General features: G+C 69.2%; 52 protein-coding genes, 2 tRNA genes and 1 riboswitch (2 of these 55 running past the window's edge). Of the genes, 30 read left to right on the top strand and 24 right to left on the bottom strand.

Annotated features, from left to right (window positions below; translation table 11 throughout):
- Positions 1 to 553, top strand: the 3' portion of a protein-coding gene (locus E4M00_RS07540; protein ID WP_135119859.1) for an alpha/beta hydrolase. It extends 179 nt beyond the left edge of the window; 553 of the gene's 732 nt are visible here — the last part of the coding sequence; its start codon lies off the left edge, out of view; its stop codon occupies positions 551 to 553.
- Between the two features lie 22 nt (positions 554 to 575).
- On the opposite strand, the gene E4M00_RS07535 is transcribed toward E4M00_RS07540, so the two are convergent.
- Positions 576 to 1,640: an AI-2E family transporter gene (locus E4M00_RS07535; protein ID WP_135119858.1), complete on the bottom strand. Its 1,065-nt coding sequence runs from the start codon at positions 1,638 to 1,640 to the stop codon at positions 576 to 578.
- 27 nt (positions 1,641 to 1,667) lie between these two features.
- On the bottom strand, positions 1,668 to 3,281 hold the full coding sequence (locus E4M00_RS07530; RefSeq protein ID WP_135119856.1) for a DivIVA domain-containing protein: 1,614 nt from the start codon (positions 3,279 to 3,281) through the stop codon (positions 1,668 to 1,670).
- 185 nt (positions 3,282 to 3,466) lie between these two features.
- Here E4M00_RS07530 and E4M00_RS17830 point away from each other — a divergent pair, with 185 nt between their 5' ends.
- Together E4M00_RS17830 and E4M00_RS07515 are read left to right on the top strand one after the other, a co-directional pair.
- A complete protein-coding gene (locus tag E4M00_RS17830; protein ID WP_167756841.1) occupies positions 3,467 to 5,386 on the top strand; it encodes a DUF8094 domain-containing protein in 1,920 nt (639 codons plus the stop codon).
- Complete coding sequence (locus tag E4M00_RS07515; RefSeq protein WP_135119850.1) at positions 5,383 to 6,348, top strand: tetratricopeptide repeat protein; 966 nt, start codon at positions 5,383 to 5,385, stop codon at positions 6,346 to 6,348. Before E4M00_RS17830 ends, E4M00_RS07515 begins: the two co-directional genes overlap by 4 nt.
- A gap of 205 nt (positions 6,349 to 6,553) precedes the next feature.
- Here the strand turns inward: E4M00_RS07515 and glgB are convergent, their stop codons facing one another.
- Positions 6,554 to 8,770, bottom strand: coding sequence for a 1,4-alpha-glucan branching protein GlgB (gene glgB, locus E4M00_RS07510; RefSeq protein ID WP_135119848.1), 2,217 nt, complete (start codon positions 8,768 to 8,770; stop codon positions 6,554 to 6,556).
- Entirely contained in the window at positions 8,767 to 10,803 is a 2,037-nt protein-coding gene (locus E4M00_RS07505) for an alpha-1,4-glucan--maltose-1-phosphate maltosyltransferase (RefSeq protein ID WP_193555553.1), read from the bottom strand. Before E4M00_RS07505 ends, glgB begins: the two co-directional genes overlap by 4 nt.
- Before the next feature lie 84 nt (positions 10,804 to 10,887).
- On the opposite strand from E4M00_RS07505, the gene glgP reads away from it, so the two are divergent.
- Complete coding sequence (gene glgP / locus E4M00_RS07500) at positions 10,888 to 13,455, top strand: alpha-glucan family phosphorylase (protein WP_135119846.1); 2,568 nt, start codon at positions 10,888 to 10,890, stop codon at positions 13,453 to 13,455.
- Positions 13,456 to 13,553: 98 nt separating this feature from the next.
- On the opposite strand, the gene ybaK is transcribed toward glgP, so the two are convergent.
- Together ybaK and glgX are read right to left on the bottom strand one after the other, a co-directional pair.
- On the bottom strand, positions 13,554 to 14,039 hold the full coding sequence (gene ybaK, locus E4M00_RS07495) for a Cys-tRNA(Pro) deacylase (RefSeq protein WP_135119845.1): 486 nt from the start codon (positions 14,037 to 14,039) through the stop codon (positions 13,554 to 13,556).
- 13 nt (positions 14,040 to 14,052) lie between these two features.
- On the bottom strand, positions 14,053 to 16,095 hold the full coding sequence (gene glgX, locus E4M00_RS07490) for a glycogen debranching protein GlgX (protein WP_135119843.1): 2,043 nt from the start codon (positions 16,093 to 16,095) through the stop codon (positions 14,053 to 14,055).
- Between the two features lie 167 nt (positions 16,096 to 16,262).
- Between glgX and E4M00_RS07485 the strand changes: the two genes are divergently transcribed.
- The 15 genes from E4M00_RS07485 to E4M00_RS07415 all read left to right on the top strand — a co-directional run bounded on the left by E4M00_RS07485 (position 16,263) and on the right by E4M00_RS07415 (position 32,928).
- Positions 16,263 to 17,474 (top strand): cysteine desulfurase family protein, encoded by a 1,212-nt coding sequence (locus tag E4M00_RS07485; protein ID WP_135119841.1) that lies wholly within the window; start codon positions 16,263 to 16,265, stop codon positions 17,472 to 17,474.
- A gap of 152 nt (positions 17,475 to 17,626) precedes the next feature.
- Complete coding sequence (gene mnmA / locus E4M00_RS07480) at positions 17,627 to 18,769, top strand: tRNA 2-thiouridine(34) synthase MnmA (protein ID WP_135119840.1); 1,143 nt, start codon at positions 17,627 to 17,629, stop codon at positions 18,767 to 18,769.
- Positions 18,770 to 18,875: 106 nt separating this feature from the next.
- Positions 18,876 to 21,212: an NAD-dependent DNA ligase LigA gene (gene ligA, locus E4M00_RS07475; RefSeq protein ID WP_135119838.1), complete on the top strand. Its 2,337-nt coding sequence runs from the start codon at positions 18,876 to 18,878 to the stop codon at positions 21,210 to 21,212.
- 3 nt (positions 21,213 to 21,215) lie between these two features.
- Entirely contained in the window at positions 21,216 to 23,012 is a 1,797-nt protein-coding gene (locus E4M00_RS07470; RefSeq protein WP_135119836.1) for an alkaline phosphatase family protein, read from the top strand.
- 40 nt (positions 23,013 to 23,052) lie between these two features.
- A complete protein-coding gene (gatC, locus tag E4M00_RS07465; RefSeq protein WP_055819045.1) occupies positions 23,053 to 23,352 on the top strand; it encodes an Asp-tRNA(Asn)/Glu-tRNA(Gln) amidotransferase subunit GatC in 300 nt (99 codons plus the stop codon).
- Positions 23,349 to 24,878: an Asp-tRNA(Asn)/Glu-tRNA(Gln) amidotransferase subunit GatA gene (gene gatA / locus E4M00_RS07460; RefSeq protein WP_135119834.1), complete on the top strand. Its 1,530-nt coding sequence runs from the start codon at positions 23,349 to 23,351 to the stop codon at positions 24,876 to 24,878. Before gatC ends, gatA begins: the two co-directional genes overlap by 4 nt.
- The gene (gene gatB, locus E4M00_RS07455) at positions 24,878 to 26,395 is read left to right on the top strand and encodes an Asp-tRNA(Asn)/Glu-tRNA(Gln) amidotransferase subunit GatB (protein ID WP_135119832.1); all 1,518 of its coding nucleotides are present in this window, start codon (positions 24,878 to 24,880) and stop codon (positions 26,393 to 26,395) included. Before gatA ends, gatB begins: the two co-directional genes overlap by 1 nt.
- A 197-nt stretch (positions 26,396 to 26,592) precedes the next feature.
- Positions 26,593 to 27,219: a hypothetical protein gene (locus E4M00_RS07450; RefSeq protein WP_135119830.1), complete on the top strand. Its 627-nt coding sequence runs from the start codon at positions 26,593 to 26,595 to the stop codon at positions 27,217 to 27,219.
- Positions 27,220 to 27,289: 70 nt separating this feature from the next.
- The gene (locus E4M00_RS07445; protein WP_135119828.1) at positions 27,290 to 28,513 is read left to right on the top strand and encodes a DNA polymerase IV; all 1,224 of its coding nucleotides are present in this window, start codon (positions 27,290 to 27,292) and stop codon (positions 28,511 to 28,513) included.
- Between the two features lie 65 nt (positions 28,514 to 28,578).
- A complete protein-coding gene (locus E4M00_RS07440; RefSeq protein WP_135119826.1) occupies positions 28,579 to 28,935 on the top strand; it encodes a hypothetical protein in 357 nt (118 codons plus the stop codon).
- A gap of 71 nt (positions 28,936 to 29,006) precedes the next feature.
- Positions 29,007 to 29,116, top strand: a riboswitch (TPP riboswitch).
- A 39-nt stretch (positions 29,117 to 29,155) separates the two neighbouring features.
- Positions 29,156 to 29,821, top strand: coding sequence for an ECF transporter S component (locus E4M00_RS07435; RefSeq protein WP_204772975.1), 666 nt, complete (start codon positions 29,156 to 29,158; stop codon positions 29,819 to 29,821).
- The gene (locus E4M00_RS07430; RefSeq protein WP_135119824.1) at positions 29,818 to 31,308 is read left to right on the top strand and encodes an ABC transporter ATP-binding protein; all 1,491 of its coding nucleotides are present in this window, start codon (positions 29,818 to 29,820) and stop codon (positions 31,306 to 31,308) included. The genes E4M00_RS07435 and E4M00_RS07430 overlap by 4 nt, the downstream gene beginning before the upstream one ends.
- Positions 31,305 to 32,102: an energy-coupling factor transporter transmembrane component T family protein gene (locus tag E4M00_RS07425; protein ID WP_135119822.1), complete on the top strand. Its 798-nt coding sequence runs from the start codon at positions 31,305 to 31,307 to the stop codon at positions 32,100 to 32,102. Before E4M00_RS07430 ends, E4M00_RS07425 begins: the two co-directional genes overlap by 4 nt.
- Positions 32,095 to 32,658 (top strand): nucleoside/nucleotide kinase family protein, encoded by a 564-nt coding sequence (locus E4M00_RS07420; RefSeq protein WP_240036905.1) that lies wholly within the window; start codon positions 32,095 to 32,097, stop codon positions 32,656 to 32,658. The genes E4M00_RS07425 and E4M00_RS07420 overlap by 8 nt, the downstream gene beginning before the upstream one ends.
- Before the next feature lie 18 nt (positions 32,659 to 32,676).
- Positions 32,677 to 32,928, top strand: coding sequence for a hypothetical protein (locus tag E4M00_RS07415; RefSeq protein WP_135119820.1), 252 nt, complete (start codon positions 32,677 to 32,679; stop codon positions 32,926 to 32,928).
- A gap of 43 nt (positions 32,929 to 32,971) precedes the next feature.
- Here the strand turns inward: E4M00_RS07415 and E4M00_RS07410 are convergent, their stop codons facing one another.
- The 5 genes from E4M00_RS07410 to orn form a co-directional block, all read right to left on the bottom strand.
- Entirely contained in the window at positions 32,972 to 34,225 is a 1,254-nt protein-coding gene (locus E4M00_RS07410) for a D-alanyl-D-alanine carboxypeptidase family protein (RefSeq protein WP_135119819.1), read from the bottom strand.
- 56 nt (positions 34,226 to 34,281) lie between these two features.
- Positions 34,282 to 34,629: a metallopeptidase family protein gene (locus tag E4M00_RS07405; protein ID WP_135119817.1), complete on the bottom strand. Its 348-nt coding sequence runs from the start codon at positions 34,627 to 34,629 to the stop codon at positions 34,282 to 34,284.
- A 12-nt stretch (positions 34,630 to 34,641) separates the two neighbouring features.
- A complete protein-coding gene (locus E4M00_RS07400) occupies positions 34,642 to 34,944 on the bottom strand; it encodes a hypothetical protein (protein WP_135119815.1) in 303 nt (100 codons plus the stop codon).
- Between the two features lie 89 nt (positions 34,945 to 35,033).
- Positions 35,034 to 35,109: transfer RNA gene (locus E4M00_RS07395), tRNA-His, on the bottom strand.
- Between the two features lie 62 nt (positions 35,110 to 35,171).
- Positions 35,172 to 35,792, bottom strand: coding sequence for an oligoribonuclease (gene orn, locus E4M00_RS07390; RefSeq protein WP_135119813.1), 621 nt, complete (start codon positions 35,790 to 35,792; stop codon positions 35,172 to 35,174).
- Between the two features lie 63 nt (positions 35,793 to 35,855).
- Between orn and E4M00_RS07385 the strand changes: the two genes are divergently transcribed.
- On the top strand, positions 35,856 to 36,116 hold the full coding sequence (locus E4M00_RS07385) for a thioredoxin domain-containing protein (protein ID WP_135119811.1): 261 nt from the start codon (positions 35,856 to 35,858) through the stop codon (positions 36,114 to 36,116).
- A gap of 39 nt (positions 36,117 to 36,155) precedes the next feature.
- Positions 36,156 to 36,231 (top strand) — tRNA-Arg (locus tag E4M00_RS07380).
- A 14-nt stretch (positions 36,232 to 36,245) separates the two neighbouring features.
- Here E4M00_RS07380 and E4M00_RS07375 read toward each other — a convergent pair.
- Entirely contained in the window at positions 36,246 to 37,469 is a 1,224-nt protein-coding gene (locus tag E4M00_RS07375) for a cation:proton antiporter (protein ID WP_135119809.1), read from the bottom strand.
- A gap of 99 nt (positions 37,470 to 37,568) precedes the next feature.
- On the opposite strand from E4M00_RS07375, the gene E4M00_RS07370 reads away from it, so the two are divergent.
- Both E4M00_RS07370 and nadE read left to right on the top strand, forming a co-directional pair.
- Positions 37,569 to 37,979, top strand: coding sequence for a BP74-related protein (locus tag E4M00_RS07370; protein WP_135119808.1), 411 nt, complete (start codon positions 37,569 to 37,571; stop codon positions 37,977 to 37,979).
- 34 nt (positions 37,980 to 38,013) lie between these two features.
- On the top strand, positions 38,014 to 38,844 hold the full coding sequence (gene nadE / locus E4M00_RS07365) for an NAD(+) synthase (protein WP_135119806.1): 831 nt from the start codon (positions 38,014 to 38,016) through the stop codon (positions 38,842 to 38,844).
- A 203-nt stretch (positions 38,845 to 39,047) separates the two neighbouring features.
- On the opposite strand, the gene E4M00_RS07360 is transcribed toward nadE, so the two are convergent.
- The 4 genes from E4M00_RS07360 to E4M00_RS07345 form a co-directional block, all read right to left on the bottom strand.
- Positions 39,048 to 39,776: a hypothetical protein gene (locus tag E4M00_RS07360; protein ID WP_135119804.1), complete on the bottom strand. Its 729-nt coding sequence runs from the start codon at positions 39,774 to 39,776 to the stop codon at positions 39,048 to 39,050.
- Positions 39,777 to 39,873: 97 nt separating this feature from the next.
- A complete protein-coding gene (locus E4M00_RS07355) occupies positions 39,874 to 40,131 on the bottom strand; it encodes a hypothetical protein (RefSeq protein ID WP_056162338.1) in 258 nt (85 codons plus the stop codon).
- A gap of 93 nt (positions 40,132 to 40,224) precedes the next feature.
- A complete protein-coding gene (locus E4M00_RS07350) occupies positions 40,225 to 41,175 on the bottom strand; it encodes an EamA family transporter (RefSeq protein WP_135119802.1) in 951 nt (316 codons plus the stop codon).
- 3 nt (positions 41,176 to 41,178) lie between these two features.
- Positions 41,179 to 42,186, bottom strand: coding sequence for an aldo/keto reductase (locus E4M00_RS07345; RefSeq protein ID WP_135119800.1), 1,008 nt, complete (start codon positions 42,184 to 42,186; stop codon positions 41,179 to 41,181).
- A 233-nt stretch (positions 42,187 to 42,419) separates the two neighbouring features.
- Here E4M00_RS07345 and E4M00_RS07340 point away from each other — a divergent pair, with 233 nt between their 5' ends.
- From E4M00_RS07340 to E4M00_RS07325, 4 genes are read left to right on the top strand one after another with little or no spacing between them, the layout of a single operon-like run.
- On the top strand, positions 42,420 to 42,953 hold the full coding sequence (locus E4M00_RS07340) for a single-stranded DNA-binding protein (RefSeq protein WP_167756840.1): 534 nt from the start codon (positions 42,420 to 42,422) through the stop codon (positions 42,951 to 42,953).
- Positions 42,954 to 43,008: 55 nt separating this feature from the next.
- On the top strand, positions 43,009 to 43,494 hold the full coding sequence (locus tag E4M00_RS07335) for a DUF6993 domain-containing protein (RefSeq protein WP_240036903.1): 486 nt from the start codon (positions 43,009 to 43,011) through the stop codon (positions 43,492 to 43,494).
- Between the two features lie 5 nt (positions 43,495 to 43,499).
- Positions 43,500 to 45,182, top strand: coding sequence for an energy-dependent translational throttle protein EttA (gene ettA, locus E4M00_RS07330; RefSeq protein WP_056162357.1), 1,683 nt, complete (start codon positions 43,500 to 43,502; stop codon positions 45,180 to 45,182).
- A gap of 16 nt (positions 45,183 to 45,198) precedes the next feature.
- The gene (locus E4M00_RS07325; RefSeq protein ID WP_135119796.1) at positions 45,199 to 45,696 is read left to right on the top strand and encodes an acyl-CoA thioesterase; all 498 of its coding nucleotides are present in this window, start codon (positions 45,199 to 45,201) and stop codon (positions 45,694 to 45,696) included.
- Between the two features lie 53 nt (positions 45,697 to 45,749).
- On the opposite strand, the gene E4M00_RS07320 is transcribed toward E4M00_RS07325, so the two are convergent.
- On the bottom strand, positions 45,750 to 46,259 hold the full coding sequence (locus E4M00_RS07320) for a DUF2231 domain-containing protein (RefSeq protein WP_135119794.1): 510 nt from the start codon (positions 46,257 to 46,259) through the stop codon (positions 45,750 to 45,752).
- 15 nt (positions 46,260 to 46,274) lie between these two features.
- Positions 46,275 to 46,766 (bottom strand): Rieske (2Fe-2S) protein, encoded by a 492-nt coding sequence (locus E4M00_RS07315; protein ID WP_135119792.1) that lies wholly within the window; start codon positions 46,764 to 46,766, stop codon positions 46,275 to 46,277.
- 178 nt (positions 46,767 to 46,944) lie between these two features.
- On the opposite strand from E4M00_RS07315, the gene E4M00_RS07310 reads away from it, so the two are divergent.
- Entirely contained in the window at positions 46,945 to 47,454 is a 510-nt protein-coding gene (locus E4M00_RS07310; protein ID WP_135119790.1) for a sigma-70 family RNA polymerase sigma factor, read from the top strand.
- Positions 47,451 to 48,197 carry a zf-HC2 domain-containing protein gene (locus tag E4M00_RS07305; protein WP_135119789.1) on the top strand — a complete coding sequence of 249 codons (747 nt, stop codon included), beginning with the start codon at positions 47,451 to 47,453 and terminating at the stop codon, positions 48,195 to 48,197. The genes E4M00_RS07310 and E4M00_RS07305 overlap by 4 nt, the downstream gene beginning before the upstream one ends.
- A gap of 40 nt (positions 48,198 to 48,237) precedes the next feature.
- Here E4M00_RS07305 and E4M00_RS07300 read toward each other — a convergent pair whose 3' ends face one another.
- Positions 48,238 to 49,110 carry an acyl-CoA thioesterase gene (locus E4M00_RS07300; protein WP_056162375.1) on the bottom strand — a complete coding sequence of 291 codons (873 nt, stop codon included), beginning with the start codon at positions 49,108 to 49,110 and terminating at the stop codon, positions 48,238 to 48,240.
- 82 nt (positions 49,111 to 49,192) lie between these two features.
- Between E4M00_RS07300 and E4M00_RS07295 the strand changes: the two genes are divergently transcribed.
- Positions 49,193 to 49,864, top strand: coding sequence for a DUF8185 domain-containing protein (locus E4M00_RS07295; RefSeq protein WP_135119787.1), 672 nt, complete (start codon positions 49,193 to 49,195; stop codon positions 49,862 to 49,864).
- Positions 49,865 to 49,923: 59 nt separating this feature from the next.
- On the opposite strand, the gene E4M00_RS07290 is transcribed toward E4M00_RS07295, so the two are convergent.
- The 5 genes from E4M00_RS07290 to pepN (E4M00_RS07270) form a co-directional block, all read right to left on the bottom strand.
- Complete coding sequence (locus E4M00_RS07290) at positions 49,924 to 51,573, bottom strand: FAD-binding dehydrogenase (RefSeq protein ID WP_135119785.1); 1,650 nt, start codon at positions 51,571 to 51,573, stop codon at positions 49,924 to 49,926.
- A 130-nt stretch (positions 51,574 to 51,703) separates the two neighbouring features.
- Positions 51,704 to 52,162, bottom strand: a complete 459-nt coding sequence (locus E4M00_RS07285; protein ID WP_135119783.1) for a globin — start codon at positions 52,160 to 52,162, stop codon at positions 51,704 to 51,706.
- Positions 52,163 to 52,166: 4 nt separating this feature from the next.
- Complete coding sequence (locus E4M00_RS07280; RefSeq protein WP_135119782.1) at positions 52,167 to 53,240, bottom strand: mechanosensitive ion channel family protein; 1,074 nt, start codon at positions 53,238 to 53,240, stop codon at positions 52,167 to 52,169.
- 12 nt (positions 53,241 to 53,252) lie between these two features.
- Positions 53,253 to 55,841, bottom strand: coding sequence for an aminopeptidase N (gene pepN / locus E4M00_RS07275; RefSeq protein WP_135119780.1), 2,589 nt, complete (start codon positions 55,839 to 55,841; stop codon positions 53,253 to 53,255).
- Between the two features lie 94 nt (positions 55,842 to 55,935).
- Positions 55,936 to 56,653, bottom strand: the 3' portion of a protein-coding gene (gene pepN, locus E4M00_RS07270; RefSeq protein WP_135119778.1) for an aminopeptidase N. It continues 1,856 nt past the right edge of the window; the window shows 718 of its 2,574 coding nt (coding positions 1,857–2,574); the start codon falls outside the window, past its right edge; the stop codon is at positions 55,936 to 55,938.

Below are 56,653 nucleotides of genomic sequence, written 5' to 3'. Positions count from 1 at the left end.
CATGGACTCGCACATCCTGCGGAAGGCGGCCGGACGACTGCCGGCACTGGCCGACCTCGCCGTGCTCCGCTTCAACACCCGCGGGACGACGTCGCCCAGGGGGACGAGCGACGGCGCCTTCGGCGATGGCGTGACCGAGAGCGAGGACGTTGCAGCGGCCATGGACTTCGTGGCCGAGCGCGGGCTGCCGCATCCGTGGCTCGTGGGCTGGTCGTTCGGAACCGAACTCGCCCTGAAGCACGGGCTGGAGCACCCGATCGACGGCATCATCCTGCTGTCCCCGCCGCTGCGCCGCACCAGCCCCGACGAGCTGGCCCGGTGGGCCGGGAGCGGGCATCCGCTGGTCGCACTCATTCCCGAGCACGACGACTTCCTCAAGCCCGCTGAGGCGTTCGAGAAGTTCGCAGCGGTCCCGGATGCCGAGGTCATCGCGGTCGACGACGCCAAGCACCTCTGGGTGGGGGAGACGCAGACCCGGCGGGTTCTCGACGAGATCGTGCGCGTCGTGAACCCGGCCGCCCTACCACTGCCGACCCGCTGGCCGGCCGACTGACTGGAGCGCCGCAGACCGATGCCTAGAGCTCGTTCTGGCGGGGGATCACGACCTGCTTGATGATCAGGAGGATCGACGCGGCGACGGGGATCGCGATGAGCGCTCCGAGGATGCCGAGGAGCGCGCCTCCGGCGAGGGCGGCGATCACGACGACGGAGCCGGGCACCGAGACCGCGCGGCTCATGATGCGCGGGCTCAGGATGTATGCCTCGACCTGCATGTACACGATGTAGTAGATCGCGGCCACGAGGGCGGTCAATGGCGAACCCAGACCGGGGATGAGGCAGACCAGCACGATGATGACCGAGCCCGAGATCGTTCCCACCAGCGGAATGATCGACAGGAAGAACGCGATGAAGGCGAGCACTGCTGGGAACGGTGCCCGGATGATCGACAGGAAGATGAAGCTCAGCACTCCGTTGATGAGACCGAGGCTCACCTGGCCCACGACGAAGCGGCCGACGGATGCCGTGATCTGCTCGGTCAGATCCGAGAACCGTTCGCGCTTCGAGGCCGGGACCAGCTGGTAGGTCGCCCGCTTGATCGATCCGAGCGACGCCGTGAAGTACAAGGTCAGGATGAGCACGATGATGACGGCGAAGAGCCCGGCGCCGATGCCGATGCCGATGGCCAGCACCCCGCCGGCGAGATCGCCGACCTTGGTCGGATCGGCCACGAAGTCGTTGATCGACTTGGTGATGCTGTCGGCGATGAGCGGCACGTCGAAGGCGGGGAACTGGTCCTGCAGCTGGTCGATGAAGTCGGGGCTCGCCACCCGCTCGACGATCGACGGGATCTGCGAGATGAACTTCGAGGTCTCCGACACGATGATCGGCACGACCAGGACCACGAGGCCGGCCACGAGGCCGAGCACGCCGACGAGCACCACGAGGATGGCCGACCAGCGCGGCCACCGCTTGGACTCGAGCCACGAGACGACCGGGTCGAGGCCGAGCGCGAGGAACAGCGCGGCGCCGACGTAGGTGAGGATCGTGGACAGCTGCACCACCGAGAAGAGGATGAGCAGGCCGAGGCCCACGCCGAGTGTCCCGATCAGGCCGAGCCTGAACGCGTTGTGGATCTTCACTGAGGTCGGATTCCGGCTCTGCTGCGGCTACTCGCCGTCGGCCCGAACCTGCTCGGCCTGCTTGAGCACGCTCCGCAGGCTCTCGAAGTAGCCCGCGACGGCGTCGCGCTCGATCCGGATCTGCGAGAGGCGGTCCTCGGCGTCGGACACGAGGGCGCGGGTGCGCTCGTCGGCCTCGGAGATGGCCGCCTTGGCACGGGCCTCCGCCTCGCTGATCGCGTCGGCCGCGTCGGACTCGGCCTGCGAGACGAGGGCACGCGACTCGGCCTTGGCCTCGGTGTCGAGGCGGTCGGCCTCCGCGCGGTTCTCCTTCGTGCGCGCGATCGCCTCGGCGAGCTGGGCGTTGGCGTCGTCGAGGAACTTCTGCGTCTGCGAGACGGCCTCCTGGTGGCGGGCGAGGTGCTCCTGCTCGGCTTCGTCGCGGCGGGCCTTGAGCTCGACGTCGAGGTCGATGCGGGCCTGCTCGGTCTCCCGGCGGAGCTTGCCGACCTCGTGGTCTGCCTTCTTGCGCATGGCGGAGAGCTGGTTCTCGAGGTCGATGCGGGCCTGCTCGGCGTCGGCCTCGAAGTCGGCCTTGGCCTGCTCGTGCTCGAGTGCGAGGTCGGCGCGGGACTGCTCGACGTCGGCGTCGTGGCGGGCGCGGAGGCGCGCCAGTTCGTGCTCGAGTCGCTGCTTCGCAGCCTCGGACTCCCGGCCCAGGTCGGTCTTGGCCTGCTCGCGCTCCAGCGCGAGGTCGGCGCGCGTCGCGTCGATCTCGCGCTGCAGGTCGGTGCGCTGCTGGGTGAGCTCGTGGTCGAGGGCGGTGCGGGCCTCGGCGATCTCGGCGTCGATGGCCTGACGAGCCTCGGCGCTCTCGCGCTCGAGGTCGAGTCGTGCCTGCTCGGTCTCGCGGGCGAGGTCGATGCGTGCCTGCTCGGTCTCGCGGGCGAGCGTCGCGCGGGCCTGGTCGAGTTCGAGGGCGACCTCGGCGCGGGTCTGCTCGGTTTCCTGGGCGAGACCTGCTGCGGCCTCGCGGGCCTCGGATGCCTCACGGTTGGCCACGACGCGGATCTCGGCGGCCTCGTGCTCGGCCTCGGCGCGTATGGCGGCGGTCTCGCGCTTGGCGGTGGCGCGGAGCTCTGCGGCCTCGGTGGCGATGGCTCCACGGATGGCGGATGCGTCGCGGGCGGCATCCTGGGTCAACAGCTCCTGCTGCTCCTTGGCGCGCGTGACGACGTCGTCGGCCTCGATGCGGGCATCGTCGAGGATGCGTGCTGCCTTGCCGCGGGCGTCGTTGAGCACGCGCTCGGCCTGGTCGTTGGCCTGGGTGCGGATCTTCTCGACCTCGCCCGATGCGGAGCTGCGGAGCTTCTCGGCATCGATGTCGGCCTGGGCGATGAGCCGGGTGGACTGCTCCTCGGCGACTCGGAGCGTGTTCTCCAGCTTGGTGCCGAGTCCGGAGAACGTCGGGCTTCCGACCTCTTCGAGTTCTGCGCTCAGCTCGTCGATGCGGGCATTGAGGCGCTTGATGTCCTTGGCGGCCTCTGTGGCGTGGTTGTTCGACGTGATGACGTCGCGGCGGAGTCCCTGGATGACCTTGTCGACCTCGTCACGGTCGTATCCGCGGAAGACCTGGGTGAACTCTGTCTCGTCGGTGGCCAATTGATACTCCTTGTCGATGCGGCAGCCGGGGGAGAGCATGCACGCCGCTCATGATTTTAGTGGGTGTCGGCACCCCATCGCATACGACCCCATCCGGGGCAGGTGGGGAGGGCTGAGGCGACTCTCAGGAGCGCATCGGTTAGTCTGAGGGGTCTGTGCATCCGGCACACGAGGAGAGTTCTTACGTGCGATTCGTTCTAGCCATTGCGGCGTTCTTCGTCGCGGCAGTGATGATCGCGTTCGGCATCGCCCAGCGCACCGTGCTGCTCGAACCGTCGAGCATCGAGCTCGCCGTCACGACGCAGGACGGCGACCCGTACTCGGTCATCGATGCGAGCGCCCTGCTGGCGCATCCCGGAGCCCAGACCGTGAAGGTCGCGGGATCCGGACCGGTCATGATGGCCCTCGGCCGGGAAGCCGACGTGACGGCCTGGATCGGAGACGAGTCATTCGAGACCGTGCGCTTCGACCAGAAGACGAACGAGCTGACGACGAAGCCGCCGGCGTCGACGGAGACACCCACGCCGACGCCCACCCCGACATCGACGCCGACGGGCACGCCGACCCCCGGTGCCACCGCCCCGGCCACGCCGGCTCCTCCCGCAGCAACCGACGATGCAGCGGCCGACGCGACGGCGGATGCGGCATCGAAGGCCGACCCGACCGCCAACCCCGCCGGCAGCGACCTCTGGCTCGAGGAGTACTCCGGAACGGGCAGCGTCAGTGCCACCCTCAGCATCCCCGAGGGATACTCGCTGCTCGTCGCCGGTGACGGTGCCGAGCCGGCGCCGTCGAAGATCAGCATCACCTGGCCCCTCGACAACTCCACCCCGTGGGCCGGGCCTCTCATCGTCGGCGGGCTGGTGTTGCTTCTGGTCGGCCTGGTGAGCTACCTGTTGGCGCTGCTGCACCTGCGCCGCTCGCGTCGACCGCGACGCAACATGCCGAAGGGGCCACGGATGCCGAAACTGCCCCGCGCGCCGAAGCCGAAGACCATCAAGGAGGTCACCGGCAACGGTGGCGGTCGCCGCGCCATCGGACGAGCGCCGCGCATCGCGGTGCTGCCCGTGCTGCTGATCGGCGGGCTGGCCCTCAGCGGATGCTCATCGGACTACTGGCCAACCTTCGGGCCCGAGCCGACGATCTCCGCATCCGCCACGGCCACGGCCGACTCGACCCCCGCACCCGTCGCAGACGAGGACATCAAGCCTCCCGCCGTGACTGTGCCGCAGCTCGAGCGCATCGTGCGCAAGATCGCCGTCCTGGCCGGCGACGCCGACAAGGCGCTCGACGTCGACGCGATCAAGACCCGCTTCACCGGTCCGGCCCTCCAGCTGCGCGAGGCCAACTACAAGGTGCGTGCCACTCTTCCCGACTACGCGGCGCCCGACGCGATCCCCGCGGCCCCAGTCGTGGTGACGGCCCCACAGCAGACGGACTCCTGGCCCCGCGTGGTGATGACGGTCATCCAGAACCAGGAGGACCCGACCACCAAGCCGACGGCCTTGGTCATGACCCAGGAGTCGCCGCGGAAGAACTACCTCGTGCGCTACGCGGTCTCGCTCACGGCCGACGCCACCGTACCCGGGCTGGCTCCAGCAGTGATCGGTTCGCCGATCGTCGCGCCAGACTCCGAGTTCCTGCTGCTTCCGCCCGACCAGGTGGCCTCCGCCTACGCAGACATCCTCCTGCAAGGCGACAAGAGCCAGTACTACCCCCTCTTCGACACCGAGAACGATCCGCTGATCGCCCAGGTCGGCGTCGCCACGAAGGAGGAGCGCCGTGCGGCCCTTCCGGCGACTGCCGCGATCGACTTCACCAACTCCGTCGGCGAAGGGATGACCATCGCCCTCGCGACAAACGACTCCGGTGCCGTGGTCACGGCCAACATCAACGAGACCGAGACCGTGAAGCCGACGGATGGCGGCACGGTATCGCCGCAGAACGCGGCCAAGGCCTACTCGGGTGTCGAGAACTCCGCCAAGGGCGTCACCCAGACCTACGGCGACCAGATCCTGTTCTACGTTCCTCCTGCGGGATCATCCGAGAAGATCAAGCTCCTCGGGTTCTCGCAGGGACTCATCTCTGCCTCGGAGGTACCGTGACCAACCTGCCCCCCGTGCCGTCCCGCCTGAGCGGCGCCGTCGACCTGTCCTCTCTCGCGAACCGGCCGCAGCCGGGCGCGCCCGGGGCCGCGGCGGGTGGCGGAGCTCCCGCCGCCGGCGCAGCGGTGCAGGTGCCGAGCCTCGTGCTCACCGGCACCGACGAGAACTTCGGCGAGGTGCTCGAGCTCTCGCAGCACGTTCCCGTGATCGTCGACCTCGCCGCCGACTGGGCAGAGGAGTCGGTGGCGTTCACCGCCGTTCTGCAGAAGCTCGTGCGCAGCTTCGGCGGGCGCTTCGTGTTGACCACGGTGCAGGCCGAGGCGAACCCTCAGCTCGCCCAGGCGTTCCGGGTGGAGTCTGTACCGACCACCGCCGCCATCGTGTCGGGCCAGCCCGTTCCGCTGTTCGCCGGTGTCGTTCCCGAGGAGCAGGCGCGCGGCGTTCTCGAACAGGTGCTGCAGTTGGCCGCCCAGAACGGTGTCACGGGCACCGCGACTGCTCTCGACGCGGATGCCGCAACCGAGACCCCGGAACCCGTCGAGAAGCCGCTGCCACCCCACCACGCCGAGGCCTACGCCGCCATCGAGGACGGCGACTACCCGGCCGCGATCGGCCACTACAAGACGGCGATCGCCCAGAACCCCGCCGACAGGGAGGCCGTCGCCGGTCTCGCCCAGGTGAGCCTGCTGTTCCGCCTGCAGGGCAAGACCATCGACCAGATCCGCAACGGCGCCGCAGCCGCACCCGACGATCTGGACGCTCAGCTCGACGTCGCCGACCTCGACCTGTCCGGCGGACACATCGAGGACGCCTTCGATCGTCTGCTCACGGTGTTCCCGAAGCTGGATGCCGCGGGCAAGAACCTGGTGCGCGAGCGCCTGCTGGAGCTCTTCGAGGTCGTCGGCCTCGACGACCCGCGGGTGGCGCCGGCTCGTCGTCGGTTGACGGCGCTGCTGTACTGACGCGCCCCGAACCGGAACCTTCCGGTCGCTGAGGCCCGGACGAAGTCCGCGGCCGAAGCGCGCCGAAGCCACCGGAGCGCGCCGCCTCCCTCCACCTCGGCGGCGACTTCGTCGCTGCCTCGGCGAGCGGAAGCGGCGACTTCGTCGCTGCCTCGGCGAGCGGGAAGCGGCGACTTCGTCGCTGCCTCGGCGAGCGGGTGACGGGCTACCGCTGCAGCTTCAGCCAGAGCCCCCCGAGCGGCGGCAGCGTGACCGCGGCCGAGGCCGGACGCCCGGCCCAGGGCGTCGCCGTCGCCTCGACGCCGCCCAGGTTGCCGACGCCGGAGCCGCCGTAGGCTGCGGCATCCGTGTTCATGATCTCGTCCCAGCGCCCGGCGAACGGCAGGCCGACGCGGTAGTCGCTGTGCGGGTTGCCGGCGAAGTTCATGATGCAGGCGATCACGTCGCCGCTGCCGTCCTTGCGGAGGAACGAGACGACGTTCTGCTCGGCAGCGCCGCCGTCGATCCACTCGAAGCCGCTCGAGTCGTTGTCGAGAGCCCACAGGCTCGGGTTCTCCCGGTACACGCGGTTGAGCGCGCCGACGAGATCGAAGAGGCCGCGGTGGCTGGGCTGGTCGAGCACCCACCAGTCGAGTCCGCGCTCCTCGCTCCACTCGGACGGCTGGCCGAACTCCTGGCCCATGAAGAGCAGCTGCTTGCCGGGGTGGGCCCACATGAAGGCGAGGTAGGCGCGCACGTTGGCGAGCTTCTGCCAGTGGTCGCCCGGCATCTTGGCCAGCAGCGAGCCCTTGCCGTGCACGACCTCGTCGTGGCTGATCGGCAGCATGAAGTTCTCGCTGAACGCGTAGAGGAACGAGAACGTGATCTCGCTGTGGTGGTAGGACCGGTACATCGGGTCCTCCTGGATGTACTGGAGCGAGTCGTGCATCCAGCCCATGTTCCACTTGAAGCCGAATCCGAGTCCGCCGGCGGAGGTGGGCGCCGTGACGCCCTTCCAGCTGGTCGATTCCTCGGCGATCATGACGACGCCGGGGTTGCGCTTGTAGGCCGTGGCCGTCGCCTCCTGCAGGAACGAGATCGCCTCGAGGTTCTCGCGTCCTCCCTGGATGTTCGGCTCCCACTCGCCCTCCTTGCGCGAGTAGTCGAGGTAGAGCATCGAGGCCACGGCGTCGACGCGCAGGCCGTCGACGTGGAACTCCTCGAGCCAGAACAGGGCGTTCGCCACGAGGAAGTTGCGCACCTGGCGGTTGCCGAAGTCGAAGACCAGGGTTCCCCAGTCCTTCTGCTCGCCGCGGCGCGGGTCGGGATGCTCGTACAGGGGCGCTCCGTCGAAGTTCGCCAGGGCCCACTCGTCCTTCGGGAAGTGGCCGGGCACCCAGTCCATGAGCACGCCGATGCCGGCCTGGTGCAGCCGGTCGATCAGGTAGCGCAGGTCGTCGGGGTGGCCGTACCGGCTGGTGACGGCGTAGTAGCCGGTGACCTGGTAGCCCCAGGATCCGCCGAAGGGATGCTCGGCCAGTGGCATGAACTCGACGTGCGTGAAGCCCAACTCGTTCACGTACTCGATGAGCTGGTCGGCGGCGTCGCGGTAGTTCAGCCCCGGGCGCCAGGAGCCGAAGTGCAACTCGTAGACGCTCATCGGGTCGTCGTGCACGTCGTGCGAGGTGCGGTGCGTCATCCACTCGCCGTCGTTCCAGGTGTAGTTCGATTCCCCGATGACGGATGCCGTCGCCGGAGGAACCTCGGTGAACCTGGCCATCGGGTCGGCCCGTCGCACCCACTCGCCGCCCTGGGTGAGCAGTTCGAACTTGTAGGCGCTGCCCGGGTGCAGCTCGGGAACGAAGATCTCCCAGACTCCCGACCCGCCCATGCTGCGCATCGAGTGCTGGGTGCCGTCCCAGCCGTTGAAGTCGCCGATGACGCGCACGGCCCGGGCTCGCGGCGCCCAGACCGTGAACGACGTGCCGCGCGTGCCCGCGGTCACGCCGAGGTGCTCGCGGTAGTGCGCGCCGAGCACGTCCCAGAGGCGCTCGTGCCTGCCCTCGCCGATGAGGTGCAGGTCGAGCTCGCCGATCGACGGCAGATAGCGGTACGGGTCGTCGGCGATCCAATGGGCGCCGTCGGCGTAGCGGGTCTCCAGCGTGTAGTCCTGCACGCCGAGCACGCTGACGCCCTGCCAGATGCCGTGCCCGATGTGAGCGAGCTCGATGTGCGCGCCGGAGGGCAGCACGGCGTGCACGCTCTCCGCGAGGGGCCGCAGGGCGCGGATGACCGTCACGGGGTCGCCAACGCCGGCGGCGTCGACGAGGTGCTGGCCGAGCACCGAGTGCGGGTCGAAGTGGCTGCCCGTGGCGAGGGTGGCCAGCAGTTCGGGGGAGAGCTCGGGCAGGCCCAGGGCGACCTCGGCGTCGTCGCGTGTCATGCGGGGATTCCCTTCGATGCTGCATCCGTCGCTGAGACGGGGCGGACGTGCAGGATGTGCACTGGGGTCGTGAACGAGTCGAGGCGCACGTAGTTGTGCTCTCCCCAGGTCCAGACTGAACCCGTGACGAGGTCGTGCACCTCGAAGAGGGCGTCGGACGGCAGCCCGAACGCCGTGGGATCGAGGTGCACCGTGGTCTCGCGCACCGAGTGGGGGTCGACGTTGGCGACCACGATGATCGAGTCGGACTCGCCGGTCGGGGTGAATGCGCCGTCGAGGTGCTTCGAGAACACCAGCACGGCGTCGTCGTCGCTGCCGTGGAAGCGGATGTTGCGCAGCTGCCCGAGAGCGGGATGGGTCGAACGGATGTGGTTCAGGATGCCGATGAAGAGGGCGAGAGAGCGCTCCGACTTCTCGGCGGCCGCGAAGTCACGCGGCTTGTACTCGTACTTCTCGTTGTCGATCGCCTCCTCTGCGCCCGGGCGGGCGACCGCCTCGAACAGCTCGAATCCGGAGTAGACGCCCCACGTCGGCGCCATCGTCGCGGCGAGGGCGGCGCGGATGGTGAAGGCGGCCGGACCACCGAACTGCAGGTACTCGGTGAGGATGTCGGGCGTGTTCACGAACAGGTTCGGGCGCAGGAAGTCGGCCGTCTCCGTAGAGAGGGAGGTGAGGAACTCCTCGAGCTCCTCCTTCGTGTTGCGCCAGGTGAAGTAGGTGTACGACTGCTGGAAGCCGACCTTCGCGAGGCTCTGCAGCAGCGCCGGCCTGGTGAAGGCCTCGGCGAGGAAGACGATGTCGGGGTTCTCGGCGTTGACGGTGCCGATGAGCCACTCCCAGAAGTCGAGCGGCTTGGTGTGCGGGTTGTCGACCCGGAAGATGCGCACGCCCTGGGCGATCCAGTGCCTGATGAGTCGCAGCGACTCCTGGCGGATGCCCTCGGGGTCGTTGTCGAAGTTGATCGGATAGATGTCCTGGTACTTCTTCGGCGGGTTCTCGGCGAAGGCGATGGTGCCGTCGGGCAGGGTGGTGAACCACTCAGGGTGCTCTGTGACCCAGGGGTGGTCGGGCGAGGCCTGCAGCGCGAAGTCGAGTGCGATCTCGAGGCCGGCCTCCCGGGCCTTTCCGACGAAATAGCGGAAGTCGGCGAGGGTTCCGAGATCGGGGTGGATGGCGTCGTGCCCGCCCTCGGCCGAGCCGATGGCCCACGGCGAGCCCGGATCGTTGGGCCCCGCGTCGAGGGTGTTGTTCGGCCCCTTGCGGAAGGCGCGGCCGATGGGGTGGATGGGCGGCAGGTAGAGCACGTCGAAGCCCATGGCCGCCACGGCCGGCAGTCGCTTCGCGGCCGTGCGGAAGGTGCCGCTCTTCCACGATCCGTCGGGCAGCTTCCTCGCGCCCTCCGAGCGCGGGAAGAACTCGTACCAGGAGCCGCGTCCGGCGCGGGTGCGCTCGACACGGATCAGTCGCTGAGGCGAATGGGACTCGAGGCTGGCGACGGGGTGGCGGCCGATGATCTCGTGCAGACGCGGGTCGGCCGACACGGCCAGGCGGGCGGCATCCGTCTTCGAGACATCGGTCAGTTTCTTCGCGGCGGCGCTCAACAGGCGGCGATCGGCGAGCGGGCGGGCCTTATCGGCTCCGGCCCCGGCCAGCAGCTGGGCGCCGATGGTGAACATCAGCTCGACGTCGACCCCGGCCGGAACCTTGAGCTCGGCGTTGTGCACCCAGGTCTCGAAGTCGTCGGCGAACCCCCGCACACGCCAGGACCACTCTCCCTGCACGTCGAGCAGCACCTGCGCCTCCCAGCGATCGGTGCCCGCAGCGAGGGGCTTCATGCGGTGAACGGATGTCGTTCCCGTCGGGTCGGTGATCACCAGCTCGACGCCGATGAGGTCGTGGCCCTCTCGGAAGGCGGTCGCGCGGAACGGCACCACCTCACCGACGAAGGCCTTCGCCGGCCAGAGATCATCGTTGATCTGCGGCGAGAGGTCGAGAACGGGAATACGGCCTGCTGACACTGTTGTGAAACTCACTCTCCGACCGTAGCGCGATCAGGTGCGGCGCGCTGAGGGTTGACGTTTACACGCCGGTCACATCACGGCCATAGGGTGAGTCGGGTGAAGGCCATCCGCAAGTTCACCGTCCGTGCCGTCCTCCCCGACCGCCTCGGCGCCCTGGAAGCCCTCGCGGGCAACCTGCGCTGGTCGTGGCATGAGCCCACCCGGCGCCTGTTCGAGCGCATCGATCCCGCGGTGTGGCGTGCGGTGGACCACGACCCGATCGCCCTGCTCGGCGAGGTCAGCCGCGAGCGCCTCGACGAGCTCGCCGCCGACGACGGCTACGTCGGCTGGGCGAACCAGCTCCGCGACGAGCTCACCTCCTACCTCGAGGAGCCCCGCTGGTACCAGCACCTCGACGGCGACAAGCCCGCTCGCATCGCCTACTTCTCGCCGGAGTTCGGCATCGCCGCCACCCTGCCGCAGTACTCGGGTGGTCTCGGCATCCTCGCCGGCGACCACCTCAAGAGCGCCTCCGACCTCGGCATCCCACTCGTGGCGGTCGGCCTGTTCTACAAGGCCGGCTACTTCACGCAGGCCATCTCGGCCGACGGCTGGCAGCTCGAGAGCTATCCGGCACTCGATCCCGACGGCCTCCCGCTCGCCGTGCTGCGCCGACCCGACCGCTCGCCGCTGCAGATCTCGATCGCGCTTCCGGATGGCCGGGCCCTGCACGCCCGCATCTGGCAGGCGGCCGTGGGACGCGTGCGCCTGCTGCTGCTCGACACGGACATCCCCGAGAATGCCGACGACCTGCGCCAGATCACCGATCGCCTCTACGGCGGCGGGGGAGAGCACCGGCTGCTGCAGGAGATCCTGCTCGGCATCGGCGGCGTGCGTGCCGTACTCGCCTGGTCGGAGCTCACCCGCACCGAGGCTCCGGAGGTGTTCCACACCAATGAGGGCCACGCCGGCTTCCTCGGGCTCGAGCGCATCGCCGGGCTGATCGGCGAGGGGCTCTCCTTCTCCGAGGCGCTCGAGGTGGTGCGCGCCGGAACAGTGTTCACGACCCACACGCCGGTGCCCGCCGGCATCGACCGCTTCGATGCGGCGCTCATCACCCGCTACTTCTCCACCGACCTGCTGCCCGGCGTGCAGGTCGACGACGTGCTCGCCCTCGGCGCCGAGTCGTACGACGGCGGAACGAAGGACGTCTTCAACATGGCCGTGATGGGCCTCCGCCTCGCGCAGCGCGCCAACGGCGTCTCGAAACTGCACGGCCAGGTGAGCCGCGGCATGTTCTCGGGGTTGTGGCCGGGATTCGACGCGAACGACGTGCCGATCGGCTCGGTCACCAACGGTGTGCACGCGCCCACGTGGACCAACCCGCGCCTGCTCGAGCTCGCCGAGAAGACCTTCGGCACGTCCGACACCACCCGCGTCGACTGGTCGTCGGAGGCGCTCAGCGACCTCGACCTGTGGTCGGTGCGGAACGCCATGCGCGCCGACCTCGTGGAGGATGCGCGACGACGCACCGCCAAGTCGTGGCGCAGCCAGAACCCCACGGGTCCTGTCGCGGCCTGGACGAACGAGGTGCTCGACCCCGACGTGCTCACGATCGGCTTCGCCCGTCGCGTGCCCACCTACAAGCGCCTCACCCTCATGCTGCACGACCGCGATCGCCTGCGCGCCCTGCTCACGCATCCCGAGCGACCCATCCAGATCGTGGTGGCCGGTAAGTCGCATCCGGCGGATGACGAGGGCAAGCGGCTCATCCAGGAACTCGTGCGGTTCACCGCCGAGCCCGAGATCCGCGGGCGACTCGTCTTCCTGCCCGACTACGACATCGCCATGGCCCAGACGCTGTACCCGGGCACCGATGTCTGGCTCAACAACCCGCTCCGTCCGCTCGAGGCCTGCGGGACATCGGGCATGAAGGCGGCGCTGAACGGCGTGCTGAACCTGTCGATCCTCGATGGCTGGTGGGACGAGTTCTACGACGGCGAGAACGGCTGGGCCATCCCCTCAGCCGAGGTGACGGATCCGGCCGAGCGCGACCGCCGTGAGGCCGAGGCCATGTACGACCTCATCGAGCACGAGATCGCGCCGCGATTCTACGACCGCGACCACGACGGTATTCCCCGTGGCTGGATGCGCAGCATCCGTCACACCCTGCGCACGCTGTCTCCGGCGCTGTCAGCCGACCGCATGGTGGGTGAGTACGTGCAGGCGCTGTACGTGCCCGCCGCCGCTGCCGAGAAGGCCCTCTCCGCCGATCACTTCGCGGGCGGCCGCGAGCTCGCGGCCTGGCGCGCCAAGGTCGATGCCGCGTGGCCGGGGGTGTCCGTCGCGCACGTGGAGTCCGGGGGCATGACCTCGGTGCCGCAGGTGGGCGACGAGCTGCACCTGCGTGCCCACATCCACCTCGGGGGGCTCTCGCCTGACGACGTGCTCGTCGAGGCCGTCTACGGGCGCAGCGGCGAGAACGACGAGCTCACCGATGTGCACCGGCTGGCTCTGGAGCCCGTGGCTGCGAAGGACGCGACCCCGGATGCTGGCAAGCCGACGCTGTTCACGGGCACGGTGAAGCTCGGGCGCGCCGGGTCGTTCGGCTACACGGTGCGTGTCGTGCCGCACAACGGACTGATGGCGGCCACGGCCGATCTGGGACTGATCGCGACGGCGTAGGGCGCCCCCGCTCGCTGAGGCCCGGACGAAGTCCGCGGCCGAAGCGCCATCGTGGACTCGCTTCGGCCGCGCGCTGCGCGCGGGCCTCAGCGAGCGGTTCAGCGAGCTATCGCCGCGAACGTGGCCCCGGTGATCGCCGCAAGGTCATCCGGCGCCAGTTCGATGTCGAACCCGCGCCTGCCGCCCGACACGAACACGGTGTCGAACAGGATGGCGGTCTCGTCGATCACCGTCATCAGCGGCGTCTTCTGACCGATCGGGCTGATGCCGCCGACGATGTAGCCCGACTTGCGCTCCGCCAGCTTCGGGTCGGCCATCGCAGCCTTGCCGCCGCCTGCCGCAGCCGCGAGTGCCTTGAGGTCGAGCATGCCCGTCACGGGAACGACGGCGACCACCAGCGTGCCCGCGACGTCCGCGACGAGGGTCTTGAACACCTGCTCCGGATCGAGGCCCAGCTTCTCGGCGGCCTCGGTGCCGAAGTTCGTCGCCCGCGGGTCATGCTCGTAGACGTGGGCGGTGAACGGGATGCCGGCCGCAGTGAGTGCCACCGTCGCCGGTGTGCCCGGAGCATCCGTTCTCACCAACAGGTCCGTCCCCTCAGTCGTGGGCGCGGTAGAGCTGCATCGACGTGGGCGAGACCTGAAGTTCCTGGCCCGGGACGAACTCGGTCTCGCGGTCGTCGAGAGTGTCGTCCGAGGAGTCCCAGAGCAGCGTGTAGCCCTCGACCCCCGCGTGCTCGGGCAGAGTGACCGAGGTCGGCTCCTCGAGGGCGTGGATCACGAGCAGGATGCGGTTGAACTCCTCGAACTCGGGCGTGGACGCCGCAAGGTACTGGAGCGTGCGCTCGTCGGGCGAGTTCCAGTCCTCCTCCGACATCGACAGGCCCTCGTCGTTGAACCAGTCCATCTGCGACGCGCTCGGCACCGTCTCGCCGAACATTCCGAAGTTCACGGGGCGCAGCGCCGGGTTCTCGCGGCGCAACTGCAGCAGGCGCTTCGTGACGGCGAACAGATCGGTCTGCCAGGCCTCCCGCTTCCAGCTCAGCCAGGTGAGCTCGCTGTCCTGGCAGTACGCGTTGTTGTTGCCGCGCTGGGTGCGGCCGTACTCGTCGCCGGCGGTGAGCATGGGCACTCCGGCCGAGAGCAGCAGGGTGCCGAGCAGGTTGCGCATCGCGCGGCGACGGGTGTCGAGGATGACGGCATCCGTCGTCGGGCCCTCTACTCCGTGGTTGAACGAGTTGTTGTTGCTCGATCCGTCGCGGTTGCTCTCGCCGTTGCCCTCGTTGTGCTTCTCGTTGTAGGCGGTGAGGTCGGCGAGGGTGAAGCCGTCGTGCGCCGTGATGAAGTTCAGCGAGGCGAGCGGGCCGCGCTGCTGCGAGAACGTGTTCGCTGATCCGGCGAGGCGGGTCGCGAACCGGCCGATGCCGCTGCCCGCGGATCCCGTCGCGCGGGCGCGGGCGATGTCGCCCAGCCAGAAGTCGCGCATGCGGTCGCGGTAGCGGTCGTTCCACTCGGTCCAGCCGTCGCCGAACGCGCCGGTCTTCCAGCCGTCGGGGCCGATGTCCCACGGTTCCGCGATGAGCTTGCGCCGCGACAGCACCGGATCGTTCAGGATGCCCTGGAGCAACGGATGCTGCGGGTCGAACGCCAGGTTCTCTCCTCGTCCGAGGGTGACGGCCAGGTCGAACCTGAAGCCGTCGATCTGCACCTCCTCCGCCCAATACCGCAGCGAGTCCAGCACGAGATCCTGCGGGGCCTGCTGGCCGAAGTCGAGGGTGTTGCCGCAGCCGGTGGTGTCGATGTAGCCGCCGTGGGCGTCCTGGCGGTAGTAGCCGCGATTGTCGATGCCGCGCAGGCTCGTCGTCGGGCCGCCGGGGCCCTCCTCGGCCGTGTGGTTGTAGACCACGTCGAGGATGACCTCGATCCCGCCCTTGTGGAGGGCCTTCACCATGCCCTTGAACTCGCGCAGCACGGCGTCGGCCCCGGCGGCCTGGGCGGCATCGGAGGCGTAGGGGGCGTGCGGGGCGAAGAAGCCGAGGGTGTTGTAGCCCCAGTAGTTCTCGAGGCCCTGCTTGATGAGCCGCTGCTCCGAGGTGAAGGCGTGCACCGGGAGAAGCTCGACGGCCGTCACGCCGAGATCCTGCAGGGCGGCGACGGAGGCGTCGTGCGCCAGCCCGGCGTAGGTTCCGCGCAGTTCGGCCGGAACGTCGGGGTTCAGCTTGCTGAAGCCCTTGACGTGCATCTCGTAGACGACGGTGTGGTCGAGGGAGGTGCGCGGCGACTCGATGCCCTGCCAGTCGAACTCGTCGTCGACGACGACGGATCGCCATCCGGTGGCCGAGCGGGTGATGCCGCGGCCATAGGGATCGAGCAGCAGGCGATCGGGATCGAAGGCATCCTGCGGTGTCTTCGGACCCGTGGCGCGCACCGCGTACAGGCGTCCGGGGGAGAGGCTGCGGGTGCGGGCGAACCACACATCGCCCTCACGGGTCATCGGAACGGTCTTGAAGACCCAGTCGGAGTCGTTGGTGTCGAACAGGCAGAGTTCCAGCGATTCGGCGGTCGCGCTCCAGACGCGCAACTCCCCGCCGTGCGAGGTCATCCGTACGCCGAGCGGGGCGGAGGGCCGGGCGTGAGTCATGCGATCAACAGTACTGATCGCTGAAGGCCGATCCGGACACGGCGCTCCCGTGGCCCGGCTCGCCTCCGACGCTGGTGCATCCCAGCGCGTGGTCGGGTGCACTCGTGACGTACTCCTCCGGATACGGGCGAGAATGGGAGGCGCGCGCTCGACCGATCGGAGGACTCATGGCCGTCTACCTCGACCACGCCGCGACGACTCCCATGTCGGATACCGCCATCTCGGCCTACGTCGACGCCATGGCCGTCGTCGGCAACCCGTCGTCCATCCACAGTCAGGGCCAGAACGCCCGACGCCTCCTCGAGGAGGCTCGCGAACAGGTCGCAGCGACCCTCGGCTGCGATCCCATCGAGGTCGTCTTCACGGGCAACGGCACCGAGGCGATCAACCTCGCCATCAAGGGCCTGTTCTGGGCCCGTCCAGGCACTCGCATCCTCGTTCCCGGGGGAGAGCACCACGCCACCATCGACACGGTCGAGTGGCTCGAGCGGCACGAGGATGCTGTCATCGACTGGCTGCCGCTCGACGAGCTCGGCCGCGTCCGCCTCGACGCCCTCGAGAGCGCCCTGGCGACGGATGCCGCCTCCATCGCCCTCGTCAGCATGCTGTGGGCCAACAACGAGGTCGGCACACTCCAGCCCGTCGCCGAGATCGCGGCCCTCGCCGCCCGCTACGGGATTCCGCTTCATCTGGACGCCGTCGCCGCGTACGGGCACGTCCCGATCTCCTTCGCGGACGTGCGCGCCGCCTCGGGCGCCGCGGCCGGCGTCGGGTTGGTGGCGCTCAGCGTGTCGGCGCACAAGATCGGCGGGCCAGTCGGCATCGGGGCACTCGTGTTGAGCCGGACCGCTGCGCTCGAGGCGTTGATCCACGGCGGCGGCCAGCAGCGGCAGGTGCGGTCGGGAACGCAGGACGTCGCGGCGGCCGTGTCGTTCGCTGCGGCATCCGGAGCGGTGATCCCCGCGATGGAGGGGGAGTCGGCGCGGGTGGAGGCACTCCGCTCGCGCCTGGTCGCCGGTGTCGTCGCCGCGGTACCGTCGGTCGTCGTCAATGGAGACCCGGATGCCGCCGGACGGCTGCCGGGTACCGCCCACTTCGCCTTCCCGGGCTGCCAGGGCGACTCGCTGCTGTTCCTGCTCGATGCCGCCGGCGTCTCGGTCTCGACGGGGTCGGCGTGCCAGGCGGGCATCCCCGAGCCGTCGCACGTGCTGCTCGCGATGGGACGCGACGACGAGACCGCACGCAGTGCCCTGCGCGTGACGCTCGGGCGCACGACGACGGAGGCCGACGTGGACGCGTTCGTGGCGGCGCTGCCTGCGGCATACGCGCAGGCCGCGCGCGCCGGCCTGGCCGGACGCACGACCTCCTTCGATCGCTGATCGGCCCGCTCGCTGAGGGCCGAGCGAAGCGACCGCCCGAAGCGCCCGGGTCGCCATCGTGCGCCTCGGCCGCGGACTGCGCCCGGGCCTCAGCGAACGGGACACCACGGCAGACGGCATCCGTCCAGCATCCGTTTCGTAGACTGGGACCCATGAGAGTTCTGGCAGCCATGAGCGGTGGCGTCGATTCAGCGGTCGCCGCGGCGCGCGCCGTCGACGCCGGACACGACGTGGTCGGCGTGCACCTCGCGCTCAGCCGCATGCCCGGAACCCTGCGCACGGGATCGCGCGGATGCTGCACCATCGAGGACTCGATGGACGCCCAGCGCGCCGCCAACCTCATCGGCATCCCGTACTACGTGTGGGACTTCTCCGAGAGGTTCAAGGCCGACGTCGTCGACGACTTCATCGCCGAGTACTCCGCCGGTCGCACGCCGAACCCCTGCATGCGCTGCAACGAGCGCATCAAGTTCTCCGCCCTGCTCGAGAAGGCCGTCTCGCTCGGCTTCGACGCCGTCGTCACCGGGCACTACGCCTCGATCACGACGGATGCCGCGGGCAACCGCGAGCTGCACCGCGCCGCGGCGTGGGCGAAGGACCAGTCCTACGTGCTCGGCGTGCTCACCACCGAGCAGCTCGCCTACGCGATGTTCCCGCTCGGCGCGACCCCGTCGAAGGCCGAGGTGCGCGCCGAGGCCGCCGCGCGCGGCTTCAGCGTGGCGTCGAAGCCCGACAGCCACGACATCTGCTTCATCCCCGATGGCGACACCCGCGGCTGGCTGGCCGAGCGCGTCGGTGCCGAGACCGGCGACATCCTCGACCGCACGGGCGCCAAGCTCGGCGAGCACGAGGGTGCGCACGCCTACACGGTCGGCCAGCGTCGCGGCCTCCAGATCGGCACTCCTGCAGCCGACGGCAAGCCGCGCTTCGTGCTCGAGGTCCGCCCGAAGGACAACACCGTGGTCGTCGGCCCCAAGGAGGCTCTCGACATCGCCGAGATCGCCGGCTCGCGCTTCACCTGGGCCGGTCTCCCGCCGCTCAACTCGCACATGCCGTTCGAGTGCGAGGTGCAGATCCGGGCTCACGCCGATCCGGTGCCCGCGACGGCCGTGGTGTCGACGGATGCCGCCGGAGCCGAGGAGCTCGTCGTCACCCCGCACGTGCCGCTCAACGGCGTGGCCCCGGGCCAGACCGCCGTCGTCTACGTCGGCACCCGCGTGCTCGGCCAGTGCACCATCGACCGCACCGTGAGCGCCGTGCCGGTGGAGCCGCTGCTCGCCGAGGCCCGCGCGTAGCCTGCGGTCGTAGCGCGTCGGACGCGGAGTTCGCGCGACCCACTGCGCGCGGCGGCCGGTGGCGGCATCCGTGCCGAGCGTCGGTCGTCGTCCCTAGACTGATCGGGTGAGCCCCGATGCATCCGCGACGCCGCCGACCGACGACCAACTCGAGACGCTCAGCCTCGAGCAGGCCTCGGCACGGGCAGGCGAGCTGACCACCCTCATCCTCGAGGCGCGCGACGCGTACTACGAGCGCGACGCCGCCATCCACTCCGACCAGGAGTACGACGCCTTCATCCACGAGCTCGAGGCGCTGGAACGCCTCTTCCCGGCGGTGCAGAGCCAGGACAGCCCCACCCTCACTGTCGGCGGGCGCGCCGACTCCACGCTGTTCGCGCCGGTGCAGCACGCCGAGCGCATGCTCAGCCTCGACAACGTGTTCTCCATCGAGGAGTTCGAACTCTGGGCGGCCAAGGTCGAGCGCGATGCCGGCCGCAGCGTGGCCTATCTCTGCGAACTCAAGATCGACGGCCTCGCCATCAACCTGCGCTACGAGCGCGGGGTCCTGGTCACGGCGGCGACCCGAGGCGACGGCGTCGTCGGGGAAGACGTGACGGAGAACATCCGCTACATCTCGGTCATCCCCGAGAAGCTCGCCGGAACCGACCACCCCGACATCGTCGAGGTGCGTGGAGAGGTCTACTTCCCGGTCGAGCTGTTCCGCGAACTCAACGCAGCCCAGGCAGCGGCGGGCGATCGCGTGTTCGCCAACCCGCGCAACGCGGCCAGCGGCTCACTGCGCCAGAAGGCCGAGGGCAAGACCGGCGCCCAGCTCGCCCTCATGCACGACAGGCTCTCCAGGCTCCGGATGCTGGTGCACGGCATCGGCGCCTGGCAGAACCCGCCTGTGGCCAGCCAGTCCGAGACCTACGAGCTGCTCCAGAGCTGGGGTCTGCCCACCTCGCCGTACTACCGCGTGGTGCCGACGGCGGCTGAGGCCTCCGACTTCATCCGCTACTACGGCGAGCACCGCGACAGCGTGAGCCACGAGATCGACGGCATCGTCATCAAGGTCGACGAGCTCGAGCTGCACGACGAGCTCGGTGCCACGAGCCGCGCCCCGCGCTGGGCCATCGCCTACAAGTACCCGCCCGAGCAGGTGAACACCAAGCTGCTCGACATCGTCGTGAGCGTCGGCCGCACCGGGCGGGCAACGCCGTACGCCGTCATGGAGAAGGTGCGCGTCGCGGGCAGCGAGGTCCGTCAGGCCACCCTGCACAATCAAGACGTCGTCAAGGCGAAGGGCGTGCTCATCGGCGACACCGTGGTGCTGCGCAAGGCCGGAGACGTCATCCCCGAGGTGCTCGGCCCGGTGGTCGAGCTGCGCGACGGCTCGGAACGGGCTTTCGTCATGCCCGCGAACTGCCCCGAGTGCGGCACCCCGCTGGCTCCCGCCAAGGAGGGCGACATCGACCTGCGCTGCCCGAACGCGCGCAGCTGCCCGGCCCAGGTGCGCGGACGTGTCGAGCACATCGGATCACGCGGCGCCCTCGACATCGAGGCCCTCGGCGAGGTGGCGGCGTCCGCCCTCACCCAGCCGGAACGACCCGAGGTGCCGCCCCTCGTCACCGAGGCGACGCTGTTCTCGTTGACCGTGGCCGACCTGTTCCCGATCGAGGTCGTCGTGCGCGACTCCGAGACGGGTCTCCCGAAGGAGCTCGACGACGGCGCCGCGAAGATCGACACCCCGTTCCGTCGGCGCCGGGCGAAGAAGGACGGCGCCTTCGATCCCGAGGCCGGCGAATTCGACGGCGACGCGGATGCCGTCCCCTCGGCGAACGCGATCAAGCTCATCGAGGAGATCGAGAAGGCCAAGACCAAGCCGCTCGCGCGCATCCTCGTGGCCCTCAACATCCGTCACGTCGGACCCGTCGCAGCGCGGGCACTCGCGGGCTGGTTCGGCTCGCTCGACGCCATCCGCGCGGCCAGTCGCGAGGAGCTCGCCGAAGTCGAGGGTGTCGGCGGCATCATCGCCGATGCCGTGCTCGACTGGTTCACCGTCGACTGGCACGTCGACATCGTCGATCGCTGGGCGGCGGCAGGCGTGCAGTTCACGACGCCGGGACATCCGGGCCCTGGCGCTGCAGCCGCGGCGGGTGGACCCCTCGCCGGACTCACCGTGGTGGCCACGGGATCTCTGGAGGGCTTCACCCGTGAGGGGGCGCAGGAAGCCATCATCGCCGCCGGCGGAAAGTCCGCGTCGAGCGTCTCGAAGAACACCGATTTCGTCGCAGCCGGGCCCGGAGCCGGGTCGAAGCTGGGGAAGGCCGAGGCGCTCGGTATCCGGATCCTCGATGCCGACCAGTTCAGGCTGCTGCTCGAGGGCGGCCCCGACGCCGTCGCCGTCGCCGTCGCCGTTCCGAACGCCGACACTGAAGGCACCTCCGAGAGCGCGGACTGACCGATGGCCGCGCCGGGGGAGCAGAGTTCAGGGTCCGAGGCCGGGCAGACGCCCGGGCAGGCGCCCGAGCAGAAGCCAGGCGGCACCTCGCGTCGCGCCTTTCTGACGGCCGGCGGAATCGCGGCGGCTGGGGTGATCGCCGGCGGAGTCGCCGGCGGGGTCATCGGCCATGAGAGGGGCGTGAACGACGCCTCGGCTGGCGCCCGGGCCGACCAGCCCACTCCAGACCCCGGCGCCGCCCCGGGCATCGAGCACATCATCGTGCTCATGGGCGAGAACCGCTCCTTCGACAACCTGCTCGGCTTCCTCTACACCCCCGACGACCTGCCGTCGGGCCAGACCTTCGACGGCATCGCCTTCGGCGACTACTCGAACAGCACACTCGACGGCCGGACTGTCGCGGCCCATGTCTACGCCGGACCGACGGACGAGATCATGAGCCGACCCGATCCCGACCCGGGCGAGGAGTACCCGCACGTCAACACCCAGCTGTTCGGCACCGTCGACCCGCCGTCGAACGCCGGAATCGCCGTCGAGGACATGAAGGCGCCCTTCAACGCGCCTGCCGCCCGAGCGAAGCCGACGATGAGCGGGTTCCTCGCCGACTACGGATCCGAGTACCGCCATCTCCGGGGCGGATCGCCGCCGAGTCCCGAGGCGGCCGCTCACATCATGGGGAGCTTCTCTCCCGAGATGCTCCCGGTCCTGTCCACGCTGGCCCGCAACTTCGCCCTCTACGACGCCTGGCACTGCGCCGTGCCATCGCAGACCTTCTGCAACCGATCGTTCTTCCACGCCTCGACCTCGCACGGCTTCGTCACGAACAAGGGCGGAGCCGGCTACAGCAAGTGGCTCGACGCACCGGCCGACCCGACGGTCTTCAACCGCCTGGAGGACGCGGGCATCGACTGGCGGATCTACTTCGACGACCTGCAGCTCGTGTCGTTGACCGGCGTGCTGCACGCGCCCGCCCTGGAGAAGTACTGGCGCACCGCGCACTTCGCACCCATGTCGCAGTTCTACACCGATGTGGCCGATGGGAAGCTCGCGCCGTACTCGTTCGTCGAGCCGCGTCTCATCTACGACCACAACGACTTCCACCCGCCGGTGGGGCGTCTCCGAGAGAGCGACCTCGACGGCGAGCCGGTCATCGACAGCGCCATCTCGGACGTGCGGGCGGGCGAAGCGCTGGTGCACCGCATCTACGATGCCGTGCGCACCAGTGCGGCGACCACGGGCTCGAACGCGCTCAACACGCTGTTGCTCATCACCTTCGACGAGCACGGGGGAACGTACGACCATGTGCCCCCGCCCGACGCGACTCCTCCGGGCGGCAAGGGCGCGAAGGATCCGGGCGAGATGGGATTCACGTTCGACAGGCTCGGCTGCCGCGTGCCGGCGATCGCGATCTCGGCGTGGACGGCATCCGGCAGCGTCATCAACGACCCCATGCACCACGGCTCCCTCATCGCGACGCTGTCGAAGCTGCACGGACTGAAACCCCTCACCGAGCGCGACGACGGCGCTCCCGACATCCTGAACGCCGTCACCCTGCGCACGCCGCGGGATCCCCGCACCTGGCCGACGACCACGCCGCAGTACAGCCCGCCGAACCCCGAGTCGACTCCGCACCCCGCGCAGAAGGACCGCGATCATCCGCTGAGTCCGCCCGGCCGCGGACTCGTCGGCCTGCTGATCGCGAAGTACGGCGCCCCCGGAGAGGCGGAGCCCCAGACCTACGGCGACGCCTTCGACCTGCTCCAGAAGTACGGCACCGGGCTGTTCGGCGTGCCCCGATAGAATCGATCAGTACCCACACGCCACGATCCGACGGAGACCCATGTCCGGAATCAGTGCCGAGCAGGTCGCGCACATCGCGAATCTCGCACGCATCGACCTCAGCCCAGAAGAGATCGCGACCCTCACCGCGGAACTCGACCAGATCGTCGACTCCGTCGCCAAGGTGACCGAGGTCGCCACGCCCGACGTGCCGGCCACGAGCCACCCGATCCCGCTCGAGAACGTCTTCCGCGACGACGTCGTCGGTGAGACCCTCACGGTGGAGCAGGCCCTCGCTGGCGCTCCCGACCACGACGGTTCGCGCTTCCGCGTCTCGGCGATCCTGGGGGAGGAGCAGTGAGCGACGACATCATCCGCCTGAGCGCCTCCGAGCTCGGGGAGCGCCTCGCCGCGCACGAGATCAGCGCCGTCGAGGCCACGCAGGCCTCGCTCGACCGCATCGCCGCCGTCGACGGCGGCGTGAACGCCTTCCTGCACGTGGCGACGGATGCCGCTCTCACCGCGGCCCGCGACATCGACCGTCGCCGCGGATCGGGCGAGAAGCTCGGACCCCTCGCCGGTGTCCCCATCGCCGTCAAGGACGTGCTGGTCACCACCGACATGCCCACGACGGCCGGGTCCCGCATCCTCGAGGGCTGGGTTCCGCCCTACGACGCCACCTCGGTGCGCCTCGTGCGCGAGGCCGGGCTCATCCCCATCGGCAAGACCAACATGGACGAGTTCGCGATGGGCTCCAGCACCGAGCACTCCGCCTACGGGCCGACCCACAACCCGTGGGCGCTCGACCGCATCCCCGGTGGCTCCGGCGGTGGCTCGGCCGCGGCCGTCGCGGCCTTCGAGGCGCCCATCGCGCTCGGCAGCGACACCGGCGGCAGCATCCGCCAGCCCGCGCACGTCACCGGAACCGTCGGCGTCAAGCCGACGTACGGCGCCGTCAGCCGCTACGGTGCCATCGCCATGGCGTCGTCGCTCGACCAGATCGGTCCCGTCAGCCGCACCGTGCTCGACTCCGCTCTGCTGCACGACATCATCGGCAAGCACGACCACCACGATTCGACGTCGCTGCGCGACCGCTGGCCGTCGATGGCCGAGGCCGTGCGCACCGCCGACGTCTCCGGAATGCGCATCGGCGTCATCCGCCAGCTCGACGGCGAGGGCTTCCAGCAGGGCGTCCTCGACCGGTTCCACGAGTCGCTCGCGCTGCTCGAGAAGGCCGGTGCCGAGATCGTCGAGGTCAACACGCCGAACTTCGAGTACGCCATCTCGGCGTACTACCTGATCATGCCCGCCGAGGCCTCCAGCAACCTGGCCAAGTTCGACTCCGTGCGCTTCGGCCTGCGGGTCACGCCCGAGGGCGGCGGCACGGTCGAAGACGTGATGGCCGCCACTCGCGAGGCCGGCTTCGGCGCCGAGGTGAAGCGTCGCATCATCCTCGGCACCTACGCGCTGTCGGCCGGGTACTACGACGCCTACTACGGCAGCGCCCAGAAGGTGCGCACCCTCGTGCAGCGCGACTTCAACGCCGCGTTCGCGCAGGTCGACGTGGTCGCCTCGCCCACGGCGCCCACCACGGCGTTCAAGCTCGGCGAGAAGTCCGACGACCCGATGGCCATGTACCTCAACGACATCGCCACCATCCCGGCCAACCTCGCGGGCGTTCCCGGCATCTCGCTGCCCGCGGGCCTTGCCGCCGAGGACGGCCTGCCGGTCGGCATCCAGTTCGTCGCTCCGGCCCGGGCCGACGAGCGTCTCTACACCGTCGGCGGAGCGCTCGAGAAGCTCCTCGAGGCCGAATGGGGCGGTCGCCTGCTCGATCAGGCTCCCGACCTCACCCAGCTCATCGCCGCCCAGGAAGGTGCCCGCTGATGGCCCGCGCAGAACTGATGGACTTCGACAAGGCACTCGAACTGTTCGAGCCCGTCATGGGCTTCGAGGTGCACGTCGAGCTCAACACCAAGACCAAGATGTTCTCGGATGCGCCGAACGTGTTCGGCTCCGAGCCCAACACGAACATCACCCCGACCTGCCTCGGCCTGCCGGGCTCGCTGCCCGTCGTCAACGCGCAGGCCGTGCGGTACTCGATCAGCCTCGGTCTCGCGCTCGGGTGCGAGATCGCGCCGTCGAGCCGCTTCGCGCGCAAGAACTACTTCTACCCGGACACCCCGAAGAACTACCAGATCTCGCAGTTCGACGAGCCCATCGCCTTCGAGGGATCCGTCGACGTCGAGCTCTCCGACGGCTCCATCGTGAGCGTGCCGATCGAGCGCGCGCACATGGAGGAGGACGCCGGGAAGCTGACTCACGTCGGTGGGTCCACCGGACGCATCCAGGGTGCCGAGTACTCGCTCGTCGACTACAACCGCGCCGGCGTTCCGCTGGTCGAGATCGTGACCAAGCCCATCTACGGTGCCGAGCACAGCTCGCCCGAGCTGGCCAAGGCCTACGTCTCGACCATCCGCGACATCGTCGTGTCGCTGGGCATTTCCGACGCCAAGATGGAGCGCGGCAACCTGCGCTGCGACGCCAACGTCTCGCTGCGCCCGCGCGCTGCGGCCGGCGAGCCCGTCGCCCCGCTCGGAACCCGCACCGAGACGAAGAACGTCAACTCGCTGCGCTCGGTCGAGCGCGCCGTGCGCTACGAGATCCAGCGCCAGGCGGCCATCCTCGCGAAGGGTGGCAGCATCACGCAGGAGACGCGGCACTGGCACGAGGACACCGGCGAGACCAGCGCCGGACGCCCGAAGAGCGACGCCGACGACTACCGCTACTTCCCCGAGCCCGACCTGCTGCCCGTCGTTCCGTCGGCCGAGCTGATCGAGGAGCTGCGCTCGGCCCTGCCGGAGCCTCCGGCTGCCCGACGCCGCCGGCTGAAGGCCGAGTGGGGCTTCACCGACCTGGAGTTCCAGGACATCAACAACGCCGGTCTCCTCACCGAGATCACCGAGACCGTGGCCGCCGGCGCCACTCCGGCCGCCGCGCGCAAGTGGTGGACCGGCGAGATCGCCCGCATCGCCAACACCTCCGACGCGGATGCCGCGAGCCTGGTGTCTCCGGCCGATGTCGCAGCGCTGGCCAACCTGGTCGACGCCGGCACGCTCACCGACCGCCTGGCCCGCCAGGTGCTCGAGGGCGTCATCGCCGGTGAGGGCACTCCGCAGGAGGTCGTCGACGCCCGCGGGCTCGCCGTCGTCTCCGACGACGGTGCGCTCATCGCCGCCATCGACGAGGCACTGCTCGGCCAGCCCGACGTGCTCGCGAAGATCCGCGACGGCAAGGTGCAGGCGGCCGGAGCGGTCATCGGGGCCGTCATGAAGGCCATGAAGGGCCAGGCGGATGCCGCCCGCGTGCGCGAGCTCGTGCTGGAGCGGGCGCAGCAGGTCTAGCGCGCTTATCGCTCGGTGAGGGCCGAGCGCAGCGACCGCCCGAAGCACCAGCCGCATTATCGCTTCGGCCGCGGGCTGCGCCCGGGCCTCAGCGACCGGCGGGGGTGCCGGTTCGGAACGATCGCTGAAGTGACAGCCATCTCGCAGCCCGGCATCCGTAGGCTGGAGCTCCACTCCTCACGAACGGAACGAGCATCATGGGCTTCCTCGACTGGCTGACCGGCAACACGGCATCGAACACGCCGCAGCAGCGCCCGACGTACGCGCCGGGCGCCCAGGCTGCGCCAGCGGGCGGGCCTGCCCGCTCGGCCGACGAGATCGCCATCGAGCGCTACCGCTACCTGCTCCGCACGGCTCCGCCCGAGACCATCGAGCAGGCCCATGCCGAGGCCTTCGCGAAGCTCACTCCGGCGCAGCGGGCCCAGGTGTTCCAGGAGCTGAGTGCCTCCGCGGCGCCCGGTGAGGCACCGCAGTCCGACTCTCCCGACTCGCTGGCGCGGTCGGCGACGCGGTCGGAGCTGCGCTCTCCGGGCTCCATCGAGCGCACCTTCTCGCAGCGCCCGGGCGGTGGCATGTTCGGCGGCAACTTCGCGAGCACGATGCTCGGAACCGTGGCCGGCTTCGTCATCGGTTCGGCCATCGCCGACGCCTTCCTGCCCGACTTCGGCGGCACGGATGCGACGGCCGCTGACGGAGGTTCGAGCGATTCCGGCGGGGCGACGGATGCCGGAGGCTCGACGAGCGCCGACGGCGCCGGTGGCTGGGACGGCGGCGGCGGCGATTTCGGCGGCGGGGACTTCGGCGGGGGCGACTTCGGGTTCTGACCCGCGTCACCGGCGGCATCCGCAGCCCGACGGCCGGAAGTGTCAGCCACTGCGGCTACTCTCGTGAGTGATGAGCAAGCAGGACGGCCGTTCCCGGCAGGTGAACACGACGCCTGTCGACGACACCGGCGCGACGATCCTGCACGTCGACATGGACGCCTTCTTCGCGTCCGTCGAGCTGCTCAGCCGGCCGGAGCTGCGGGGAACACCCGTCATCGTCGGCGGCGGCATCGGCCCGCGGTCGGTGGTGTCCGCGGCCAACTACGAGGCCCGCCGGTACGGCGTGAACTCGGCGATGCCCATGTCGCTCGCCCTCCGGCGCTGCCCGAACGCCACAGTGCTGCCCGGCAGCTACGACCTGTACTCGAAATACTCCAAGCAGGTTCTGGCCATCTTCGAGGACGCCACCCCGTTGGTCGAGCCCCTCTCGATCGACGAGGCCTTCCTCGACGTCGCCGGGGCACGCCGCGTGCACGGCTCGCCGAGCGAGATCGCCCAGATGATCCGGAGGCGGGTCGAGGCCGAGACCGGCCTCACCTGCTCTGTCGGCGTCGCCGGCACGAAGTACGTCGCCAAGGTCGCGTCGAGCCGGGCCAAGCCCGACGGCATGCTGGTTGTTCCGGTGGCCGAGACGCAGGCGTTCCTGCGCCCGCTCTCCGTCGGCGCCCTGTGGGGAGTCGGACCGACCACGGAGGAGTCGCTGCGCCGCCTCGGCCTGGCGACGGTCGGAGACGTCGCAGACACCCCGTACGACGTGCTGCGTTCGACGCTGGGCGAGGCACTCGCGGCCAAGCTGCACTCGTTGGCCAACGGGATCGACCCGCGCTCGGTGTCGACCCAGCGCGAGGAGAAGAGCATCGGGCGCGAGGTCACCTTCAGCTACGACGTCACCGACGAGGCGGAGATCCGTCGCGCGATGCTGCATCAGGCAGACGACGCAGCCGCCCGCCTGCGTGCGGCCGGGCTGGTGGCGCGCACCGTGGTGCTGAAGCTGCGCTACACAGATTTCAGCACGGTGACCAAGTCGCGCACCCTCGCCGAGCCGACCGACGTCGGCCGGCGCATCTACGAGGAGGCCACAGCCGCGTGGCACGCGTTGGGTGCCGCAGGCAAGCGCATCCGTCTCATCGGAGTGCGCGTCGAGCAGCTGGGGGAGAGCGGCTCAGGCCTCAGCCTCTGGGATCCCGATGAGGACTGGCGCGACGCCGAGACCACCATCGACGAGGTGGCCGCGCGGTTCGGCAAGGGCAGCATTCGGCCGGCAGCGTTGCTCCGCCCCAAGAAGCAATCCTGAGCGGCACTGCGCGGATTCCCGTCGTCGCCCTATCGCGGCGGGGGACTGCGGGGTAGCGTGAAACCATGACCAACCTTGTTGCACAGCTCGCTGATTCGGCCAAGGACTTCGGGGTGCAGGCGGCCTACGGGTCTCCCGTCGAACTCGGAGGCTCGACCATCGTCCCCGTGGCCATCGTCTGGTACGGCTTCGGCGGTGGCAGCATCGATGAGGCGACAGGCGACTCCAAGGTCGCCAACCTCAAGGGGGTCGGGTCCGGCGGCGGCGGTGGCGGATACTCCATCCCGATCGGCGCCTACATCAGCCGGGGGAGCAGCACCCGCTTCGAGCCGAACACGATCGCCCTGCTCACGGTCGGTGTGCCCTTCGTCGCCGTGACCGGGTGGGCGCTGCGCCGGATCATCCGCGCCCTCAAGCACTGACCGGTTCCTCCCTCGCGATGCGTCACGTGCTTCCCGCGTGACGTCATCGCAGCGCGGGTGGGTCTAGACTCGGTCTCGAACACGGGAGTCCGGTATGCCGGGCTGAGAGGAAGGTTCTCAACCTTCGACCGTCGAACCTGATCTGGATCATGCCAGCGCAGGGAGGCAGACCATCTCTTTTCCCGTGCCCTCTTTTCCGCTTCAGCGAAAGGGCACGACAGTGCAGAACACGAACAGCACCATCTCCGACGTCGATTCGACGCGGTCGACCCGCACGTCCCGATCCGGGCGCTTCCGCTGGAGGGTCGTCGACATCGTCGTCGCCAGCGTCATCGGCGTGGCGTCCGGCGTCATCTTCTGGGCCTGGGGTCTCGCGTGGACTCCGCTCTCGAGCGTGCTCGCCTTCACGCCTGGCCTCGAGGGCCTGCTCGCCGGTGGCTGGCTCTTCGCCGGAGTGCTCGGTGGGCTCGTCATCCGCAAACCGGGCGCGGCGATCTGCACCGAGCTCGTGGCGGCCGTCGTCTCCATGATCATCGGAACGCAGTGGGGCTTCTCCACGCTCATCTGGGGCCTCGTCGAAGGCCTCGGAGCCGAGATCGTGTTCGCGATCTTCCTGTACCGCAGCTTCAACCTGGGCGTGGCGCTGCTGGCCGGCGCCGGTGCCGGAGTGGCCGTCGGTCTCCTCGACACGACCTTCACCAGCTACGCGGCCCTCGAGCTGCAGTACAAGGTCGTCTACCTGGTCTCGGCGATCGTCTCGGGCGTGGTCCTCGCCGGTCTCCTCTCGTGGCTCGCGATGCGCGGACTCGCCCGTACGGGTGCTCTGAGTCGATTCGCCGCCGGCCGTGAGACGCGTTCAGTCGAAACGGATGCCGCCTCCCTGTGAGCGGCGCATCCGGCGCCCGCGTGACGGCGGACGGGTGGGGCTGGCGGCACGCCGGTCGCCGCTCGCACGCCGTCTCCGGGCTCGACCTCGTGATCGAGCCGGGGGAGCGGGTGCTCCTGCTCGGTCCGTCGGGCGCGGGCAAGAGCACCCTCCTGGCGGCCCTGGCCGGGGTTCTCGGAGGCGACGACGAGGGTGAGGAGGTCGGTCGGCTCGCCATCGACGGCGCCGACCCGCGGGATCGGCGTGGCCGAGCCGGCCTCGTGCTGCAGGATCCGGACTCGCAGCTGGTCCTGGCCCGCATCGGCGACGACGTCGCCTTCGGCTGCGAGAACCTCGGGGTTCCTCGCGACGAGATCTGGCAGCGCGTCGGCGAGGCCCTCGAGTGGGTCGGTCTCGATCTGCCGCTCGATGCGCCGACGTCCGCACTGTCGGGTGGGCAGAAGCAACGGCTCGCCCTCGCCGGCGTGCTCGCGATGCGCCCTGGCCTCGTGCTGCTCGACGAGCCGACCGCAAACCTCGACCCCGACGGGGTACGTGAGGTTCGGGACGCCGTCACCGGGTCGATCGCGCGATCGGGAGCGACCCTCATCGTGGTGGAGCACCGTGTCGACGTCTGGCTCCCCGTCGTCGATCGCGTCATCGTTCTCGATCCGGCCGGCGGGCTGCTGGCCGACGGCCCGCCCGACGCCGTGCTCACGGCGCAGGGCGAGCGTCTCGCCGCCGCCGGGGTGTGGGTTCCGGGCTGGCCACCGCGGGCTCCGGTGCGTCGGCGCGAGCACGGGCTCGCGGCATCCGTTCTCTCCGTCGACGACCTGGCCGTGGGGCGCACGCCGTTCGCAGCCCGCCGTCCGGAGATCGCGGCCAGCCGCATCAGCTTCGACATCGCCGCCGGGCGTGCCCTCGCACTCACGGGCGCGAACGGCTCCGGCAAGTCGACGACGGCACTCACCATCGCCGGCCTCCTCGCGCCGGTCTCTGGTGCTGTGCGTGCGTCCCCGCTGCTCGCGGGCGGCCTCGACCCGTCGCCCCACCGCTGGCGCAGCCGCGAGCTGCTGCCGCGCATCGGCACGGTGTTCCAGGACCCGGAACACCAGTTCCTCGCGCCGACGGTTCGGGCCGAACTGCTCGTGGGACCGCACGCACTGCGCGTCGATGCGGCCGCGGCTGCAGCCCGGGCCGACGCGCTGCTCGAGCGCCTCAGGTTGAGCCGCCTCGCCGAGGCGAACCCCTTCACACTCTCGGGCGGGGAGAAGCGGCGGCTCTCGGTCGCCACCGTGCTCGCGACGGCGCCGCAGCTGCTCGTGCTCGACGAGCCCACCTTCGGCCAGGACGCGAACACGTGGGCCGAGTTGATGGCGCTGCTGGCGGAACTGCTCGACGAGGGCACGGCGGTCGTCGCCGTCACCCACGACCAGCACGTGGTCGAGGCCATCGCCGACGCGGAGTTCTCGTTCACCTCGGGATCGACAGCGGACGTCGTGCGATGAGCATCCTGACCCCCACGATCAGACCGAGCCTGGTGGCGCGCATCAATCCCGTCGCCAAGCTCGCGGCCGCTCTGCTCATCAGCATCGTGCTGCTGCTGTCGATCGACGTGGTGTCTGCGGCTGTCGCCCTCGCCCTCGAGCTCCTGCTGCTCGGCTTCGCCGGCCTGAGCGCGCGGCAGTTCTGGCTCCGCACGTCACCGCTGTGGATCGCCGCCCCTCTGGCCGGACTCACCACGGTGCTCTACGGCGTCGACTCCGGTGCCGTGCTCTGGGAATGGGGCTTCATCACCGTGACCGAGGGCTCACTCGGGCTCGGCCTCGCCATCATGCTGCGTGTGCTCGCGATCGGACTGCCCGGCATCGTGCTGCTCGCCAGCACCGACCCGACCGACCTCGCCGACGGCCTCGCCCAGGTGGTGCGCCTTCCCGCGCGCTTCGTGCTCGGCGCCCTCGCCGGCCTCCGCCTCGTGGGTCTCGGCATCGAGGACTGGCGCTCGCTCGGCCTGGCGCGGCGTGCGCGCGGTATCTCGGATGCGCGCGGGCCCATCGGTGCCGTGCGCCTGTTCGCGGGCCAGGCGTTCGCCATGCTCGTGATCTCGGTGCGGCGCGGCAGCAAGCTCGCGACGGCGATGGAGGCCCGGGGTTTCGGTGCCGACCATGTCGAGCGCAGCTGGGCGCGACCGTCGACGTTCGGCGCCCGTGAGGTGCTCCTCGTGATGCTGGGCGCCGCCATCGCCGCCGTGGCCGTGGCAGCAGCCGTCTGGGCGGGTACCTGGAGCTTCGTCCTTGCCTGAGTGGATCGATCCGAGCGCAGCGGCCGAGCGCGTCCTGGAGCTGGCTGCGGCGGCCGCCCGTCCGGCGACTGTGCTCATCGACGGCCCGAGCGGATCGGGCAAGTCGACGTTCGCCGACCGCCTCGTCGCAGGGTGGTCGGATGCCACGAGCAGCCCTGCCCTCGTCAGGCTCGACAGCATCTATCCCGGCTGGTCCGGACTCGACGCGGCGTCGGCTGCCGTCGCGACCGACCTGCTCGTGCCGCGTGCCGCCGGGCTCGACGGCGGCTGGCGGCGCTGGGACTGGACACACGATGCACCGGCCGAGTGGCACGAGGTGGCGGCGTCGCAGCCGCTGATCGTGGAGGGCTGCGGCACTCTGAGCACGACATCCGCATCCGTCATCGCCATCAGGGTCTGGATCGAGGCGTCGGATGCCGTGCGCAAGCCCCGTGCCCTCGATCGCGATGCCGGCGCCTTCGACGCCCACTGGGACGAGTGGGAGGCCCAGTGGCGTCGTTACGTGGAGCGGGAGCATCCGTCAACCCGTGCCGACGTGCGAGTGCGCAGCGACTGAGGCGAGTAGGTTGGAGAGATGACTACACCAGACGTCTCGTACATCGCCGAGTTCACCGACGGACCCCTCGAGGGCGAGGTCGAGACTCGCATCCTCATCGGCGGAGCGGCTGAGAAGCGCATCGGCATGGTCGCCGCCGTCGACGGACTCGAGTCGCTGTTCTGGTACGACGCCGGCGAGGAGCGCGAGGTCAACGACCAGCTGCACGTGCGCTACAGCTTCGACGCCGGCGATTCTGACCCCGTCGAGTCGGACGAAGAGACCTTCTGACGCTCTGACGCTCTGATCGGGGATCTCGATCCGCGGTGGAGGGCTACTTCTCCGCGGTCTCGGTTCCCGAGGTCTGCGACTCGATGAGCGACTGCACCATCGGGATCGGGTTCATGAGCCGCCAGCCGAGACCCGGATCCCGGATGGGCTTCGAGAGTTTCAGGGCCACGGATGCATCGCCGTCGCCGACGCGCACGTGACCGACGACTGCGCCTTCGGATTTCGTGCTGAAGTCCTCGAAGTCGACCTTCGTCGATGACGAACCCGACTTCCACGCCGACCTGGTGACGGCCTTGCCGGTGACGCCGTCGGCCTGGGCGCCCCACGGTGCACGGAAGTGCACGTAGGCCGTCGACTTCGCGATCACGTCGACGGGGGCTGCGCTCTCCTCGGCGCTGGCGGCGAAGGCTTCGATACCCGAAGCCAGGGTCTCGTAGTCGGGCTGTCGGATGAAGGCTCCCGAAACAGTGACAGCGGCATCACCCTCGCCGATGGTCTTGGTGAACAGGTAGCAGACGCCGGCGGGGTCGGTGAAGCTGCGCGAGATTCCGAAGACGCCCAGATCCGAGAAGAAGTCGGTGGTGTTCTCCACGCCGCGTGCATTCACGAGAGCCGTCGCGGGCTGGGAGAGGATGTCGTGCAGGGTCGGCTGCTCGCTCAGCAGCACCCCGAGCATGGCGGCATCGGATGCGGTTCCCACGGTGTCTCCGCTGAGGCCGGTGGCGTCGGCGACGGTCGTGCTCTTCATGCCGTTCTTCGCGAGCCAGGTGTTCGCTGCCTCCACGTAGGCGTCGACCGATCCGAAAGCCCACCGCACGAGGGTGTCGGCGTGATTGTTGCTCGAGCCGAGCAGGACGGCCTGCAGCACCTGCTGCTCGGTCCACTTCTCGCCGCGGAAGACGGGAAGGGTGCGGGCGCCCTCCTTGCTGTAGTCGATGTAGGCGGCGTAGTCGGGCGTCGTGATGGTGATCTTGTCGCCCGCCTTGCCGACGGCGAGCGGCTTCTCGTCGATGGTCACGAGCGCGGCGATGACCTTCGCGATCCCGGCGATGGGAACGGCATCCGCCGTTCCGGCGACAGCGAAGGGCTTCGTCTCGCCGACGGCGATCACCGCGCTGGCCCCCTCGGCCGGAAGCGTCGGGGGCTTCGCGTCGGCTGCGGGATTGGCGGGGCTGAGCACCTCGGCGTGAACGGCGGGCAGTGGTGCCAGCAGGGTCACCGGGCCGTAGACGCCGATGCCGAGGATGACGACCACGCCGATGAGGATGCCGATGAAGCGGCCGGGGCGGAAGTCCATGCCCTCAGGTTAACCCGGCGGATGGATGCCGGCCGGCCGCCACACTCGGTGGGCGCCTAAGCCCACCCGAGGTCGTGCAGGCGGTCGTCGTCGATGCCGTAGAAATGCGCGATCTCGTGCACGAGGGTGATGTGGATCTCGTCGCGGAGTTCGTCCTCGTCTTCGCAGATCGCGAGCAGGGGCTCGCGGTAGAGGATGATGCGATCGGGCATCTCGCCGAAGCCGTACTGGCCGCGCTCCGTGAGGGCGACGCCGTCGTAGAGGCCGAGCAGGTCGAGTGAGCCGTCCTCGGGGCGGTCTTCGACGACGAAGATCACGTTGTCGAGGCCGTCGACCATGTCGTCGGGCAGTTCGTCGAGCTCATCGATCACGAGCTTCTCGAACTCCTCCGCATTCAGGTCCATGCCCTCATCGTGTCATGCCGCGACGAGGGTGCTGCCGATCCACCAGAGCAGGATCGAGACCACGATGGCCGCGAACGGCGCGACGATGCCGCTGCGATCCCGCGTCAGCAGGATGATCCCCACGACGACACCGACGATGGCTGCTGCGATCGGCCCGTACACGCCGAGCGCGAACCCGAGCATGTTCGGGCTGGAGTCGAGCGCCCAGAGGAGCCCGGCGGAGAAGAACGCCACGGCCAGCGCACCGGAGACGAGCATCAGCAGCACGGTGATGCCGATGTCGACGGCGCGCGCCGTGCTGGTGCGATGTGCCATGCCCTGCCTCCATCGAACAGAAACCACGGGTGAGGGGAAAACCACGGGTGATGGGAAAAGGCCCCGGATCTCTCCGGGGCCTGCCACATTGGGGTGAGTAACGGGGCTTGAACCCGCGACCTCCTGGACCACAACCAGGCGCTCTACCAACTGAGCTATACCCACCATGCGCCTGCCGAGAAGCTCCGGAGATCCGGCGCTGCGCGAAAGGCAACTAGAGAAGTGTATTACACCCGAGAGGTGAAATCTGACACGACGGATTCAGCAGCCGCCTGCGCCTCCTCGGACGTGGGCCCGGGATCGGGCACGAACATGGCCCGTCGGTAGTATTCGAGCTCGCGGATGGACTCCAGGATGTCGGCCAGCGCACGGTGTCCGCCGGCCTTCGGGGGAGCGTTGAAGTAGATGCGGGGGAACCAGCGACGGGCGAGTTCCTTGATCGACGACACGTCGACCACGCGGTAGTGCAGCTGAGCGTCGAGCCGCGGCATGAAGGCGTGCAGGAAGGTGCGATCGGTGCCGATGCTGTTTCCGGCCAGCGGCGCCTTGGCATCGGCAGGCACATGCTTCAGCACGTACTCGATGGCCTGGTACTCGGCTTCCGCGACGCTCACACCGTGGGGGATCTCCTCGATGAGCCCGGACTCCGTGTGCATGTTGCGCACGAAATCGCCCATAGTCGCGAGGGCGCTGTCATCGGGCTTGATCACGATGCTGATGCCCTCATCGAGTGGCTTCAGGTCGTAATCGGTGATCACGATCGCGATCTCCACGAGTTCGTCGACGGCGAGGTCGAGTCCGGTCATCTCACAGTCGACCCAGACGAGTCGATCTACACCACTGCTCATGAGGCGAGTCTACGTGCGCCCGGCGACACGCGATCCGTCGGCAACGCTCCGTAGACTGGAACGATGCTGCTCGAGCTCTACACATCCGCCTTCTGCGAGCCCTGCATGCAGACCAGGGCGGTGGTCGCCGAGGCTGCGCGTCTCGTTCCGGATGCCGAGGTCGCCGAGTACGACGTCGCCAACAACATGGCCGCCGCCGAGGCGGAGAACATCCGCTCCACCCCGACCATGATCATCCGCTCAGCGGACGGCACCGAGGTCTTCAGAGCTGCCGGAGTGCCCACCCTCGCGCAAGTCCTCGTCGCCGCGGCGAAAGCGCTCTGAGCGGCCGCACGCGAGCGCTGCGGTATCGTTGACGATCGCGCCCCCGTAGCTCAGCGGATAGAGCAGGAGCCTTCTAATCTCTTGGTCGCAGGTTCAATTCCTGCCGGGGGCACCATCACGATCCGATCCTCACCCCTCCTCGGCGATGAACGCGTCCTTGTCCGGGGCGGCCGGTGCGTAGGCGGGCGAGCGCTTACGGTAGGCCAACCCGATCAGCGGGAACAGCAGCACGCTCAGCAGACCGGCTCCGACGAGCGATGCTGCCGTTCCGGTCGTCAGGTCGCCCTCACTGACCCCGATATTGGTCACGGCCACGATGATGGGCAGCGCTGTCGCGCCCATGAGTCCGATTGCGACACGGTCGGCGCGAGCAGCGCCGGGTGGAGCCGCGATGACGCTCGGCAGGCCGCGCACGACGAGGAAGAGCAGCAGGAAGATCGGCAGCAGGAGCAGATTGCGCGTGTCGCCTAGCAGCGCGGCCAGATCGAACGAGAGTCCGGTGTCGATGAAGAACACCGGAACGAGGAAACCGTAGCCGACGGCCTCGAGCTTCGACTCGATCGCCTCGGCGTCCTTCTCGGGTGCGCCGGTGAGCAGCAGGCGGTACAGGATGCCGGCGGCGAACGCCCCGAGAAGCATGTCGAGTCCGAACATGATGCTGAGGGCGCTCAGGGCGAACAGGGTGAACATGACGAGGCGCACCGCGAACTGGCCGCTCGTGTGGATCGTCGAGGTGATGATGCGATGCAGACGACGACCGTACCCACGGGCGGCCAACCAGATGGCGAGACCGGCGATGGCGGCGAACGCGACGAGAACGACGGCCGCGACCCCGGGTGATCGGCCACCGAGGAACAGTGAGATCGCCAGGAGCGGACCGAACTCTCCGATGGCACCGACGGCGAGCACGGCGATGCCGAACGGCGTCTTCAGCTCACCGGCATCCCGCAGAACGGGAAGCAGAGTTCCGAGCGCGGTCGATGTGAGTGCGACACCGATGAAGATGCCGGCGCCGACGGTGGGGGCCAGGGCGATACCGACCAGCACCCCGGCGACGAGGGAGATCAGCCAGCCGAGCACGGCGCGCTTCATCGGACGGCCCTTGATCGTGGCGAAATCGATCTCGTTGCCTGCGAGGAAGAACAGCATGGCGAGCCCGAACTGCGATAACACCTCGAGGAAGCCCCCGGGATGCACCCAGCCGAGCACCGCAGGCCCGAGCAACAGACCCAGGAGGATCTCGAAGACGACCAATGGCACGGGGATGAGCCGTCCGAGGAGGCGACCCAGGAGAGGGGCGGCGACGGCGATGGCGGGCACCAGGACCATCGAACTCAATGAGATGTCATCCATGGGATTCTCCAGACCGGCCGGCGGGGGCATGCCCTCGGATGATATCGGCAGGCCGCCTCTCGGGCTCCGAATGCGTCGATGACCTGCCACACTGGGCCGATGCGGCGCAGAAACGTCTTCGTCATCGCCGCATCCGTCGTCGTCGTCCTCGCGTCGAGCGGATGCGCCGACGCGGAGCGCGCCGGCTCCGGAGGCCCTGTGGCCACCTTCCAGGTGGTGGGCGAGACCTTCCGCATCGAACTCGTCACGCCCGAGCTCATCGACCATGCGCAGCGTCTCTTCGACGGCGAAGAGCTCGCGACGATCCCCGTGGGGAAGATCGTGCGACCCGATCCCGAGGTGAACACCGGCTGGAACTGGCACATCGATCCGAAGACCCTCGAGTTCGCCGACGTCACCACCGAGGTCTGCGATGGCCTGCCCTCCTACGTGGAGGACAAGACGCTCACGAGCGACACCTACTGCCCGTGGAGCGCGAAGATCATCGCCATGGACTATCCCGAGGGGTAACGAGTCCGAAACGAGCGCGCAGTAGATTCGAAGCATGCGAGAGCTTCAGGCACAGATCATCCAGGAACTGAACGTGCAGGCGACGATCGATCCGGCGGCGGAGGTGGAACGCCGGGTCGACTTCCTCGTGCATTACACGAAGCGCGCCGGAACGCGCGGCTTCGTGCTCGGCATCAGCGGAGGGCAGGACTCGACTCTGGCCGGGCGGCTGTGCCAGCTGGCCATCGAGAAGCTGGCCTCCGAGGGTGTGGACGCGGCCTTCATCGCGGTGCGGCTGCCCTACAAGGTGCAGGCCGACGAGGCCGACGCCCAGCTCGCGCTCGACTTCATCCGACCGCAGAAGCGCGCCGAGTTCAACATCCAGGACAGTGCCGACGCCTTCGCCGCCGAGTACGCCGACGCCCTCGATGAACCGCTCTCCGACTTCAACAAGGGCAATGTGAAGGCCCGCGCCCGGATGATCGCGCAGTACGCCATCGCCGGCCAGCACGGACTCCTCGTCGTCGGCACCGATCACGCAGCCGAGGCCGTGACGGGCTTCTTCACCAAGTTCGGCGACGGTGGTGCCGACATCCTGCCGCTGTCGGGGTTGACGAAGCGCCAGGGCCGCGCCCTGCTGCAGTACCTCCACGCACCTGACGTGCTTTCCTCGAAGGCGCCGACGGCCGATCTTCTCGACGAGAACCCCGGCCAGACCGATGAGGCGAACCTCGGGCTCACCTACACCGACATCGATGACTTCCTCGAGGGCCGCGACGTGGCTGATGCCGTGGCCGAGGCGATCGAGAACCGCTATCTGGCCACGCAGCACAAGCGCCGCGATCCGGTCAGCCCCTTCGACACCTGGTGGAAGCCCGCGCGCTGACCCAGCGCGTCCGCTGCTCGCCGAGCGCCGTGACGGCGCCGCCGAGGTGGTCGCTCCGAGTCGGTCGTTCAGAGGCGGTCGCTCCGAGTCGGTCGCTCAGAGGTGGTCACTCCGGGTGGCAGCTCAGAGGTGTCCGCTCAGATGACGAAGGGAGAGCGGGCCTGCGAGGCCCGCTCTCCCTTCGTCGTTCTCCAGATCAGCGCCTAGGGCGTCGTGATCACGTCGGTGCCGTCGTCGTCCTTGCGCCGCGCCGGCAGCGCGGAAACGTCGTCGAGAAGCCGTTGGGTCTCGGTCGAGGCGTCGGATGCCGGTGTCGGGGCGAAAGGCGCCATCGCCGGCGTGTACGGGGTGGTGGCTGCCGCCGGCTCGAACTGCTGGTGGTGCTGTTCGGCGACCCAGGCATCCTGCTCGGCGAGCAGAGCCTTCTCGGCGGCGGTGTTCATGACCTTCCAGCGCTCGAGATCGGTCTGGAACAGCTTGCGGGCGCGGGCCGGGCGCTTCTGCCAGTCGACGAGGCGGTCCCGGAACTCGACGACGGCGGGCTCGAGCTCGTAGCCGAAGGTCGCTGAAGCGCGCTTCATCTCGTGCAACTGGTGGGCTGCCCAATTCGCGGCCACGGCGGCGCCGCGGATCGGGAGCATGCGCACGCGGATGTCGGCTTCGCCCACGGCGCGGTCGGCGAGCACCTGCTCCTGCGGGGTGAGGGAGTTCCACACCGACGACTCGGTGGCGGCGTCGATGAGGGCGGCGATGGCCGTCGCCTTCACCTCGCGGTCGCGCTGATCGATGAGACTGCGGACGGCGGCGCGTGCCACCCAGGCTGCGAGCAGCGCCGAGAGCACCATGGCGACGACGAGCACTCCGGCTGCGAAGAGCGTGGGGCGTGCGTCATCCGAGAAGAGCCAGTTGAAGAAGTCCGTGATCCACTGCATGTGGCGCACTTTACCCGCGGGTGCGACGGATGCCGGGGATCAGGGCCCGGCGTGGCCGAAGGCGCTCCTGCAACCGGCCGGTCGAACGCCGCTCGCGCTACGCGAAGCTCTCCGCTGCGGCCTGCGCCGTCCAGAACTCGCCCAGAGTGAGCGTGCGGGAACCGCCGCGCGAGAGACGGGCCGTGAAACGCCCGAGGTCCCCGCTGCCGAGGCGCTCGATGTGACCGCGGACGTCGCCACGATCGGTGACGACCCGCCACAGGTCGGCGCGTACCGGCGCGAACTCCAGGCCGGGGACACGCGCCTCGAGGGCGGTGCCGGGTCGCAGGGAACGGATCTCGATCGTTGCAGTCATGCTGTCTCCTCGTGTGCGCCGGCCCGGTGCTTTCTTCTGTCCCATCAGGCTAGAAGCGACCACCGACATCCGTTCGGACACAGGAACGAGGACTCAGAACAGCTTCTCCGCCGCCAGCGTTCCGGTCGCGAGATCGGCGTCGAGGACCTTGCCGGCGCGAGCCGTCTGGGCGAGCACGATGCCCACGGTGACGAGGGCGACTCCGAGCAGCTGCACGACGGTGAGGGTCTCGCCCAGCCAGAGCCACGCGACTCCGAAGGCGAACAGCACCTCCGAGGAAGCGGTGATGCCTGCAGCCGTGGCCGTGAGGTGCTTGAGGGCGAGGAGCGAGAGCAGGAAGGGTGCGAACGAGCCGAGCACGGCATTCCAGAGCAGCGGTATCGCGAGTGGGACGCTCACCCCATCCAGGTTGCCGTCCAGCGACACCGTGGATCCCAGCAGCGCAGGATCGACGTCCCACCATCCGCTGAGCACGCCCCAGAAGACAGCGGCGAAGCCCATCGACCAGAAGCCGACGGCGAGCGGGGACGTCGCGCCCACCTGCCGCTCGCCCACCACGAAGTAGACCGTCAGGGTGGCCGCGGCGGCCAACGCGAACAGCACCCCCACGACGTTCAACGTCGACTGCCCGATCTGAGCGACGACGGCGAGGCCGATGAGCACGAGCGCGATCGCAGCCCAGATGCGCGGCTTCACCCGCTCCTTGAACACCACCCGGGCGATCACGGCGACGGCGAGCACCGCGAGGTATTCGAGCAGCAGGGCGATGCCGACCGGGAGCAGGCTCACGGCGACGGCGTAGGTCCACTGGAGCAGGGCGACGCCGAAGATGCCGAGCGCCGCCATGACGGCCAGCTGACGCGCCGTGATGCGGAATGCCCGACGGTTGGTCACCAGCAGGATGGCACCCGCGATGACAGTGACGGATGCCACCCTCCAGAACGTCAGCTGCGCCGGCGTGATGCCGGCCTCCACGATCACCTTGGTGACCGACCCGTTCATGCCGAACAGCAGTGCGGCCGCCAGGGCGTAGAGGTAGCCCACTCTCTAGCGCTGGCCGGTGCCGTGCACAGCGAAGGGCTCGATCGCAGCGATCTCCTCGGCGGAGAGCGCCGGCGCCTCGAGCGCTGCGACGTTCTGCTCGAGCTGAGCCACGCTCGACGCGCCCACGAGGGCGCTCGTGACGGTCGAGTGCCGCAGGACCCACGACAGGGCGAGCTGCGCGATCGACTGACCACGGGCATCCGCAACGGCCTTCAGGCCCTGCAGGCGCTCGAGGTAGTCGGAGTCGATGCTGTCCTCCGAAAGGAAGCGGCTGGTGGCAGCGCGCGAGTCCGACGGGACCTTGCCGTCGAGGTAGCGGTCGGTGAGCAGGCCCTGGGCGAGCGGCGAGAACACGATGCTGCCCGTGCCCAGCTCGTCGAGCACGGGGAACAGGCCGTCCTCGATGTGGCGGTCGAACATGGAATACCGCGGCTGGTGGATCGTCAGCGGGATCTTGTGCTCGGCGAGAGCGGCGGCAGCGGCCTTCGTCTGCTCGGGGTCGTAGTTCGAGACGCCGACGTAGAGCGCCTTGCCCTGCTGCACGGCGGTCGCGAGCGCACCCATGGTCTCCTCGATGGGGGTCTCGGGGTCGGGGCGGTGGGAGTAGAAGATGTCGACGTAGTCGAGCCCCAGACGCCCGAGCGACTGGTCGAGCGATGACAGCAGGTACTTGCGCGATCCGAAGTCGCCGTACGGGCCGGGCCACATGTCGTAGCCGGCCTTGCTCGAGACGATCACCTCGTCGCGGTAGCCGCGGAAGTCCTCGGCGAAGATGCGGCCGAAGTTGGTCTCCGCAGAACCGTAGGGAGGGCCGTAGTTGTTCGCGAGGTCGAAGTGCGTGATGCCCAGATCGAAGGCGCGGCGCAGGATCGCGCGCTGCACGTCGGTCGAGCGCTCGTCACCGAAGTTGTGCCAGAGTCCCAGCGACAGCGCGGGGAGCTTCAGGCCGCTGCGTCCGGTGCGGCGGTAGGTCATCTCGTCATAGCGGGTGGGGGCGGCGACATAAGGCATGAGGTCAGCCTAGGGCTCGGCGGCGACGCTCGTGCTGCGCGCGGCTCCTCCCCAGCGCGCGGCTCGCATCCGCTTTCCAACGGACAGCGGATGCCGCCCTCGTGACGATTCCGGATGCCGCCAGCATGTGTTCAACGCGGCCCGTCCGGGCGCATTCCAGGCACGGGTGCGACCGGAGCGGGCCGCGTCCCCGGGGCGAGCGCGTCGGGGCAGGAGACCATACGGAGGAAGCCATGTCGAACCCCATCACCATCGTCGGAAACGTCGGAACGGACCCTGCGTCGACGATCCTCCCCGGAGGCGCGCGCAAGGTGACCTTCCGCATCGCCGCGAGCGAGCGGTACTACGACAGGAAGAAGAACGAGTGGGTCGACGCCGACCCCAGCTGGTTCACGGTCGAGGCGTTCCGCACCCTCGGCGAGCATGTGGAGCAGTCGGTTCGCCGCGGCGACAACGTGATCGTCTCCGGGAGGCTGCGGGTGCGCACGTGGGAGAACGACAAGGGGCGGGGCACGGCTGTCGACGTCGAGGCCGACGCCATCGGGCACAACCTCGCGTGGGGGACCAGCAGCTACTCGAAGACGCAGCGCACCGAGTCGGCGTCGCAGAGTGCGGCCGATCGGCAGCCGCAGCCGTCCGAGCAGACGCCTCCCGGAACCGGCGACGGCGGCGACGCGGAGGCCGCCCCGCGCAGCGGGTGGACGGTGCCGCTCTCGGCGTCTTCCGACACCCCGTCCCTCGTCGGATCGGATGACACTCCGTTCTGACCGCGACCTAGACTCTGGAGTGTGCCTCCGTGGGGTGGCGGAGGAGGAGCGGAGCGTGCGTCGACGCAATCGGTTGCTGACCAGTGCGGCTCTCATCATCGCCGTGGTCGGCGCACTCAGTGCCTGCACCCCCGCGGCTCCGATCCCCGCGCCGACCACCACGATGCCCACGGCCTCGCCCACTCCGACGCCCACGGCGCCGGCGATCCCCGAGCTGCAGCCGGGACTCTCGGCCGGCGAGAACCTCGACTACTTCGATCTCGTGAACAACGCGGTGATCGCCGCGAATGCGGCCGCCGGTGGACGCGACTTCGTCGACGCCCTCGTCGCGGGCGGGTTCGACAAGGCCGCCATGCAGGTCACTCCGGACCGAACGGCGATCGACCTCCAGGCCGACAGCATCCAATGGTCGGTGCTCTTCAACGGCGAATGCCTGATCGGACAGTACGGACCGGCATCCGGTGGCTACCACAGCGAGGTCGCCGCGCCGTCGGGCCAGGGAGCCTGTCTGCTGGGAGAGACGCGCCCCATAGACTGGTAGGCGCTATGGCCGATTACATTTACTCGATGGTCCGCGCCCGCAAGGCCGTGGGCGACAAGCTCATCCTCGACGACGTCACGATGGCGTTCATCCCCGGCGCCAAGATCGGCGTCGTGGGTCCGAACGGTGCCGGAAAGTCCACGATCCTCAAGATCATGGCCGGACTCGACACGCCGTCCAACGGCGAGGCCAAACTGACGCCGGGCTACTCCGTCGGCATCCTGATGCAGGAGCCGGTTCTCGACGAGACCAAGACGGTTCTCGAGAACGTGCAGGAGGGCGTCGGCCCGATCAAGGCGAAGGTCGACCGCTTCAACGAGATCTCCCTTGCGATGGCCGAGCCCGATGCCGACTTCGATGCCCTGCTCGCCGAGATGGGCACCCTGCAGGAGGAGATCGACCACGCCGACGCCTGGGACCTCGACTCCCAGCTTGAGCAGGCCATGGACGCGCTCCGCTGCCCGCCGGGCGACGAGATGATCGGCCACCTCTCCGGTGGTGAGAAGCGCCGCGTCGCGCTCTGCAAGCTGCTGCTGCAGAAGCCCGACCTGCTGCTCCTCGACGAGCCCACCAACCACCTCGACGCCGAGAGCGTGCTCTGGCTCGAGCAGCACCTCTCCAAGTACCCCGGCGCCGTGCTCGCCGTGACCCACGACAGGTACTTCCTGGACCACGTGGCCGAGTGGATCGCCGAAGTCGACCGCGGCCGTCTCTACCCCTACGAGGGCAACTACTCGACCTACCTCGAGAAGAAGCAGGAGCGTCTCGCCGTCCAGGGCAAGAAGGACGCGAAGCTCTCCAAGCGCCTCTCCGAGGAGCTCGACTGGGTGCGCTCCAACGCCAAGGGCCGCCAGGCCAAGTCGAAGGCCCGCCTCGCTCGCTACGAGGAGATGGCAGCCGAGGCCGAGCGCACGAAGAAGCTCGACTTCGAGGAGATCCAGATTCCGCCGGGACCGCGTCTCGGCGCGATCGTGCTCGAGGTCAAGAACCTGAAGAAGGGCTTCGGCGACCGCACCCTCATCGACGGGCTCAGCTTCTCGCTTCCCCGCAACGGCATCGTCGGCATCATCGGTCCGAACGGTGTGGGAAAGACCACCCTGTTCAAGACCATCGTCGGCCTCGAGCCCGCGGATGCCGGAGAGGTCAAGGTCGGCGAGACCGTCTCGATCTCCTACGTCGACCAGACCCGTGGCGGCATCGACCCGAAGAAGACCCTGTTCGAGGTCGTCTCCGACGGTCTCGACTACATCCAGGTCGGCAAGATGGAAGTGCCGTCGCGCGCCTACGTCGGCACCTTCGGCTTCAAGGGACCCGACCAGCAGAAGCCTGCCGGTGTCCTGTCCGGTGGTGAGCGCAACCGCCTCAACCTGGCGTTGACGCTCAAGCAGGGCGGCAACCTCCTGCTCCTCGACGAGCCCACCAACGATCTCGATGTCGAGACCCTGTCGAGCCTCGAGAACGCCCTCCTCGAGTTCCCCGGCTGCGCCGTGGTCATCACTCACGACCGGTGGTTCCTCGACCGCATCGCGACGCACATCCTCGCCTACGAGGGAACCGAGGACGACCCGGGCAACTGGTACTGGTTCGAGGGCAACTTCGAGTCGTACGAGCAGAACAAGATCGAGCGCCTCGGGGCCGACGCCGCGAAGCCGCACAGCTCGACCTATCGCAAGCTCACCCGCGACTGAGCGGTCGGCTCGACTCGTGAGGCTCAACGTACCGATCCGGCTGCGCTGGAGCGACCTCGACGCCTACGCCCACGTCAACAACGCCTCGATGCTGCGCCTTCTCGAGGAGGCGCGCATCCAGGCGTTCTGGGAGACGGACGAGGCCGTCCACGGCGACACGGCCGTCGGCGCCTCGACCGCCGTGCTCGACGGTCGTCCGGGTGCCGCAACCCTCACGATCATCGCCCGCCAGGAGGTCGAGTACCTCGCGCAGGTGCCCTACCAGCGGCTGCCACTCGACGTTCAGCTCTGGATCGGGCGGATGGGTGGAGCGAGCCTCGAGGTCTGCTACGAAGTGTGGTCGCCCGTCGGCGTCGCGCCCGCGGTGCTCTACGCCCGGGCGGCGACGACGATCGTGCTGGTGGATGCCGCATCCGGTCGCCCACGTCGCATCAACGACCATGAACGGGCGTCCTGGACTCCGTATCTCGACGAGCCCGTCGCCTTCACGAAGCGGGCGCCGTCGCGCTCATAGCCCTGCGGGCCGGCGTTCCCTTCGTTTCGGCGCGCTCGCTCCGCACTCGTGCCTCACGGGGCGGGATCGAGCGGAGTGTCGCTGAACGAACCCTCCCACACCGCGCGGGAGCCGGACTCGCCGATGATCACGGTCGTGATGATGCCTGCAGGCACGACGACGACGGCCGCGACGGCCAGGATGATCGCGACGATGCGTCGGACCAACGCTGACGGGGCCTCGTCAGCGGCTCGCTTGTCGACCACGCGATACCAGCCGTAGACGACGATGGACAGGACGGCCAGCGCGATGGCCCACGGCAGCAGAGTGTCGCCGAGATCGGCGTGCTCCTGGATGAGCGGCGAGTCGGGCAGGCGGTCCTTCAGCCATTCGCCCGCCTCCTTCGCCACGTAGACGAATGCCGCGGCGATCACCCCGAGGATCGGTGTGACGAGTCCGAACCAGCGCCTCGCCCGTGGCCACACCGTCGCCAGCAGCACCACGATCGCGGCGACGGGCACCACGATGACGACGGCGTGCACGATGAGGATGTGCACGGGGAGTCCGTTGAACGAGTAGTCCATGTCGGATGCCGCTGCTCACGCCGACGCGAGCACGGTGTCGCCGTCGACGGTGATCGTGAGCTTCGCGAGGCCCGTGAGCGCCTTGCTCCCGGGGAACGGCTCCCCGGTGGCGGCGTCGAAGCGGGACTGATGACAGGGGCAGTCGAACTCCGTTGCAGCTGCGGCGACGACGCACTGCTGGTGGGTGCAGATGGCACTGAAGCCCACCACCTCACCGGCGGTCGGCTGCGCCAGCACGATCGGGTCGGCGCCGAGCTTCGCGTCGATCGACCCTCCGACGGGGATGTCGGCGAGCTTCGCGACCTCGGTTCCGGATGCGGCTCCGGCATCGGGGGCGGCGGATGATGAGGCCGATGGTGCCTGGGAGGCGGCATCCGTCGTCGCGGAGTCGGCAGGCGCTGTGCCCGTGTCGGTGCCCGGGGTGCACGCGGCTAGGGCGATGGCGCTCGCGCCGGCTCCGCTGATGACGAGTGCTGCTCGGCGGGTGATGATCCTCTGCTCGGTCATGATGCTGGGCGATCCTCTCGATTGACGCTGGATGAAGCCGGAGTAGCTTTGCAGTTCTGGAGGGAAGACGGTTCTACAGGGAACACGGCGCAGCCTCGGGAAAGGTTCAACCGGGCTTTGCGGGAGTACGACTGAACCGAAGGCAGGCGCCATTCGTGTTAACGATGGAGGTGCTCTCGTGAGCGATGACCGGGCCGAGGCTCTGCGCGTCATCCAGGACGAGCACGCGCCGGCGCTCTGGCGCTACGTCGTGAGACTGACCGGTGACAGGGCGCTGGCCGACGACATCGTCCAGGAGGTCATGCTGAGAGCCTGGCGGCGGCCGGAGATCCTCGACCAGTCCGAGGGCTCGGCACGTGCCTGGCTGTTCACGGTGACCCGCAATCTCGTGATCGACGACAGGAGGAGCGCTCGAGCGCAGCAGGAGTTCGCCGTGCACGATGTTCCCGAGGTGGTGGAGGCCGACTCGACGGATGCCGCCCTCGATCGCTGGCTCATCGCCGATGCCCTCGGCGAGCTGAGTCACGACCACCGTGCCGTGCTCGTGACGGTCTACTACGGAGGACGATCGGTAACCGAGGCGGCCGACGAGCTCGGCGTACCCAGCGGAACCGTCAAGTCGCGGCTGCACTACGCCCTGCGCGCTCTGCGCCTCGCCCTGCAGGAACGCGGGGTGACCGGACGATGAGCGCGACCATCGACGCCTACTCGGACTGGGATGCCGCCTACGTGCTGGGGGCCCTGAGTTCGCGCGAGCGTCTCGACTACGAGGACCACCTCTCGACCTGTCCGCGCTGCAGCGCTGCTGTCGCCGAGGTCTCCGGCATGCCCGGGCTGCTGTCACGGGTGTCGATCGTGGAGATCCCGGATGCGGCAGCCGACCAGCCTGTGCAGCAGGCGGCTGAGCCGGTGCCCGGGCCTGAGCCGCGTCCTCGTCGCCGACGCCGGCGCCGGGGCCGCATCGTCGCGGCAGCAGCGCTCGGAGTGGCGGCCGTGACCGTCGCCCTGGTGCTCTCGATCGGCGGGGTCGAGAATCCTCCGGCGGCGCAGGCCGAGACGCTGCACCTCGACAGCACCGGCCAGACCGCCCTGAGCGCCGACGTCAGGGTGGTGGGGGAGGCGTGGGGAACCGCCCTCTCGACGCACTGCCGCTACAAGGACGGCGGCAGCGGCGCCGGGAACGACCGATACGGCGACAGCGGCAGCGACGGTGGCCGCACCGACGGCGCTCCTGCGGCATCCGACCGCTACGGCCTCTACGTGACCGACGACGCAGGAGACTCCCGCCTGGTCTCGAGCTGGAGTGCCGCCCCGGGCACCGATGTGCGCGCCGACGGCTCGACCGATGTGCCCATCGACCGCATCACCATGGTCGACATCCGCGCCCTGGACTCCGACGACGTGCTGCTGCAGGCCGAGCTCGACCGCTGACTCGGCTCAGCGAGAGGTCGGCGAGGGGTCAGCGAGCTCGTCAGCGGGCGTCGGGAACGCGGATCATGCCCTCCTGGGCGACGCTGGCGAGCAGCACGCCGTCGGCGCTGAAGATGCTTCCGCGCGCGAGGCCACGGCCACCCGATGCGCTGGGGGAGTCCTGCACGTAGAGCAGCCATTCGTCGACGCGACCCGAGCGGTGCCACCACATCGCGTGATCGAGGCTCGCCACCCTGAGTCCGCGCATGGCCCACGGAACCCCGTGTCGACGCATCGGCGATTCGAGGATCGAGTAGTCGGTCGCGTAGGCGAGCGCGGCCCGGTGCAGCCTGTCGTCGTCGGGCAGGGGACCGGCGGCTTTCATCCACACCGCCTGGTGGGCCACGCGCTCGCCCTCGACGGACAGGAAGATGGGCGACTCGACGTGGCGCACGTCGAAGGCGCGCTCGGTGGACCAGTAGCGGGCCACGTCGTGATCGATGTGCCCGATGAGCTCGGCCGTCGTCGGCAGGGACTCGGGGGCGGGGATGTCGCCGGGCATCTCGATCTGGTGGTCGACGCCGTCATCAGGGTCCTGGAACGACGCGATCATCGAGAGGATCGGCACCCCGTTCTGGTAGGCCTGCGTTCGTCGAGTCGCAAACGATCGGCCATCGTGGATGCGATCGACCGAGAAGGTGATCGGCAGGTTGACGTCGCCCGGCCGCAGGAAGTAGCCGTGCATCGAGTGCACGGCGCGGTCGTCGGGCACGGTTCGGCTGGCCGCCACGACGGACTGTGCGAGCACCTGGCCGCCGAAGACGCGGCCGTGCGGCATCCACTGGCTCGGGCCGGTGAAGATGTCCTCGCTGGTGCGTGCCCCGGTGTCGACCAGATCGAGCACGTCGAGCAGGCCGTCGATGGGGTTCGTCATGTGCACCTCGTGTTCGTGTCGCGCGGAGTGGGGGCTCACCGATGCGAGTCGGGGCCCGTCCCTCCGGTAGTTTAGAGGGCAGATGAGCCAGTCATTCCTTCTCACCGACCGCCCGAGCGTCGGCGACCTCACCACCTACCTGTCCCGAGCCTCTCGCGTGGAGGACGGCTCCGTGCGCCTGATCGCAGGCTCCGGCGTGCTCGCCGTCTACACGGCGATCCTCTACCCGCGCGGCCTCCTCGACGAGACGCCGACGGTGCTCGGCCTGCGCACCTTCGCCCTGGCCGACACGGGCTCCTTCGACGCCGTCGTTCCGAGCCGGTCGCTGCTGGACCGCTTGGCGCGCGTCGAGAGTGCTGGCGGCGATGGCCCGGCGGAGATCGGCGTGCCGCACGAGGTCGGCAGTGTCACGTGGGCGGGCATCTCGCCGCCGCGCGGTGGCTGGCACCCTCAGGGGTCGACGGATGCCGTCCACCTCGAACTCGCCGCCCACGCCGGCATCGCCGAGATCGCCGACGCCGTGCCGACGGGCACCGGTGAGCAGCTCGTGACCCGAGCCCGCGCCGAGGTCTGGGGGCGCCCGATCGACGGCCTCGAGCACGTTCCGGCCGGTGCCGCCTTCGCAGCGCTCAGCCTGGGCTTCCTGCACGCCGACGATCCGGTGAACGTCTTCGAGACGGGGCCGTGGACGCGCCTGACCACCAAGCGGGGCCACGTGCTCATCCGGCGCAAGGCCTGGTCGCTCAAGGGCTGAGGTCTGCGGCGGGATTCGCCTGTTCCCGTGACGTTGTGTCGATCCGGCCGGTTCCGGTGTCAGAGCCGCGCTACTGCGCGTCCGGCCTGCCGGCCCGAGAAGAGGCATCCGCCGAGGAAGGTTCCCTCGAGTGCACGGTAGCCGTGCACCCCGCCTCCGCCGAAGCCGCTGGCCTCTCCGGCCGCGTACAGGCCGGTGATCGGTGTTCCGTCGGCCGCGAGAGCCTGCCCGTCGAGGTTCGTCTGGATGCCGCCGAGGCTCTTGCGCGTGAGGATGTGCAGCTTCACCGCGATGAGCGGTCCGGCAGCAGGGTCGAGGATGCGGTGCGGGCTCGCCACCCTGATGAGCTTGTCGCCGCGGTACTTGCGGGCGCTCCGGAGCGCGTTGACCTGCGCATCCTTCGAGAACTCGTTCTCGATCTCGCGGTCACGCGCGACGATCTCGCGCTCGATTCCGGCGAAGTCGAGCTCGACATCGGGCGAGAGCTTCTTCATGCCCACGAACAGCTCGGGCAGGGTGTCGGCGACCACGAAGTCGACGCCCTTCTCCTTGAACGCCTCCACGGGACCCGGGGCTCCGGCCTTCACGCGCTGCGCGAGCAGCTTGAGGTCCTTCCCGGTGAGGTCGGGGTTCTGTTCGCTGCCCGAGAGCGCGAACTCCTTCTCGATGATCTTCTGGGTGAGCACGAACCAGCTGTAGTCGTGGCCCGTCGCCACGATGTGCTCCAGGGTTCCGAGCGTATCGAAGCCCGGGAACAGCGGGCCGGGCAGGCGCTTGCCCTCGGCATCGAACCAGAGCGACGACGGACCCGGCAGGATGCGGATGCCGTGCTTGTCCCAGATGGGCGCATAATTCGTGATGCCCTCGGTGTAGTGCCACATGCGATCGCCGTTGACGAGGCGGGCACCGGCCTGTTCGGTGATGCCGAGCATCCGGCCGTCCACGTGCGCGGGAACGCCCGAGAGCATGGTCGCCGGGGGCTCGCCGAGGCGCTTCGGCCACTGTGCGCGCACGAGGTCGTGGTTGCCGCCGATCCCGCCGGAGGCGACGATGACGGCCGGCGCCTCGAACCTGAACTCGCCGACGACGTCGCGGTTGCTCGGCGCTCCCCGGTCTGCGGCATCCGGAGCCAGGACGGCGCCGTGCACTCCCACGACCGCGCCGTCCTCGACGATGAGACCGTCGACACGATGGCGGTGACGGATGCGCACGAGCCCGGCCGCCTCACCGGCCTTCACGCGGTCGGCGAACGGCGCCACGACACCCGGACCCGTGCCCCAGGTGATGTGGAAGCGGGGCACCGAGTTGCCGGGACCGACGGCGCCGTAGCCGCCGCGCTCGGCCCAGCCGACGACGGGGAACCAGCGCACGCCCATCTGATGCAGCCAGGCGCGCTTCTCGCCGGCGGCGAAGTCGAGGTAGGCCTCGGCCCAGCGACGCCCCCACTGGTCCTCCTCGCGATCGAACCCGGCCGATCCGAACCAGTCCTGCGCGGCGAGGTCTCGAGAGTCCTTCACACCCATGCGGCGCTGTTCGGGCGAGTCGATGAGGAAGAGGCCGCCGAACGACCACCAGGCCTGTCCGCCGAACGACGCAGCGGGCTCCTGCTCCACCAGGATCACCGTCTTGCCGGCGAGCACCAGTTCGGCTGCTGCGGTCAGACCGGCGAGGCCGGCTCCGACCACGATGGCGTCGGCGGTTTCAGACATGTGGCTCCTTCGTCACGGGTGATGCAGTGGGGTGGTGCTGCGTAAAGCAGGGTGGTGCTGGGTGGTGCCGCGGTGGTGCTACGGATGCCGCGGGCGGTACGGCGTGGCGCCGCCCGCGGTGCGTGCGAGTTCAGTCGTCGAAGGTGTTGACCATCGCGAAGGCCGCGCGTTCGAGATAATCCCACAGAGTGGCGTCGTGGAGTGGCGACAGCGCCAGAGTGTCGACGGCGTGTCGCATGTGGGCGAGCCAGCGGTCGCGGGCGTCGGGGTTCACCTTGAACGGCTGGTGCCGAAGCCGCAGTCGCGGGTGGCCGCGCTGGGCGCTGTAGGTGCCGGGTCCGCCCCAGTACTGCTCGAGGAAGAGGGTGAGGCGCTCCTCGGCCGGTCCGAGGTCCTCCTCGGGGTACATCGGCTTCAGGACCGGGTCGTCGGCGACGCCGATGTAGAACTCGTGCACCAGCTTCTGGAAGGTGGCGTGGCCGCCGATCTGCTCGTAGAGCGTCTCCGTGACGGGCGTGCCGTTCTCGCCGTCGCGGAGGTGGACGGCGGCCGGCTGAACGGCCGCTGCAGGCTGGGTGGGATCGGTCATGGCGTCAGGCCTCCGGCTTGTCGTTCGGGGGAGTCGGCGGGTCCTGAGGCGGCTTCTTCGGGGCACGCACCCGGCGCTGCAGTCGGGGTGCCGTGTTCTTGCTGACCGGAATGGTTTCGAGAGGCTTCGTGCGCGGGGGCTTCGCACCCTTGACGCTGGCTGCGCCGTCGAAGCCGCTCAGCACGATGCTGTTCAGAGACGGGAGCTTCACGCCCATGGCGTCGAGGGCCTTCTTCAGGCGCATCCGCAGTTCGCGCGACACATCGTCCTTCGCGGAGGTGCGCACCTTGACGACGATCCTGATGACGACGGCCTCGGCCGAGATCGACTCCATGCCCCACAGCTCGGGCTTCTCGAGCACTCGGCTGCGCCATTTCGGCGTCGCTGCGAAGTCGAGCGCCGTGTCGAGCATCGCCTTCTCGACGGCTTCCACGTCGGCCTCGTAAGGGACCGCGAGGTCGATGATCACGCGGGCCCATCCCTGCGACATGTTGCCGACGCGCAGGATCTCGCCGTTGCGCACGAACCACAGCGTGCCGTTCACATCCCTGATCTGCGTGATCCGGATGCCGACGGCTTCCACGATTCCCGTGGCGGGCCCGGTGTCGACGACGTCACCGACGCCGAGCTGGTCCTCCATCACCATGAAGATGCCGTTGAGCGCGTCCTTCACGATGTTCTGGGCGCCGAAACCGAGGCCGGCGCCGATCGCGGCGGAGAGCAGCGCGAACGACCCGAGGATGTCGGGGCTGATCGTGCTCACGATCATCAGCACGGCGACGATGAAGATCGTCACGTTGACCACGTTGCTGAGCACCGAGCCGAGCGTGCGGGTGCGCTGCACGATCCGCACGGCGGCGAGCGGCGAGGCTGCCGCTATGGCCTGCGTGTCGTCGCTCGCCTGGCCCTTCTTGGCGCCGGTGACGATGCGGTGAACCACCCGCTCGATGACGAAGTGCAGCACCCAGCGCAGCAGCAGCGCCACGATCACGATCACGGCGACGGAGATGACCTTCGCTGTGAAGTCAGCCCAGAAGGCGGCGTCGAATGTGTCCCAGAACTCTGTCCACCAACTCATAGATGCGCCAGTCTAACGAGCGTCGGACGCGCTGATCTGGGCGTCCTCTGAACGTGCGGCGGCATCGGTGCGCTGGGCGGTGAGGGCACGCTCGAGCTCCGACACCAGCTCGCGGATGCGGCGCACGAGGGCGGGCGGAGCGTCGTTCTCGGCGAGCCAGGCGTGGGCGGCCGCGGCGAGCTCGGGCGTGACGAGGGCCGACGGGAACAGCCGCACGACGATGAGTTCGGCCATCGTGTAGCTGCGCTCCGCCCACACACGCTGGAGCATCTCGAAATACGGCTCGACGCTCTGCTCGAGCAGCGATGCCGGGTGGGCTCGCCCCCACCCCGTGGCGATGGCGCGCGCCATGTCGTTGGAGAGGCTCGCGTCCGTGGCGACGCGGGTCCAGGCGGCGAGCTTGCCCTCGGCATCGGGTCGCGCGGCGCGGGCGGTGGCGGCGAACTGCCGGCCCTTGGCGGTGTCGTCGGAGGCGAGCGCGTGGTCGATGTCGGCATCCGTCGCCGCACCTCCGGCGGCCAATGCGATCACGAGCTCCCAGCGCAGGTCGGTGTCGATCGTCAGGCCCTCGAGCGCGACGGACCCGTCGAGAAGGCTGGCGAGGATGTCGAGGTGCGGGGCCGTCGAGGCGATTCGAATGAAGCTCGTCACGAACTGGAGCTGCGCATCGGACCCGGCGTCCGCCAACACGGTGAGGGCCCACAGGGCGTCACCGCAGTCCGCGGCCACCTGCTCGGCCGCAGCCGGCTCGATGTACCGTGCCAGGGCGAGCTCCAGCTGCGACAGCGCCGTGCCGCGAGCCGACGACTGGTCCTCGTGGGAGATGTTGCCGAGGACGAGTCGCACGAAGTCACCGGCGGGCGTCTCACCGTCACGGGTCGTGTCCCAGACAGCGCCCCAGATGAGCGCGCGGGCCACGGGATCCTGGAGATCGCAGAGGTGGTCGATGGCCGTGCCCAGCGAGTCGTCGTCGAGACGGATCTTGGCGTAGCTGAGGTCGTCGTCGTTGATGAGCACCAGGGCGCCGCGGGTCACCCCGACGAGCTCGGGCACGTCGGTGCTGGCGCCGTCGATGTCGACCTCCACTCGGTGCGTCCGCACGAGCGCTCCATCAGCGTCGAGGTCGTAGAGACCGATGGCGAGGCGGTGGGGCCGCAGCGTCGGGTGTTCGGCAGTGGCGGTCTGGGCGATGGCGAACGCCGTGAACCGACCGTCGGCGTCGGTCTCGAACTCGGCCCGCAGCGTGTTGACGCCCGCGGTCTCGAGCCACAGCCTCGACCAGTCCGTGAGCTCGCGCCCGCTCGAGACCTCGAGCTCGTCGAGCAGGTCGCGGAGTGTGGCGTTGCCGCCGCCGTGCTTGCGCAGGTACATGCCGATTCCGGCATAGAACTCGTCGAGACCCACCCACGCCACGAGCTGCTTGAGCACTGACGCGCCCTTGTCGTAGGTGATGCCGTCGAAGTTGACTTCGACGTCCTCGAGGTCATTGATGGTGGCGACGATCGGGTGCGTCGACGGGAGCTGGTCCTGCATGGCCGCGCGGGTCTTGTCGACAGACGTGAAGGTGGCCCAGGCATCGGTGAATTCCGTGACGGATGCCGCTGCGATGGTGCTGGTCCAGGTGGCGAACGACTCGTTCAGCCAGAGGTCGTTCCACCACTTCATGGTCACGGAGTTGCCAAACCACATGTGAGAGAGCTCGTGCAGGATCACGACGGTCCGCTGCTGCCGACGGTGCTCCGAGACCTTCGACCGGAACAGGTACGACTCGTTGAAGGTGACCGCGCCCACGTTCTCCATGGCGCCCCAGTTGTACTCGGGCACGAAGATCTGGTCGTACTTGTCGTAGGGGTACTCGACACCGTAGCTGCGCTCGTAGTAGTCGAGGCCGACGCGCACGGTGTCGAACATCACTGCGGGATCAGCGTACTGCGCGAGGGAGGCACGGGTGAACAGCCCGAGCGGGATGCTCCGGCCGTCGGGGAGTTCGGCGACGTCGCGCCACACCGAGTAGGGCCCGGCGATGATCGCGGCGATGTAGCTCGAGATGACGGGGCCGGCCGGGAACTCCCAGACGGCGGTGCCGTCGGCGACTCCGGCATCCGGCAGCGGCGTCGGCGCGTTGCTCAACACCTGCCAGTCGTCGGGAGCCGTGATGGTGAACTGGAACGTGGCCTTGAGGTCGGGCTGGTCGAAGACGGCGAAGACCCGGTTCGCCTCGGCCACGGCGAACTCCGTGTAGAGGTACACGGCGTCGTCGACGGGATCGACGAAGCGATGCAGGCCTTCGCCGGTGTTCGTGTATGCGGCATCCGACACCACGCGCAGCACGTTCTCGGCCTGCAGATTCTCCAGACGGATGCGGGTTCCATCGCCCAGCTCGACGGGCAGGGCGACGCCGTTGAGCTCGATCGCGTGGATGACCCGGGTCGACGCCTCGATGAAGGTCGACGCCCCCGGCGTGGCGTCGAAGCGCACGTGCGTCTCGCTGCCGAACACCTCCGGCCCGCGGGTCAGGTCGAGCGCGACCGTGTAGTCGTGCACACGCACGACGGAGGCTCGCTCCTCGGCTTCGGTGCGGGTCAGGTTCGCAGCGGGCAAGGGCGTGCCTCCGTCGGTGTGGTGCTGGTGGTGTGGTGGATGGTGTTCCGATCGACCGGCATCGCAGCCGGCCGTGATCGGCCCGTGAGGGTGATCAGTCGGTGAGGGCGTCGCGAGCCTGGGCGGCCAGAGCGCGCTCGACCGCGGCGAGGTTCTCGATCACCAGGCGGCGCAGCGCCGGCACCCCGGGATTCGCGTCGAGCCACGCGCGCGTCGCGTCGACGAGCTCCTGGTTCGCGAGCGCGGTGGGATAGAGCCCCTCGACGAGCAACTCGGCGATCGCATAGCTGCGCTCCTCCCAGACACGGCCGATCATCTCGAAGTACTGCGGCACGAATCGCTCGAGCAGGCTGGTGTCGTCAGCGCGCTGGAAGCCGAGCCCCGTGGTGCGCACGATGGTGTTGGGCGCGGTGTCCGCCTCGACCAGGGAGTTCCACGCGGCCTGCTTGGCCTCGGCCGTGGGGATCGCGGCCCGGGCGTGGGCGGCCGACTGGGCGCCCGTCGCCGTGTTGTCCTCCGCGAGGCGGGCGTCGATGTCGCTCTCGTCCGCCCGGCCTGCCGCCACGAGTGCGATCAGCAGCTCCCAGCCCAGGTCGGTGTCGATGTCGAGACCCTCGAGCGTGGATTCGCCGGTGAACAGCGACTCGAGCTCGCCGACGTACGACGACGACTCGGCGATCGAGGCGAAGTACTTCACGAACTGGAACTGCGCATCGCTTCCGGCCTCCGCCTGCTGCGCCAGCGACCAGAAGGTGTCGGCGAGGGCGGTGACGGTCTCGGGGCGGTGGCTCGGGTCGGTGTAGGCAGAGGCG

This window comes from Orlajensenia leifsoniae (assembly GCF_004570845.1).
Lineage (GTDB): Bacteria > Actinomycetota > Actinomycetes > Actinomycetales > Microbacteriaceae > Orlajensenia > Orlajensenia leifsoniae.
This window is presented reverse-complemented; position numbering and strand designations above follow the sequence as displayed.

What these genes read in the sequence shown, in the direction of transcription:
- E4M00_RS07450 (WP_135119830.1), top strand. Translation starts at nt 26,593, where the DNA reads ATGGGCTTCCTCGACTGGCTGACCGGCAACACGGCATCGAACACGCCG.
- glgX (WP_135119843.1), bottom strand. Translation starts at nt 16,095, where the DNA reads ATGACTCACGCCCGGCCCTCCGCCCCGCTCGGCGTACGGATGACCTCG.
- E4M00_RS07285 (WP_135119783.1), bottom strand. Translation starts at nt 52,162, where the DNA reads ATGACCGATCCCACCCAGCCTGCAGCGGCCGTTCAGCCGGCCGCCGTC.
- gatB (WP_135119832.1), top strand. Translation starts at nt 24,878, where the DNA reads ATGGCCCGCGCAGAACTGATGGACTTCGACAAGGCACTCGAACTGTTC.
- E4M00_RS07370 (WP_135119808.1), top strand. Translation starts at nt 37,569, where the DNA reads ATGCGGCGCAGAAACGTCTTCGTCATCGCCGCATCCGTCGTCGTCGTC.
- E4M00_RS07425 (WP_135119822.1), top strand. Translation starts at nt 31,305, where the DNA reads ATGAGCATCCTGACCCCCACGATCAGACCGAGCCTGGTGGCGCGCATC.
- E4M00_RS07415 (WP_135119820.1), top strand. Translation starts at nt 32,677, where the DNA reads ATGACTACACCAGACGTCTCGTACATCGCCGAGTTCACCGACGGACCC.
- E4M00_RS07360 (WP_135119804.1), bottom strand. Translation starts at nt 39,776, where the DNA reads ATGCAGTGGATCACGGACTTCTTCAACTGGCTCTTCTCGGATGACGCA.
- mnmA (WP_135119840.1), top strand. Translation starts at nt 17,627, where the DNA reads ATGAGAGTTCTGGCAGCCATGAGCGGTGGCGTCGATTCAGCGGTCGCC.
- E4M00_RS07410 (WP_135119819.1), bottom strand. Translation starts at nt 34,225, where the DNA reads ATGGACTTCCGCCCCGGCCGCTTCATCGGCATCCTCATCGGCGTGGTC.
- E4M00_RS07440 (WP_135119826.1), top strand. Translation starts at nt 28,579, where the DNA reads ATGACCAACCTTGTTGCACAGCTCGCTGATTCGGCCAAGGACTTCGGG.
- nadE (WP_135119806.1), top strand. Translation starts at nt 38,014, where the DNA reads ATGCGAGAGCTTCAGGCACAGATCATCCAGGAACTGAACGTGCAGGCG.
- E4M00_RS07355 (WP_056162338.1), bottom strand. Translation starts at nt 40,131, where the DNA reads ATGACTGCAACGATCGAGATCCGTTCCCTGCGACCCGGCACCGCCCTC.
- E4M00_RS07405 (WP_135119817.1), bottom strand. Translation starts at nt 34,629, where the DNA reads ATGGACCTGAATGCGGAGGAGTTCGAGAAGCTCGTGATCGATGAGCTC.
- E4M00_RS07470 (WP_135119836.1), top strand. Translation starts at nt 21,216, where the DNA reads ATGGCCGCGCCGGGGGAGCAGAGTTCAGGGTCCGAGGCCGGGCAGACG.
- E4M00_RS07300 (WP_056162375.1), bottom strand. Translation starts at nt 49,110, where the DNA reads ATGACGAACCCCATCGACGGCCTGCTCGACGTGCTCGATCTGGTCGAC.
- E4M00_RS07320 (WP_135119794.1), bottom strand. Translation starts at nt 46,259, where the DNA reads ATGGACTACTCGTTCAACGGACTCCCCGTGCACATCCTCATCGTGCAC.
- orn (WP_135119813.1), bottom strand. Translation starts at nt 35,792, where the DNA reads ATGAGCAGTGGTGTAGATCGACTCGTCTGGGTCGACTGTGAGATGACC.
- E4M00_RS07315 (WP_135119792.1), bottom strand. Translation starts at nt 46,766, where the DNA reads ATGACCGAGCAGAGGATCATCACCCGCCGAGCAGCACTCGTCATCAGC.
- E4M00_RS07280 (WP_135119782.1), bottom strand. Translation starts at nt 53,240, where the DNA reads ATGAGTTGGTGGACAGAGTTCTGGGACACATTCGACGCCGCCTTCTGG.
- E4M00_RS07445 (WP_135119828.1), top strand. Translation starts at nt 27,290, where the DNA reads ATGAGCAAGCAGGACGGCCGTTCCCGGCAGGTGAACACGACGCCTGTC.
- E4M00_RS07485 (WP_135119841.1), top strand. Translation starts at nt 16,263, where the DNA reads ATGGCCGTCTACCTCGACCACGCCGCGACGACTCCCATGTCGGATACC.
- E4M00_RS07345 (WP_135119800.1), bottom strand. Translation starts at nt 42,186, where the DNA reads ATGCCTTATGTCGCCGCCCCCACCCGCTATGACGAGATGACCTACCGC.
- ettA (WP_056162357.1), top strand. Translation starts at nt 43,500, where the DNA reads ATGGCCGATTACATTTACTCGATGGTCCGCGCCCGCAAGGCCGTGGGC.
- E4M00_RS07375 (WP_135119809.1), bottom strand. Translation starts at nt 37,469, where the DNA reads ATGGATGACATCTCATTGAGTTCGATGGTCCTGGTGCCCGCCATCGCC.
- E4M00_RS07340 (WP_167756840.1), top strand. Translation starts at nt 42,420, where the DNA reads ATGTCGAACCCCATCACCATCGTCGGAAACGTCGGAACGGACCCTGCG.
- E4M00_RS07290 (WP_135119785.1), bottom strand. Translation starts at nt 51,573, where the DNA reads ATGTCTGAAACCGCCGACGCCATCGTGGTCGGAGCCGGCCTCGCCGGT.
- E4M00_RS07305 (WP_135119789.1), top strand. Translation starts at nt 47,451, where the DNA reads ATGAGCGCGACCATCGACGCCTACTCGGACTGGGATGCCGCCTACGTG.
- E4M00_RS07295 (WP_135119787.1), top strand. Translation starts at nt 49,193, where the DNA reads ATGAGCCAGTCATTCCTTCTCACCGACCGCCCGAGCGTCGGCGACCTC.
- E4M00_RS07385 (WP_135119811.1), top strand. Translation starts at nt 35,856, where the DNA reads ATGCTGCTCGAGCTCTACACATCCGCCTTCTGCGAGCCCTGCATGCAG.
- glgB (WP_135119848.1), bottom strand. Translation starts at nt 8,770, where the DNA reads ATGACACGCGACGACGCCGAGGTCGCCCTGGGCCTGCCCGAGCTCTCC.
- gatC (WP_055819045.1), top strand. Translation starts at nt 23,053, where the DNA reads ATGTCCGGAATCAGTGCCGAGCAGGTCGCGCACATCGCGAATCTCGCA.
- E4M00_RS07400 (WP_135119815.1), bottom strand. Translation starts at nt 34,944, where the DNA reads ATGGCACATCGCACCAGCACGGCGCGCGCCGTCGACATCGGCATCACC.